Origin of the sequence: Nocardioides segetis, from assembly GCF_051390595.1 — a bacterium.
GTDB lineage: Bacteria > Actinomycetota > Actinomycetes > Propionibacteriales > Nocardioidaceae > Nocardioides.
Map to the genome: position 1 here is coordinate 1 of NZ_JBNINR010000019.1, position 56,181 is coordinate 56,181.

The following is a 56,181-nucleotide window of genomic DNA, read 5'->3' on the forward strand; positions in this document are numbered from 1 at the left end:
GGTGGCCGCGTCTTCGTCCGACGTACACGCCGGTGACGATCTCGGCGACCGCGCTACACCACTATCGGGGACTCAACCACTTCGCGCGCTCAGATAGTCGACCGAGCTTGTAGATCTTGACCGTGACAGCGAGTTGTCACGATTCCCTGCATCTCGACAGCTGGTGTCGAGATGCAGCGAAGATTGCCGACCGCCCTGCGAGGAACCTTGACGATTTCGTTGTGGAGGCTTCGGTCGGTCAAACAAGCCCGGTTGGCCGATCGTTCGAGCTCGGCGGCGCACGTCAGTCGAGAGGCGTGCTCGCGAGCTTGACGAGGTCGGCGTAGCGGAAGATCTGGCCGCCAGCGCCCCAGGTGCCGTCTGTCTGCTCGTGGATGAGGACCCAGACGCGTAGAGCGTGGTCGGCAGTGAGTCCGGCGGCGGCAAGGACCTGGGCGGTGACGTCAGACACCAGTCCCGCCTTGCGTTTGTCGTCCAGGGCGCCGGCGGGGACGGTGACGTCGACCCGGAACCGCGGGTCGGCATCGGTTGCGGTGACCTGGGCGCCGGCGGGCAGCTGGTGCAGGTAGGACCAGGCGAGGGAGCGGAAGAACTCGGTGTCGGGGGCACCTTCCCACTTGAGCAGTGTGGCGGCCAGGTCGGCCTGGATGGTCGCCGCCCCGTCGGCGGTGAGCGCGCCTTCGGGCGCGGTGAGTTGGATCTGTGGCATGTCGGTCTCCGGTTCTCGTGGGGGTAGATGTCGTGGGGTCAGGCGAGGTCGAGCGGTGGGCGGTGGAGGACGAGCTTGGTGGTTCTGGCGAGGTAGGCGTCGGGCGCGTCGTCCCAGTCGGCGAGGGTGGTGGTGACCTTCTCGGCGGCGAAGCCGGTGCGGGCGACGAAGTCGAGGACGTCGGGCAGCACGGGGCGCACATGCGAGACGCCGACGTGCAGGGTGGCGCTGGTGGCGTACATGTCCATCACCGGGAGGGCGGTGTTGGTGCCCAAGTAGTAGCCGGTTCCGGTGCACACGCCGCCGGGGGCCAGCGCTCGGAGTGCCGCGCGGAGCCCGGGTCCCTTGGACGAGGCCTCGACGACGATGTCGTAGCGGCCGGCTCGGTCCTTGAGCCAGGCACCGCGTCGTGGCTTGTCCAGCTGCTCGGCGGTGGCGCCGAGGGACTCGGCGATCTCGAGTCGTACGTCGCGGTCGTCGACGTAGTCGACCTGTGCTGCGCCGTGGGCGACCGCGAGTCCGGCGGCGTACAGGCCGATGCTCTGCCCACCCCCACCGATGACCAGCACCCGTGCGTCGGGACGGGAGGCGAGGTGCGGCACGACCGAACGCCACGCGTCGGAGAGGTTGTCACTGGCGGCGGCCACCCGCAGCGGGTCCAGTCCGGCGGGCAACGGCACGAGCATGTGGTCGGCGTGCGGGATCCGCAGAACGTCGGCGACCATGCCGCCCCATGGTCCTGAGGCGGGGCCGAAGCCGAAGGCTGCGAGGGTCTGGCCGGGTGAGGTGGTCACGGTTGTCGTGCACTTGGCGGTCAGTCCGCGGCGGCACGCGTTGCATTGGCCGCAGGAGACGGCCCACGGCACGGCGACGATGTCGCCCACGGTGAGTTGGGCGACCTCCGGGCCGACGGCGGCAACCTGCCCGATGGCCTCGTGACCGATCCCGAACGGACCTTGGAACGGCACGTCGCCGACGATGGAGGCGACGACCGGGTCGATCAGGCCGAGCCGGAGTCCCGCCTGCATCGGCCGGGACACTGCGCGGTGCAACGGCAGGGTGTCTCCGTCGCAGCGGCTGGCTATGAATGGTCGCACCAGGGCGTCGGTCGGCGTGATCAGCTCCGGGTCGGGGCGGTCGCTCCACCTCAATGCTCCGGGTCCGACGTAGGTCAGCTCGCGCACTGTGTCCTCCTCAGCAGGTACTTCCCCATCCGATATGCTATGTCGCAGAACATAGTAAAGGGAAGGGGTACTGCCGTGGGAGCTCGCACGGACACCCGTCAGCGAATGATCACCAGCGCTGCGCTGCTGCTGCGCGAGCGGGGCGTGGCGGGTACGACGGTCGCGGGCGTGCTGGAACACAGCGGCAGTCCGCGGGGGTCGGTCGGCTTCCACTTCCCCGGCGGGCGCAGTGAGCTGCTGAGGGACGCCTTGGGTTGGGTTGCCGCACTGGTCGGCGACCAACTCCGCGCCGGCGTCGAGGCAGGCGCTGAGCCGCTGGAGCTGTTCGGGGGCATCTGCGAGCACTACCGCCGCCAGCTCGAGACCACCGACTACGCAGCGGGCTGCCCGGTGTGGGCTGTTGCCCAGGAGTCCTACGCCGATCCCGACCTGGGCCCGGTCGTGGCCGAGGTGGTCGACGACTGGGTCCAGCAGCTTGCCCGCGCTCTCGTCGCGGTCGGCCATGACGAGGACCGTGCGCGGGACGTGGCCATGCTGTGCGTCGCGAGCCTCGAGGGCGCGATCACGATGTGCCGCCTGACGCGGTCGACGCGACCCATCGACCTCACGCTCGACGCGATGGCCCCCCACCTCTCGACGGCGACCGCCTGAAACAGGCCGGGGTCCAGCGCGCTGGACCCCGGGTGGTTCCTAGTCGCTGATGACGGCGTCGCGGTGGATCCAGGCGGGGGTGTGGGCGGCCTGGTGGAGGAAGTGGGCGACGTCCTCGCGGGCGATGGTGGGAGCCCCGTTCATCTCGAGTCGGTCGTCGACGCGGTAGGTGCCCCTGGCGGGCCGGTTGGTGAGGGTGGTGGGGTAGACGATGGTCCAGTCCAGGGAACTGGCGCGGATCGTCATCTCGGACTTCTTCTTGTCGGCGTAGATGTTGCGGAGGAACGAGCTGTACATCGCCTTCTGTGCCGGGCTGGCCGAGCGGTAGGTGTCGGCGACCCCGAACGAGGAGAGCCAGACCAAGCGTCGGACGCCGGCCTGGTCGGCGGCCGTGACAGTGGCCCCCGCGGCCGTGCTGAAGAGGCCGTCGGCGCGGACTGACTTTCCGCGCCCGAGAGCCGAGATGACGGCGTCCTGGCCGGCCATCGCCGCGGCGACGTCGGCAGCAGAAGTGGCATCGCCCGTCAGGACGGTGACGCGGTCGGCCAGGTCGGCCAGCGCCTCAGGGCGCCTGGCGAGAACGGTGACGGCGTCACCGGCGGTGAGGGCGTGGTCGATCACGTGGCGTCCGGTGGGCCCGGTGGCGCCCAGGATGAGCAGCTTCATGCGAGGTCCTCAAAGGGGGAGGCGAGCGAGAGTGCCAGCAAACACGAAACGGACATGTGTCCGCTTCGAGGAAGCGTACCGGACACGTGTCCGTTTACCAACGTCTCGGGGACCTGCCAAGGACCGGGATTCTCAGGGGCGCTGATCGGTATCAGGCCGGAGGCCGGCGACTACGAGGTCCATCAGCTTCTCGGCCCGTGCTTCGCGGGCCGTGGGGTCGGGCTCGCCGGCCAGTTGCCAGATGCCGGCGATGGCAAGGAGGAAGTCGTCGCGGGTGATGTCGGGCCGGATGGCGCCCGCGTCCCGGTTGGCGTCGAGCAGGGTGGTGATGGTGTCGGCGACGAGGGCGTAGCCGGGTTGCACGGGGGCATCGGTGGCGTTGATGGTGGTGTTCATGGCGCGGCCGAGGTCGGACTTGGTGGTGGCGAACCGGGCAAGCTGGCTCAGCCACTCCCGCAGGGCTTTCGCGGGCGGATGCCGGTCGAGCAGGTCCGTGGCGGCGGTGACGAGTCGTTCGACCTCGTGGTGGTAGACCGCCCAGAGGAGGGCATCGCGATCGGGGAAATTGCGGTAGAAGGTGCCCTGGCCGACGCCGGCTCGTTTGGCGATCGCGTTCAGCGCGACCTGAGGATCACGGGCGAGCTCCGCGGCCGCGACCTCGAGGACCCGCTCTCGGTTGCGCTGAGCGTCTGCTCGCCGGGGCCCAGCGGAGGGGGCCGGCTCGGTCGACATCTGCTGTGTTCTCCCTCGATCGGGCCAAGTGGACGTGTGTCCGGTTTGGCAATGCTATGTGGGCCCGCCTGTCGGGTCAGGCCTACAGGGCGCGCGGCGGGTATCGGTGTGGGCGTCGCTGTGGGCGTCGTGCTGAGTGAGGGGGAGAAGGCGTGCGAAGGTGAGGACCGCGGCGACCGTGACGATGACGTGCATCACCATGAGCGCGACCACCGCTCCCCAGGAGACACCGGTTCGGTCGGAGAGTCCGAGGAGCACGTCGGGGATCCAGCTGAGGATCAGGACGGTCGGCACCAGCCACCGCAAGGTCGCCGTCGGGCGGCGGGTACGCCGGATCAACAACCAGCCGACCAGGCCGGCAACGACACCAACGACGGTGAACGCGCTGTAGGAGCCGACGGTCAGGGGCTGGAAGTCTTCCGACGCGCCCGCAGCGAGCGCCGTTTGGGCCACGACGGTGTTGCCAAGCACAGAGGCGACGACCGCGACCACCGCCGCTACCACCACAGTGACCACCGTGGCGGGGACTGTGCGGCGCGCCCTGGCCTGGCTGGCGGGTTCGGCGGTTGTTCGGTCGGTGGGTTCGCGACTGTCGTTCACGGGCTCGCTCTCCTTCCGTTGGCTCTCTGCGGCGGCGGTTCAGGATGCCTGGACCGAGGTGAGCAGCATCTGCTTGCCGTAGGTGTCGGGATTCTCGAGCATGTCGAGGATGGCGGCGGCGACGTCGGCGCGCATGGTGCGTGGCGAGCCGGGCATCTTGGTTCCGGACGCTGCGTCGACGATGGTCGGGTTGGGGGTGCGTGCGCCGTTGAACAGTGGCCCCGGGTGGACGGTGGTCCAGTCGAGCCCGCTGTCGGTCAGCAGCGATTCGCCGGCGTCGTGGTCGACGAAGTTGCCCTTGAGAAAGGTGCTGGCACCGAAGCGGTAGGGGTAGCGGGTGTTGGCGATGGTGGCTCCTACGCCGAGTGCGGAGAGCACCACGATGCGCTTCACGCCGGCGTTGCGCGCTGCCTGGATGACGGCGGGGATGGCGAAGGCGAGCAGCGGCTTGTTGCGGTCACGGACCTTGGGGCCGAGCGTGACCACGACGGCGTCACAGCCCTCCAGGGCAGTGATGAGGCTGTCGACGTCGTCAAGTTGGCCCGAGACCACGCTCACGCCAGGGGCGCGGGTGACGGCGTCGGGTCGGCGCGCGTAGGCGACGACGCTGTGGCCGGCGGCCAGGGCCTGGTTCAGGACTTCGCTGCCGGTCTTGCCGGTGGCTCCGAGGAGGGCGATGCGCATGCTGAGGTTTCCTTTCCGGATCGTGTCTTGATGGCTCAGAGGGCTGCGGCCGCCGCTGCGGACGGGTCGGCCGGTTCGGCCGTCTCGGGGCGTCCGCCCCAGTGCCGAGGCAGGGCCATGGCGGGGATGAGGATCGCAGCGGTGAGCCCGAACGCGACCCAGAAGGCGAACCCGAAGGAGTCGGCGAGCAGGGGCCCGATGACGGCCATGGCGTCGGCGGGGATGGAGCTGAGCTGGTCCGCACCGCCGGCTCCGCTGCCCTGGATGCCTTGGTCGCTCATCAGGCCGGTCAGGTGGCTGGTGAGGGCGGTGACCAGGAGCGCGCCGCCGAGGGAGCCGCCGATCTGTTGGATGGCCGAGATCGTCGGCGCGGCTCGGGAGACCTTGTCCTTGGGCAGCTTGGCGTAGGCCGAGGAGATCGTCGGCATCATCACCGCGCCCAGGCCCATGCCGCGCACGAACAGGGCGATGCTCAGCCAGACATACGAGGTGTCGTCGGTGATCTGGGTGAACGGGTAGGTCCCGACCAGAGCGATGAGGACGCCGACGGGAACGACGTACCCCGCGCCGATGCGGTCGGTGAGCCGGCCGCCGATGATCATCGCGACGATCGCACCGAGGCCCTGGGGAGCGAGGAGGAGGCCGGCGTTGAGGGCTCCTTCCCCGCGGACGGTCTGGTAGTACAACGGCAGCAGGAGCATGCCGCCGAACAGGCCGACGGCGACGAGGAACACCGCAACCGAGCCGCTGGAGAAGAGGCGGTTGGCGAAGAGGCGGACGTCGATGATCGACGCGGTGCCGCGGGTCAGGCTGTGTCCGGCGTAGAGGACGAGGCCGACACCACCGCCGATGAGCCACCCGTAGACGTCCGGGTCGCCGAAGCCGCCGTGGGAGCTGGCCTGAGAGAGCCCGTAGAGGAGGGCGGCGAAGCTGCCCGAGAGCAGCGCCAGGCCGCGGAGGTCGAGTCGTCCGGCGTCGGTCAGCCCGTCGGCGGCGGGGAGCTTCCAGACCGCAAGTGCGATGGCGAGCGCGCCGACGGGGAGGTTGACGATGAAGATCCAGTGCCAGCTGGTGTACTCGACGAGGAAGCCGCCGAGCATGGGTCCGAAGACGGGGCCGAGGAGCATGGGGACGCCGAGGATCGCCATGGCGCGGCCCATCCGGTGGGGGCCGGCGGCGCGGACGATCATCGCCTGCCCGGCAGGGAGCAGCATGCCGCCGCCGAGGCCCTGGAGGATGCGGAACCCGACGAGGCTCTCGATGTTCCAGGCGGTGGCGCACAGTGCGGAGCCGAGGACGAACAGGGTCAGGGCGGTGATCCAGGTGGGTTTGGTGCCGAATCTGTCCATGGCCCAGCCGGTGATGGGGATGACCATCGCGACAGCGAGCATGTAGCCGGTGACGACCCATTGAGTGGTGGACAGGGTGGCGTCGAGCTCGGTGCTGAGGGAGTCGAGGGCGACGTTCACGATCGTGGTGTCGAGGACGACCATGATCATGCCGGCCACGATCACCAGACCGGTGACGATGACGCTGCGGTCGAGCTTGTCGGACTGGCCAGCGCTGGCAGACGCAGCGGACTCGGTGGATGGGGCTGCTGGTTCAGGGGTGGTGCTCATGGGTGGCTCCTGCTGGTGCGAGCGATGGGTGCCGAGGATCGAGAAAGGGCAGTGGCGGTCAGGTGGTGAGGCGGCGCTACGAGGGGGTGAGGGCGGGGAGGCCGACCATGGCGGCGCTCTGGGTCCAGAGGTCGTCTCGGAGCTGGTCGTCGAGGGCGAGCTCACCGGGTTTTGGGTAGGTGACCTCGCCCTTGAGGACCGAGACGTAGACGTGGCCCTCGGGCGGTGTGAGTGCGCCGGTGGTGAGTTGGGCGAGGACCTCGCCAGCCCGTTCGGGGGTGCCCATGTTGTACTCGGGCTTGAACCGGCCCACGATCTTGAAGATCGGGAACACCACGGCCCGCATGATCCGCTCCTGGGTGGGGCTGGACTCGCCGCCGAGGTTGGTGCCGCCGGTGAAGCCGGGGTTGAACGCGTAGACCTCGATGTCGCGCTCACGGACTCTGGGCTGCTCGGCCAGCGAACGTGCGGTGAGCAGGTTGCACAGCTTGGAAGCGGTGTAGGCCCGCATCCCGAAGCCGGGCTTCGCGGGGTGGGCCAGGTCCTGGATGTCGATGCTCTTCGGGGCGAGGAATGTCACCTTGCGGTCGTGGGTGTCGCTCGTGGTCAGGATGACCCGCGCATCGTCAGCCAGGTAGGGCGCGAGCAGGCGGGCGAGGAGGTAGTGGGCCAGATGATTGACCGCGAAGCAGGTCTCGTATCCGTCGGCGGTGGTGGTGTCGGTGCGTTCGACCTGCATCCCGGCGTTGAGGACGAGGGTGTCGATCGGCGTGCCGTCGAGCCGTGCGATGACGGCGGCAGCGAACTTTCGGACCGCGTCAAGGGAGGTGAGGTCCAGGGCGAGGGTTTCGACGCCTGCTGGCACGGTGCGGCCGGTGCCGCGGGCACCGACGATCACCGTCGTGGTCGGTTCGGCCGCGATGTGCTCGAGTGCGCGGGCGCCGATGCCGGACGTGGCGCCGGTCATCACCACGACGCGGGTGCCGGCGGGGATCGGGGGCTGTTGGATGGTCATCGGGTTTCCTTGGGGTTGAGTAGCTCTAGGCAGTCGCGGAGCGGAGCGGGGTGGTGGCGCCGTTCTGGTGTCGGCGTCCGCGGCGGGTCAGGCCGCGGGGCTTGTAGATGTTGAGGACGAGCGGGATGGCAACGAGCAGCAGCCCGGCGATCGTGTTCGGCAGGTCGGCTCGTTCGGTGGCGGGATCGGTCGCGAGGTTGGTGGCCGGGTCGGCTGCTGCGGCGGCGAGGTCGGCGACCTCGGTGGACATGTGCACGAACAGCAGCGCGACGGCCAGGGTGGTGAGCCAAAGACTGGTCGCGACCCAGCGGTGGCGCAGTAGACCCCAGCGGGTCACCAGGCCCATCACGATCCCGGTGATGAGGCTGGTGACCGCCATCGGTGCGATGACGTACTGCAGGACCGGCTCGAGGAGCTGGTAGGCGCCGCGGGCCTGGGCTGCGTCGTTACTGGTCAGCGCCACGACGTTGATTGCGAGGTAGGTCAGGATCGCGCCGACCCAGCCCACCGATGCGGTCACGTGGACAGTGAGCAGCAGCTTGCGCAGCCCAGGCCCGGCGGTCATGACGGTCGACCCGCAGTCACGGCGTCCTCGTCGTCCACCGCACCGGTGGAGCTGCCGGTGGAGGTGCCGGTGTAGTGGTCGGCCAGGTGGGGTCGGTCGAGGCTCTCACCCTCGACGTCGATGTTGGGCAGGAGCCGGTCCAGCCACGTCGGCAGCCACCAGGCCTTGTCGCCCATCAGGTACATCAGTGCCGGGATGAGGCACATCCGGATCACGAAGGCGTCGAGGAACACCGCGACGGCGAGCGCGAAGCCCATGGACTGCAGGATCGGCTCGGGCATGAACATGAATCCGCCGAAGACCGAGATCATGATCAGCGCGGCCGCGGTGACGACGCGGGCGCTGTTGCGGAACCCGTCGACCACGGCCTCGCGGGCCGAGGCGCCGTGGACGTAGGCCTCCCGGATGCGCGTGACGAGGAAGACCTGGTAGTCCATCGCGAGGCCGAAGACCAGCCCGATCAGGAAGATCGGGATGAAGCTGATGATGGGTTGGCCGTCGAAGAGCCCGAAGGTGCCTTCCTGGAACACCGCGACGGTCGCGCCGAGGGTGGCCATGACCGAGAGCAGGAAGCCGAGCGTGGCGGTCAGCGGGACCAGGATGGAGCGGAAGACCAGCATCAGGATCAGGAACGCCAGCCCGATGACCACCCCGAGGTAGAGCGGCAGCGCGTCGGCAAGTCGCTGGGACACGTCGGTCTGGATGGCGGTCAGGCCGGTGATGCCGATGGTGGCGCCGGTGGCTTCCTCGATCTCGTCGGTGGTGTTGCGCAGGTCGTCGAGGAGGTCCTCGGTGGCGGTGTCGTCGGGCCCGTGGGTGGGGGTGATGAGCATGAGGGCGCCGGTGCCGTCCTCGTTCATTCCGCCGAGCTGGGCGTTGGTGACGCCGTCGTGGCCGTTCGCCCAGGCCACGATCTGCTGGTAGGCCGCGGGGCGCTGGTCGGCGGGGATGTCGCGGCCGTCGATGACGGTCAGCATGGGCGCGAGACGGCCTTCGCCGAAGGCGTCGTTGACCAGGTCGGCGGCCTTGCGCTGGGTGGTGTCGGTCGGTGCGGTGGAGTCCGAGGGGAAGGCCAGGTGCATGTTCGAGGCGGGGATGGCCAGCGCGCCGAGGGCGACCACGACGACGGCGGCGAAGGCCCAGGGGGCGCGGCCGACTAGGCGGGCCCAGCGGACGCCGTTGTTGAGGACCTTGCCCGACTCGTCACGCTGGGGGGTGTAGCGGCGGAACCGGCCGGCGAAGGCCTTGGACTTCAAGATCCCCAGCACGGCGGGCACTAGGGTCAGTGCGACCAGGACAGCGATGATGACGGTCGCGGCGGCGCCCCAGCCCATCGCTGCCAGGAACGGGATGCCGGTCAGGGACAGCGCGGCGAGCGCGATGACGACGGTCAGGCCGGCGAATACCACCGCGGAGCCGGCGGTGCCCACGGCGATGCCGACCGCGTGCTCGCGGTCCTCGGTGTGATCCAGTTCGGTGCGGTAGCGGGCCAGGATGAACAAGGCGTAGTCGATCCCGACCCCGAGGCCGATCATGGTGGCCAGCAGCGGGGTGCTGGAGTCGAGCTCGACGAACGCGGTCATCGCGGTGATGCCGGTGACCCCCAGCCCCACCCCGAGGCCCGCGGTCAGGACCGGCAGGCCGGCGGCGACCAGGGAGCCGAAGGTGAACGCGAGGACGATCAGGGCGATGCCGACGCCCGCCAGCTCGGCGACCGGCAGACCTTCGTCCCCGCCGGGGCCGGCCTCCATGCCGGAGCCGGTGACCTCGACCTGGAGACCGTCGCCGCGGGCCTCGTCGATGGCGTCGAGGACCGCTTCCCGGGTCTCGGGCTCGACGTCGGTGACGGTCTTGACGTCGAAGGCGAAGTCGATCGTGCCGACCCGCCCGTCCGCGGACAGCGGCGCGACGGCGGCCACGTTCTTCTCAGCGGCAGCGCGGGCAGCATCCACGTCCCCGCCGGACTGCTCGGCCTGCTCCACCGCCATGCCGACGATCTGCTCCTCCATCGAGGCTGCTTCCTCGACCGGTCCGACCGGACCGTCCCGGGGCATCTGCGGGACCGTCTTGAGGTCCTCCAGCAGCGTCGCGACCCGTCCGGCGTACGGCTCGTCGGCCAGCTTCTCGCCCTCGGGGGCGGCGACCACGATCGACACCGAGGCCTCGTCGATCGCGCTGCCCGAGCCGGGGAACAGCTCCTGCTGCAGGTCGGTCGCCTTCTCCGAGGGGATCCCCGGGATGGAGAACTGGTCGGTCATCGGCTGCGACATCGTCGCCGCCACAGCACCGACACCGGCCAGGGCCAGCAGCCAGGCCACCAGCACCAGTGGCCATCGTCGGTAGGCGGTCTTGCCGAGTCGGTAGAGCAGGGAAGCCATCAGGAGTCTCCAGGTGTCAGGGGATCGAAGGTCAGGTCAAGGACGAGATCGGGGCAGCAGCGGGCGGTTCAGTCGAAGAGGCCGGCGATGCCGTCGAAGGCCCTCAGGTAGTAGTCGGCGAGGGTGGTCGTCGGGTCAGCGACGAACGCCGCGAGGGCCACGTCGAAGAGCGAGAGGGTCACGGTGGCGACCGCCTGTGCGCGGAACTCGTCGAAGGACTCGCCCTCGCGCTCCAAGATCGCCTCGGCGAAGAAGGCCGCGAGGGTGGCGAACTTGTCATGCAGTGTGTTGTTCAGGCGGGAGTCGGAGGCGATCAGCCGCCGTACTCGCTCGGCCTCGGCCGGGTCGAGGCCCTTGCGGTCGAGCACTGCCGCGACGGTGGCCTTGAGGTCGTCAGCAAGACGCCCGGTCGGGCCCCCTGCCTTGAACTCGACGAGGTTGGCCGGGTCGGGTCCGGGCGGTGACCCGAGAACAGCATCGTGCTTGCCAGAGACGTAGTTGAACAACGTGCGCCGCGACACTCCAGCGCGCTCGGCGAGGTCGTCCATGGTGAAGCCGTCCAGGCCCCGCTCCTCGGCCAGGTCCTGGGCGCAGCGCGTGATTCGTTGCGCGGTCATGCGGCGGTTCAGCGACGTTGCACTCTCTGGCATAAGTGCAAGTGTTGCACGAATCAGAAAAAGTGCAAACCCCGCTCGATGACGACGACGCAAGGGTCGCTGCAGTTCAGACACCGCCCGCGTGCAGATGCAGGCCGCACGCCGGTCGTCGAGGAGGCGTCGCCCTTGTAGCGGCCAATCTCTACCGGGCCAGTAGATCTTGACCGTGACAGCCAGTTGTCAAGATTCGCTGCATCTCGACAGCTGGACCCGCTCAGTGCGCCATGTCGACGAACCGGCTGTAGTGACCCTGGAAGGCGACGACGATGTCGCGGGTCGCGCCGTTACGGTGCTTGGCGACGATCAGGTCGGCCTCGCCGGGGCGGGTCGACTCCTTCTCGTAGACGTCGTCACGGTGGAGCAGGATCACCATGTCGGCGTCCTGCTCGATCGAGTTGTGCAGGGCGATGCCCTCGGCGACGAAGTTGTGGACGCCGAGCACGGTGGCGTCGTAGACGGGCTGCTCACCGATCGCTTCGATGGACTTGATGCTGTCCCAGTAGACGTCGTTGGTGGCGAGCACCTCGAGGTCAGCGTGGTCGAGGACGGCGGCCACCTTGCCGAGGCGCTGGCGGCTCGGGGCGTGCTTCCACATCGTGGATCCGCAGAACTGCGTGCCCATGGCGGCGGCGAACGCGCGGTGGGTCATGCCCTGATCGCTGAGGATCGACCGGACGTCGTCCCAGACCTCGACAGGCACCGTGTCGGCGTTCGTGTTGGGGGCGACGTCGCGGATCAGCTCGCCGATCCGTGTCGCGGTCTCGCCGCGGGCGCCGTGCACGCCGATCTCGTCGACGAACCGCAGTTGGTTCTCGACGCCGTAGATGTGCAGTTGGTAGCCGTCGCGGTAGCCGTTCTTACGCACGGTCTTGACGCGGGTGAAGATGTTGTGGCGGCCGAGCAACCGGGCCAGATCGTCGACCAGGCGCCGGCTCGTCGACGCGTAGTAGATCCGCCCGAGAGCACGCCTCTCATCCCAGTGGACGCACCCGTCGGTGGCCCAGATGTGACGCAGGAACAGCCCGACCTGCTCCTTGGGGAGCGCGAAGACCCAGTCGGGGACGAACTTCTCGTGGCTGCGCAATCCGAACAGACCGTCGACGTCGAGCCACTCCGCGATGGGGTTGCGACGACCACGCCCGAGTCGGAAGGGGGCAGGCAGACGCAGGGTGGTCACCCGCGCCGCGGCGTACTCGTCACGGATCGCCGTGATGCCGAAGCGACGTGCGGCGGCGTCGGCGACGATGGCGAGATTGGCCTCGTCCTGACTCGCGTACCTGATCGGCTGGCGCCTGACGAACGAGCCGTCACCCAGCAGGTGCGCGAGCAGGACAATCTCGTCGTCGTCTCGCGGCACGATCTCCAGTGGCGGCGGGACGTGCCGGATGGCACCGACCCGGCTGCCGACCTCGAGCTCGGCCAGCGGCATCCAGCCGTCGTACGTCAGGAAGGGGTGGTTGCCTGTGGCCTTCACCCGCCGGCCGGACGCGAGAGTCACCTCGAACACCGGCTTCGTCCCGCTCGGGAACGCGTGGGTGAGGGTGCGGGGCACCAGCTTGAGGCGGTCGTCGAGCGCCCAGACGGGAATGTCGCGGACGCCACCCTCCATCAGCTCGCCGAGCGTGATCTCGGCGTTGGTGTCGGCGCGCAGCAGGCGGGTGTCGGCCGTCAGGCAGCCCGACTCGCGAAGGTCCGACATCGCCGGACGCTTGTCGGCGCGCTGCTCGGGACCACGGTTGAGCTGCGAGAGGGCGATGATCGGGATCTCGAGCTCCTTGGCGAGCAGCTTCATCTGCCGGGAGAACTCGGAGACCTCGAGCTGGCGGGACTCGACCTTCTTGCCGGACGACATCAGCTGGAGGTAGTCGATGACCATCAGCTTGAGGTCGTGCTTCTGCTTGAGCCGGCGCGCCTTGGCGCGGATCTCGGTCATCGTCATGTTGGGCGAGTCGTCGACGAACATCGGCGCGGCCGAGACCTTCGCGACGTGGCGGGCCAGGCGGTCCCACTCCTCGGTGCCCATCTTGCCGTTGCGGATGTGGTTGAGCGGGATCCGGGCCTCGGCGGAGAGCAGGCGCATCACGATCTCGGCGCGCGTCATCTCCAGGCTGAAGAAGGCGCTGGTCAGGTTGTGCCCGACAGACGCGGCGCGGCAGAAGTCGAGAGCCAGCGTCGATTTGCCCATGGCGGGGCGCGCCGCGACGACGATCATCTGGCCGGAGTGCAGGCCGTTGGTGAGCTCATCGAGGTCGGCGAACCCGGTGGGGACGCCGTAGATGCCGGCCTCACGGTTCTCGATCGCCTCGATCTCGTCGAGGACGCCGTCCATGATGTCGCTGAGCGGGGCGTAGTCCTCGGACTTGTTGCGGTCGGTGACCTTGTAGATCTCGGACTGGGCCTCGTTGACGATGCCCTCGACCTCGCCCTCGCCGGCGTAGCTGATCTGGACGATCTTGGTGCCGGCGTTGACCAGGCGACGCAGGATCGCCTTCTCGTAGACGATCTCGGCGTAGAAGCCGGCGTTGGCGGCGATCGGGACGTTGGCCGCGAGGGTGTGGAGGTACGGCGCGCCGCCGATCTTCTGCAGCTGCCCGCGCCGCTGCAGCTCGCCGGCGACGGTCACCATGTCGGCGGGCTCGCCGCGGCTGTAGAGGTCGAGGATCGCCTCGTGGATCTCCTCGTGGGCGGGCCGGTAGTAGTCGGCCCCGCGGAGCACCTCGACCACGTCGGCGATGGCGTCCTTGGAGATCATCATCGCGCCGAGCACGGACTGCTCGGCGGCCATGTCCTGCGGCGGGGTGCGGCCGCCGCTGGGCGCCTCGCCGGGCGCGTACGGCGCCGGGCCGTCGCCCCAGCCGTCGGAGGGCTCGGCGGTCCAGGCGGGCGGGTCGTCCGTGAGGCTCACGGTCCTCCCACCTCCTGATCTCGTCCGTCCACGTCGGTCCCGTCCGTGCCGGCCGGGCCCGGTCTCGATTGTCCGGTCCGGCCCTCGGGGCGGCCCACCCGGGGTCGTGCGGTGACCAGCGTCGCGACCGGGTCCGACACAATGCCCGAGCGGGCCCGCACGGCCCGACCGCGCAGGCCACCGATGCGGCAACCTACGGGCCGGACAGGCGCGCCGAAAGGGCCTTATCCACAAGGGTTGGGGATAACTGGGGACAGGGCGTGGACGACACGCGGAGATGGTGTGCACGGGGTGGGGAGGAACCTGTGGAGGCGAAGGGGTCAGTGAGACCGAAAGCGGGGCTGACCTGCGCAAACGGCGATCCACGCCTGTGGATGGCAAAAATCCGCGATGTGATCCCGTTCACCTTCCGGCCATCGGCCGGTCGGATGGCGTCTGCTGCGGCAGCCGCCCCCGTACCACACGGAGCACCCTCATTTCCACAGGGGCACCCGACTTATCCACCGGTGGCGGAGAGCCCGTGGTGAGCTCCCCGCGGGCCCTCGACCGCGAGATCGCCCGCCTCGCGTTCCCGGCCTTCCTGGCGCTGGTCGCCGAGCCCCTCTTCCTGCTCGGCGACGCCGTCGTCGTCGGGCACCTCGGCACCCCGGAGCTGGCCGGCCTCGGCATCGCGGGCACGGTCGTGACCACGGTCGTCGGCCTGTGCATCTTCCTGGCCTACGGCACCACGGCGAGCGTCGCCCGCCAGATCGGCGCGGGCCACCGCGACGCCGCCCTCGCCCAGGGGCTCGACGGGCTGTGGCTCGCGGTCCTCATCGGCCTGCCCGCGACCGTGGTCACCGCGCTGGCCGCCGACCCGCTCGTCGCCGTGTTCGGGGCCTCCCCCGACGTGGTCGAGCCCGCCACGACGTACCTCCGCGTCGCCGCCCTCGGCCTCGTCCCCCTCCTGCTCATCCTCGCCGGCACCGGCGTGCTGCGCGGCCTGCAGGACACCCGCACCCCGCTCGTCGTCGCCGTGGCGGGCAATGTCGCCAACCTCGTCCTCAATGTCATCCTCGTGTACGGCGCCGGGCCGGTGCCGGGGCTCGGGATCGCCGGGTCCGCGCTCGGCTCGGTGCTCGCGCAGACCGCGATGGCGGTCGCCCTGGTCGTCACCGTCGTGCGGGCGGCGCGCCGCGAGGGCGCGACCCTGCGACCGCACCTGCCCGGGGTGCGGGCGGCGGCCCGGGCCGGCGTGCCCCTCCTGGTGCGGACCCTGACCCTGCGGGCCTCCCTCCTCGTGACGACGTACGCCGTCGTGCTGGCCGCGTCCGCCGACCCCGGCCTCGACAGCACCGCGGTCCCGGTCGCCACCCATCAGCTGGCGATGACCCTGTGGGGGTTCCTCGCCTTCGTGCTGGACGCGATCGCGATCGCCGCGCAGGCGATCACCGGCCGCTACCTGGGCGCCGGCGACGTGGCCGGCGCCCGGGAGGTGACCAGGCGCATGGTGGGCTGGGGCGTGGTCAGCGGCATCGCGACCGGTGTGCTGCTCGCGGCGGCGAGTCCGTGGCTCGGCACGCTGTTCACCCCCGACGAGGGCGTCCGGGACGCCCTCGTCCCGGTCCTGCTGGTCGCCGCCCTGGCCCAGCCGATCGCCGGCGTCGTGTTCGTGCTCGACGGCGTCCTCATCGGTGCCGGCGACGGCCGCTACCTGGCCTGGGCGGGCGTGATCGTGCTGGCGGGCTACGCTCCGGTCGTGCTGCTGACGAGTGAGCTGGGCGCCGGACTGCCCTGGCTGTGGGTCGTCTTCTCCACGGTGTTCATGGGCGGCCGGCTGGTCACCCTGCTGCGCCGTGCGCGGGGGGACGCCTGGCTGGTGGCCGGCGGGTGAAGCCGCTCCAGGCGGTCGGGCTGGGCCTGGTCCTGCTCGCGCTCGGGCCCGCCGATGCGGAGCCCGGCACCTTCGACCCGCTGCCCGACCCCTTCGGCTGGCTGCTCATCCTGATCGGCCTGCACGGGCTGAACGCCGTGCTCGACCCGCGGCGTCTGCCCACCCTCCGGTTCCTCGGCGGGCTCGCGCTGGTCATCTCGGTCGCGCTGGTCGTGCCGGCGGTGGCCCGCTGGGTCGACACCGAGCCGGCGCTGGGCTGGGCGGCCGACGTCCCCCGATTCGGCTTCTTCGCGCTGCTGTGCCACCAGCTCAGCCAGGCGGCGCTGCGGGCGCGCAGCACCGGCGCCGCGAGCGTGTTCGGCATGGCCGCGCTGACCCTGCTGTTCGTGCTGGCCGCGCCGCCCCTGGCCTTCGGCGCGGAATGGACCGGCGTCGGCCCGGCGGGCGAGGTGGCCGCGCAGGCCGTCCAGCTCGCCCTCGTGGTCCTCTGCTTCGTGGTCGCCGGCCGCGCCTGGGCCGGCGCGCCGCCCGCGCCGGACCCGGCCGGCTCCGCGAGCGACGCGTCGTCCTAGCCTGTCCGACCGCTGCTGTCGGTGCTGCTGTCGGTGATCCGGGACCGGTCCCACGCCTTCATCACGATCAGGGTCTTCGTCGCGGCGACGATCCCGGTCCGCCGGATCGCGTTGACCACCTGCTGGAGATGGTCGACGTTGCGCACCCGGAACCGGACCATGCCGTCCGGGTCGCCCGCGATCGTGTAGTACTCCTGGACCTCGGGCACCTGGCGCGCGATCTCGTCGAACTCCTGCGTGTCCGTGCCGCTCGTCAGCGTCACCTCGGTGAAGGCGTCCAGGTCGCCGGCCTCGCCGTAGTCGACGACCGTGACGTAGCCCAGGATCACGCCGGAGGCCTCCAGCCGCTCGATCCGGCGCGCGACCGGTGCCGCCGAGAGACCCACCCGGCGCGCGATCTCGCTGACCGGGAGCCGGGCGTTGTGCCGGAGCAGGTCCAGGATCTGCCGGTCGATCTCGTCCATCGTCGATCCTCTCGCTGCGATACGAACATGCGCCTGACGCATGTTCGAAGGGTGTCAGCCCGCTCCAATATCGCGATGTCCAGCGAGACGAGCAAGTCCCACGCGTGATGATTGCGACCGCTTCCGCGGTGCGACCAGGCTGTCGGCGCCGGACGAACCAAGGAGGCACCGTGACCGACGAGCACGCCACCGACCAGCCGTGGTCGGCCCTCAGCAGCAGCGGCGTCCTGCGCGCCAGCGAGCGGGTACCCGGCGGCACGGACGCCCTGGACCTGCGCGCCGCCTACCGCGACATGGTGCTGGCCCGCCGCATCGACACCGAGGCGATCGCGCTGCAGCGCCAGGGCGAGCTCGGCCTCTGGCCGTCGATGCGCGGCCAGGAGGGCGCCCAGGTCGGTGCCGGCTCCGCCCTGCGCCCCCGCGACGTCGTCTTCCCGACCTACCGCGAGCACGCCGTGGCCTGGTGCTTCGGCGTCGACCCGGTCCAGCTGCTCGGCCTGTTCCGCGGTACGACGATGGGCGGCTGGGACCCGCGCGAGCGCAACTTCAACCTGTACACGCTGGTCATCGGCGCCCAGACCCTGCACGCCGTCGGGTACGCGATGGGGATCGTCCGCGACGGCGACGTCGCCACCGGCGACCCGGAGCGCGACCGCGCCGTCCTGGTCTTCCTCGGCGACGGCGCCCTCAGCGAGGGCGAGACCAACGAGGCCTTCGTCTGGGCCGCGGCCCAGAACCTGCCCGTGGTGTTCTTCTGCCAGAACAACCAGTGGGCGATCTCCGCGCCGTTCTCCGTCCAGAGCCGCGTGCCGGCCGCCGAGCGGGCCCGCGGCTTCGGGTTCCCCGGCGTGCGGGTCGACGGCAACGACGTCGTCGCCTGCCACGCCGCCACCCACGAGGCGCTCGCCCAGGCCCGCGCCGGCAACGGCCCCACCCTGATCGAGGCGGTCACCTACCGCAGCAACCCGCACACGACCTCGGACGACGACCTGCGCTACCGCAGCGCCGCGGAGAACGACGCCTGGGCCGCGCGCGACCCCCTCGAGCGACTCCGCCTCCTGCTCACCGCCCCCGGCGCGGCGTACCCGATGGACGAGGCCTTCCTCGCCGACCTCGCCGCCGAGGAGGAGCGGCTCGCCGAGCGGCTGCGGACCGGCTGCCGGGCGCTGCCGGTGCCCGCGCCGGGCGACCCCTTCCGGCACACGCTGAGCACCCTGCCCCCCGACCTCGCCCGGCAGCGGGACGAGCACCTGGCCTTCCTGGCCGCCGAGGAGGTGTCCGCATGAGCACCGCGATGGCGCACGCGCTCAACGCCGGCCTGCGCGACGCGATGGAGGCCGACGAGAAGGTGCTGCTGATCGGCGAGGACATCGGCGCCCTCGGCGGCGTCTTCCGGATCACCGACGGCCTGCTCAAGGACTTCGGCGAGGACCGGGTCGTCACCTCGCCCCTCGGCGAGGCCGGCATCGTCGGCAGCGCGATCGGCCTGGCGATGGCGGGCTACCGCCCGGTGTGCGAGATCCAGTTCGACGGCTTCGTCTTCCCGGCCATGAACCAGATCGTCACCCAGCTGGCCAAGTACCGGCACCGCTCCGAGGGACGGATCTCGCTGCCGGTCGTCATCCGGATCCCCGTCGGCGGCGGCATCGGCGCCATCGAGCACCACAGCGAGTCGCCCGAGGCGTACTTCGCCCACACCCCGGGCCTGCGGGTGCTGTGCCCGTCGACCTCCCAGGACGCCTACGACCTGCTCGGGCAGGCCATCCGCTCCGACGACCCGGTGGTCTTCCTGGAGCCGAAGCGCTCCTACTGGTCCAAGACCGACCTCGACCGGTCGGCGCCCGCCGTCGACATGGAGCGAGCCCGGGTCGTGCGTCCCGGCGCCGACCTCACCCTCGTGACCTACGGCGCCCTGGTGCCGATCGCGCTGCGGGCCGCCACGACACTGGCCGGCGAGGACCGCGACGTCGAGGTCATCGACCTGCGCTCGCTCTCGCCCCTCGACGACGCCACCGTCGTGGAGTCGGTACGCCGGACCGGCCGGCTGGTCATCGCCCACGAGGCCTCCCAGAGCGGCGGCATCGGCGGCGAGCTCGCCACCCGGGTGCAGGCCCAGGCCTTCTACGAGCTCGAGGCGCCGATCCTGCGGGTCACCGGCTACGACACGCCCTACCCGGCGAGCCGGCTCGAGGAGGACTGGCTGCCCAACCTCGACCGCATCCTCGACGCCTGCGACCGCAGCTTCACGTACTGACCGGCTGACCGGCACCCCGCCGGCCGTCCTCCCCAGGAGCCCCCGTGACCACCACCTCCACCGCCGCCGACCTGCGAACCTTCCTGCTGCCCGATGTCGGCGAGGGTCTGACCGAGGCCGACATCGTCGCCTGGCACGTGACGGTCGGCGACACCGTCACCGTCAACCAGGTCATCGTCGACATCGAGACCGCCAAGTCGGTCGTCGAGCTCCCGTCGCCGTACGCCGGGGAGGTGGTCGAGCTGATGGCGGCCGTCGGGGAGACGGTGCCGGTGGGCGCACCCATCATCGCGATCCGCGCCGAGGGCGCGGCGCCGGCGGCCGAGCCCACCCCCGTCGTCGATCCGCCCGCGGAGGAGGAGCCGCGCCTCCTCGTGGGCTACGGCGCCCGGGAGCCGGGGACCAGCCGACGCCGCCGCGGCACGCCCGCGCCAGCGACCGCCACGGCACCGACCGCCCCCGCCGCGCCCAGGCCCGCCGCCGGCGTACCCGCGCGGGAGCGGCCCCGCGCGAAGCCACCGGTCCGCAAGCTCGCGAAGGTCCTCGACGTCGACCTCGCCACCGTCGTGCCGACCGGCCCGGACGGCACCATCGTCCGGGCGGACGTCATGGCCGCCGCGCAGCAGCCCGGTGCCCACCTGGTCGGTGCCCACCTGGTCGGCGCCCACCCGGTCGGGGCGAACGCGGGCAGCGACGCCGGGACCACCGGCGAGACCCGCATCCCCATCAAGGGCGTGCGCAAGCACACCGCCGCCGCGATGGTCGCCTCCGCGTTCACCGCGCCCCACGTCACCGAGTTCGTCACCGTCGACGTGACCAGGACCCTCGAGCTGCGCGACAGCGTCCAGCGCCGCCGCGAGTTCCGCGACGTGAAGCTGACCCCGCTCGCCTTCGTGGCGCGCGCCTACCTGCGGGCCCTGCGCGCGGTGCCGATGGCCACCGCCCGCTGGGACGAGCAGGCGCAGGAGATCGTCGTCCCCGACGGCGTCAACCTCGGCATCGCCGCCGCCACCCCGCGGGGCCTGATGGTGCCGAACATCCGCGACGCCCACCGGCTCGGCCTGCTCGACCTGGCCGCGTCGATCAACGACCTCGCCGCCACCGCGCGGGCAGGCAAGACCCCGCCGGAGGCGATGACCGGGGGCCACACCACGATCACGAACGTCGGGGTCTTCGGCGTCGACACCGGCACCCCCATCCTCAACCCGGGCGAGACCACCATCCTGGCCGTCGGCGCGATCCGCCGGCAGCCCTGGGTGGTCGATGACGGCGCCGGGGAGCGGATCGAGCCCCGCTCGATCCTGCAGCTCGCGCTGTCCTTCGACCACCGGGTCCTCGACGGCGCGGAGGGCTCCCAGGTGCTCGCCGACACGGCCGCCCTCCTGGCCGAGCCCGGACTGGCGGTGCTGTGATGACGGCCCGGACCTTCGACGTCGTCGTCATCGGCGCCGGCCCCGGCGGCTACGTCGCCGCGATCCGCGCCGCCCAGCTGGGCCGCAGCGTCGCGGTGGTCGAGGAGCGGTACTGGGGCGGGGTGTGCCTCAACGTCGGCTGCATCCCCTCCAAGGCCCTGCTGCGCAACGCCGAGCTGGCCCACACCTTCCGCCACCACGCCGCGGCCTTCGGCATCGGCGGCGAGGCCACCTTCGACTACGACGTGGCCCATCGCCGCAGCCGCGACGTCGCCGAGGGGCGCGCCAAGGGCGTCCACTTCCTGATGCGCAAGAACGGCATCACCGAGATCGACGGTCGCGCGGTGTTCACCGGCCCGCACGAGCTCGAGGTCACCACCGCCGAGGGCACGGTGCCGATCACCTTCGGCCACGCCGTCATCGCGACAGGAGCGCGGGCCGCCGTACCTCCGGGCATCGAGCTGTCGGCGAATGTCGTCACCTACGAGCACCTGCTCCTCGAGCCCAGGCTGCCCCGCACCATCGCCGTCGTCGGCGCGGGTGCGATCGGCATGGAGCTCGGCTACGTCCTCGCGGGCTACGGCGTCGACGTCACCATCGTCGAGTACGCCGACCGGCCGCTGCCGGCCGAGGACGCCGATGTCTCGAAGGAGATGCTGCGGGCCTATCGCAAGCTCGGGGTGGAGATCCTCACCTCCACCCGCGTGGCCGCGGCGACCGACCACGGGGACGCGGTCACCGTGGCCCTGGAGAACGCGGGGGGTCGCACCGAGCGCACCGTCGATCTCGTCCTCGTCGCCACCGGCTTCCGCCCGAACAGCTCCGACCTCGGCCTCGCCGACGCCGGCGTGGACGTCGACGACCGCGGCGCCATCACCATCGACGACCGGATGCGGACCAGTCAGTCCCACATCCACGCCATCGGGGACGTGACGATGCGTCTGCAGCTGGCCCACGTCGCCGAGGCCATGGGCGTCGTCGCGGCCGAGACCATCGCCGGCGCCGTGACGATGGAGCTCGGCGACTATCGGATGATGCCCCGGGCCGTCTTCTGCCAGCCGCAGGTGGCCAGCTTCGGCCTCACCGAGGAGCAGGCGCGCGCCGAGCACGGCGAGGTGAAGGTCGCGAAGTTCCCGTTCTCCGCCAACGGCAAGGCCCACGGCCTCGGTGACCCGACCGGCTTCGTCAAGCTCATCGCCGACGCGGACGGCCTGCTGCTCGGCGGCCACCTGGTCGGCCCGGACGCGTCCGAGCTGCTGCCCGAGCTCACCCTGGCGCAGCGGTGGGACCTGGGCTCCTTCGAGCTGGCCCGCAACGTCCACGTCCACCCCACGCTCGGCGAGGCCCTGCAGGAGGCGTTTCACGGCCTCGAAGGCCACATGATCAACCTGTGAGCGGGGTCCTCGGGGAGCCGCACGCGCGCGTCGTACCGAACGAGCGGGTCGTGGATCGGGTGGATCCACGACCTGTTCGTCCGGTACGACGGGGAGAGCTCAGCCCTTGACCGCGACGAGGATCTTCTCGGCGAGCCCGACGGACTGGTTGAGCGGGTCGCCCTCGTACTGCACGCCGTCCTCGTAGTCGAGGTCGATCTGCAGCAGCACCGCGTCGGTGCAGGCCCGCAGCTCGCCCTCGAACTCCGGCGGGTTGCTCACCTTCCACCAGCCGCCGGTCGCGCCGGCGATGTCGGCGGCCGGCTCGACGATGCCGTCGTCGTCGGCCGGCTGCGGGCACCCGAAGGCGCCCTGGGTGAAGTCCTCGGGACCGGTCAGCTTCACGGTGACCTCGGCCAGGCCGGCCGACTCGAACGAGCAGTCGTCGCTCGTCCAGGCCAGACCGTTCTCGCTGGAGTCGTCACCGCCGACCTCGGGCGCCCCGAAGGGCATGCCGTACGCCTCGGCGAGGTCGTCGGCGCTCACCACGTCGCACGCGGCGGGCAGGGTCGAGGCGGGGGGAGCCGGCGCCGTCGGCGGCGAGCTCGGCGGGGCCTCGGTGGGCGAGGTCTCCTCGGTCGGGCTCGACGCGGCGGTGGGGGCGTCGTCCGCGTCCGGGTCGTCGTCGCCGCAGGCCGCCAGGACCGGGGTCAGCAGCAGGAGGGCAGCAGGCCAGAGCCGTCGTACACGCATCGGGGAAGCTCCTGGGTAGGGGAAGGAGGAGTCGGTCCAAAAGTAGCGGCGTGGCCGGCCCCGAAGGGACCGGCCACGCCGTGGTGCGTCGATCGGGTCAGGCCGGGATGACGTTGAGCGCCACCGCGGCGGACACGTCGTCGTGGAGCTTGACCGACACCGCGTGGTTGCCCAGCGACTTGATCGGGTTGCCGAGGACGATGGTCCGCTTGTCGATCGCCTCGCCGGCGGCGTCGCCGAGCGCGGCGGCGATGTCGGCGGGGGTGACCGCACCGAACAGGCGGCCGCCCTGGCCGGCCTTGACCTTGACGTCGACCGGCGAGCCCTCGAGCTTGGCCTTCAGCTCGGCGGCGTGGGCCTCGTCGCGCACGGCGCGGGCCGTGCGGGCCTTCTTGATCGAGTCGGCCTGCGCCTGGGCGCCCCGGGTCCACCGGATCGCGAAGCCGCGGGGGATGAGGTAGTTGCGGCCGTAGCCGTCCTTGACCTCCACCACGTCGCCAGCAGCGCCGAGGTTCTCGACCTCCTGGGTCAGGATGATCTTCATGAGTTCAGCTCTCCTTCTCTGACGCTGATCAGCGGCCGCTGGAGGTGTAGGGCAGCAGCGCGACCTCGCGGGCGTTCTTCACCGCGATCGCGACGTCCCGCTGGTGCTGGACGCAGTTGCCGGTCACCCGACGGGCGCGGATCTTGCCGCGGTCGGAGATGAACTTCTTCAGAAGGCCGGTGTCCTTGTAGTCGACACCGGTGGCCTTCTCCTTGCAGAACTGGCAAACCTTCTTCTTCGGCTTGCGGACGACTGCCTTCGCCATTGTGGTGCTCCTCCTCAGAGCCCGGCCGCGTCAGTCAACGACGGCCGGAATGGTTGGGTTGTGATGCTTGATCAGAACGGGGGCTCGTCGCTCGACGAGACGCCCGGCGCGGCCCACGGGTCGTTGGCCGGGGCGCCGCCCCCGTAGTTGGAACCGCCACCCTGCTGCTGGCCGCCACCGGCCGGGGCACCCCACGGGTCCTGACCCGCGGGACGTCCACCGCCCTGGTTGCCGCCACCCTGGTTGCCGCCCTGGCCGCCGTAGCCGCCGCCACCGCCGGAGCGGCTGGCGCGGGTGACCTTGGCGGTCGCCCACGTCAGCGACGGGCCGATCTCGTCGACCTGCAGCTCGTTGACGGTGCGTCGGTTGCCCTCGCGGTCGTCGTACGAGCGCGACACGAGCCGGCCCTGGACGACGACGCGCATGCCCTTCTGGAGGGACTCGGCGACGTTCTCGGCCACCTGGCGCCAGACCGAGCAGCGCAGGAACAGGGTCTCCCCGTCCTTCCACTCGTTGGTCTGGCGGTCGAAGGACCGCGGCGTGGACGCCACCGTGAAGTTGGCGACGGCCGCACCCGACGGGGTGAAGCGCAGCTCCGGGTCGTCGGTGAGGTTGCCGATGACGGTGATGACGGTGTCGCCAGCCATGGTGGTCTCCTGTGAGGTGGGTTCGAGTGGCCCGCCCGGGTCAGTCCCGGGCAACGGCCCCCATCGTGTCCCGTGGTGCCGACAAAGAACAGTCGCGTTCCACAGGAAGGGGGCCGGGCTGCCTCAGACGGTGGGTCGCAGGACCTTGGTCCGCAGGACGGACTCGTTGAGGGTCAGCTGACGGTCGAGCTCGTCGACGGTCGCCGGAGCGGCGGTCAGCTTGATGATCGCGTAGATGCCCTCGGCGTTCTTCTTGATCTCGTACGCCAGGCGACGCTTGCCCCACACGTCGACGTTGTCGACCGTGCCGCCGTCGTTGCGGACGACGTTCAGGTACTTGTCGAGCGACGGCTGGACCGTCCGCTCGTCGAGGCTCGGGTCGAGGATGACCACGACTTCGTAGTTGCGCAAAGCGGTCTCCACCTCCTCTGGACTCAGGCGGCCGCGGACTTTCCGCGGCAGGAGGGCCTTGCTTGCCCGCTGGTTCGGCCCAGCGGACGGTACGGCGCCTGTGGCACCGGACAGGAGAGGCTAACAGCGCGCGGGCGACCCCGCCGAATCGCGAGCCGCCCGGCGCAGCCACACGAGGGGAACGACGGCCAGACGCCCCAACGCGGTGGAGCCGCCGAGGATGAGCGCCCCCACGAAGAGCTCGTCGGGCGGACCGGTCCTCGAGTCGCCGACGGACGGATCGGCTCCGAACAGAATCCCCGGCACGACCAGGGAGAGCCAGCCGACGACACCCGCGCACAGCACGTGGACCCACTGGGACCGGATCTCTCGGCACGCGAAGTGGACGAGCGGGACGCCGATGCAGGCGAACGGGATCGAGAAGATCCCCACCGCATAGAGCGTCACGATCGTTTCGGACCAGCCGGGCCCCTCGGCCCTGGGCATGTGTAGCCAGGGCAGCAGGCCGAGCGTGAACGCCAGCACGCTCACGAGCCAGGCGACCAGGTATCCACCGACGCCGGGCGTGGTGACCATGGCTCCTCCTTGGTTTTGAGCGTTCGCTCAAAACATGGCACGGATTGAGCGAACGCTCAAGACCCGGCAGGATCCTGCCGTGACCACGACCCGCGCGAGACTGCTGGACGCCACCCTGCGCGTGGTCGCCGACCAGGGGATCGCGAAGGCCTCGGCGCGCTCGATCGCCACGGAGGCGGAGGTCAACCAGGCGCTGGTCTTCTACCACTTCGGCTCGGTCGACGAGCTGCTCGCGGCGGCCTGCCTGCACGGCGCCGAGCAGCGGGTGGCCGCCCACCGGACCGCCCTGGAGGGCGTGCGCGACATCCCCGGCCTGGTGGCGGTGGCCCATGCGGTCCACGCGACCGAGCGCGCGGAGGGCACCGTCGCGCTGCTGGGCCAGCTGCTCGCCGGCGCGTCGTCCCACCCCGCCCTCGCGGACGCCACCCGGCAGGGCCTCGACCTGTGGATCGTCGAGGTCGAGCGCGTGCTGCGACGCCTGATCGCGCCGACGGTGCTGGCCGATCTCGTCGACGTCCCCGGTCTGGCGCGGGCGATCGGCAGCGGGTTCGTCGGCCTCGAGCTCTACGAGGGCGTCGACGGGGAGGGGGCGGCCGCGGCGTTCGGGGCGCTGGAGCAGCTCGCGGCCGTGCTCGCGGCCGCCGAGGACCTCGGTCCGCTGGAGCGGACCGCGGTCCGGCGCCGAGTGCGCCGGGCCGCTGCTCGCTAGGCGAAGGCGAACTCGCCCTGCGCGACCCGTCGCCGAGGACCGGGTCCTAGCCGAAGATCACCGGGTTGCGGATCGACGCGTCGTCGATGGCGAGCACCGCGATCGCGCCGGCCAGGCCGTCGGGGACGTCGAGGGACACGGCCGCGCACACGTCGTCGGAGCCGAGGTCCCACGCGCCGTCGAGCGAGCCGAGCAGCTCCCCGTCGGGGTTGTAGAGCTCGATCGTGAACGGCGTGCCGTCGGGCAGGCCGCTGACGGCGAAGTGCGCGTACAGCGTGGTCGGCAGGACCACGCCGGTGAGCACCTGCGGGTCGTCCAGGGTGCTGGTCGTGGAGCAGTCGCTGTTGCCGTCGGCGCTCCAGCCGGCGGGGGAGGCGGTGGCCTGCCCCATCGGGTCGGCCGGCGGCTCCGGGACGTCGTCGAGGTAGGGCGACACGTAGTCGGGGTCGCCGCCGTCCTTGGCGATCTCGACGATGGCGTCGCTCAGGTTGACCGGGCGGATCCGGGCCGAGCCGCCGGTGAACGCGCCGCCCTCGCCGCTGTCGCCGATGGTCGCCTCGGTGACGACGGCGCTGTTGACGCCCACGAGCTCGCCGTCGTCGTTGATGGACGCGCCGCCGGAGTTGCCCGACCCGATCCGGATGTCGCTGTCGATCCAGGCGCGGTTGCCGGGGACGGCGGTCTCGGTGAGGAAGGTCGACACGACACCGCGCGTGACCGTGAGCGCCCGGTCGAGGCCGTCGTTGGACGCGACGTGGGCGACGGCCGGGAAGCCGAGCGCGGTCAGCTCGTCGCCGGTGCGCAGGTCGTCGCTGTCGCCGAGCGGGACGGGTGGGGGCAGGTCGAGGTCCTTCTGGTCGATCTCGTTGCCCTCGGCGTCGGCGGTGATCCGGAGCACCGCGAGGTCCAGGACGCCGTCGGCGACGATCGCCTCCGCGGTGTACGACGGCGCGGCCGGCTTGTCGTCCTCCGCGGACGTGAGCGCGACCAGCAGGCCCGCCGGGTCGTCGCTCGGCGGGAGCTGGCCGGGGGCGCTGGGCTTGCCGACGTGGGCGTTGGTGAGGATCAGGCCGTCCTCGCTGATGATCGTGCCGGAGCCGGTGTAGAGCGGCTCCCCGCTGTCGTCGACCGCGATGATCAGCACGCTCGCGAGCTTGGCCCGGTCGAGCTCCTGGGTGCTCAGGCCGGCGGTCTCCCCGGAGCCGCCGCCCCCGGAGTCGTCGCCGCCGAGCACGACGGCGGCGGTGATCCCACCGCCCACGAGGACCAGGGCGGCGACGATGCCGCCGACGAGCGCGGCGGTGCGCCGGCGCTTCTTCTTGGCGATCGACCTCTGCGCCGCGCCGGCGGCCACGATCGGGACCACCTCGACCTCGGCGCCCGCGGTGGGGTGGCCGAGCATGAGGGTGGTCGGGTCCTCGAGCCGGCGCTGGGTGATCCGGTCCTCTTCGAGGAAGGTGCCGGCACTCGACCGGTCGACGTACCACCAGCCGTCGGGGCGGCCCTCGACCACGCCGTGCAGCCGGGAGACGGACGGGTCGTCGACGACGACCTCGTTGCCGGGGTCCCGGCCGATCCGGACCACGACGCCGGGCGGGAAGCGGCGCGACGCGCCACCGGCCCGGACGAGCAGCCCGGGCCCGTTGCCGAAGCCGGGCCCGCCCCCCGGGCCCGGGCCGACGGGACCGACGGCGCCGGGCAGCATCGTCTGCTCGAGCGCGGCGGGCGGCATGACCGGCGCGGGCGGCACCGGACGGGGCGCGGCGGCCGGCGTCAGCGTGAGCTCCTCGCCGTTCACGCCGCCGCACCGGACCACGGTCGGGCCGTTGAGCCGGACCTCCGTCACCCGGGTGCCGTTGAGGAAGGTGCCGCCGCTGGAGCCGACGTCGACGAGTACCCAGCCGGTGCCGTCCGAGCGGAGCTCGGCGTGCCGCCGGGAGGCCGAGGGCGCGGTCAGGAGGATGTCCGAGCCGGCGTCGCGCCCGATGGTGACGACGCGGGGCTCCTCGAACGACCAGGTGCGGCCGGCCGCGGCGACGTGGAGAGTGCTCACGCGAGGAAGGTAATGCCCCGGGCCTCCGATCCACGAGTGTCCCCGCCGGTCGATACGGTGGCGACCATGAGCGAGCTGCGCATCGGAGCCCACGTCGACCAGACCGACCCGATCGCCGAGGCGGCCGCCCGCAACGCCCCGCTGGTGCAGTTCTTCCTCGGCAACCCGCAGTCCTACAAGGGCCCGGTCCTGGCGTACGACGGCGGCCCGGCCGCCCTCCGCGCCGCCGCCGAGGCGGCCGGCGTCGATCTCTACGTGCACGCGCCGTACCTCATCAACGTCGCCACGACCAACAACCGCCAGCGGATCCCCAGCCGCAAGCTGCTGCAGCAGCACATGGACGCCGCCGCCGAGCTCGGCGCGAAGGGGTTGATCGTGCACGGCGGCCACGTGACCGACGACGACGACCCCGCGAAGGGCTTCGACAACTGGCGCAAGGCGATCGAGGCGACCGACCTCAAGATCCCGCTCCTCATCGAGAACACCGCGGGCGGCACCAACGCGATGACCCGCTACCTCGACCGGATCAAGGGCACCTGGGACGCCATCGCGTCGGCCGAGGGCGCCGACATGGTCGGCTTCTGCCTCGACACCTGCCACGCCCACGCCGGCGGCAACGCCCTGGAGACGATCGTCGACGACATCCGCGCGATCACCGGCCGGATCGACCTGGTCCACGCCAACGACAGCCGCGACGCCTTCGACTCCGGCGCCGACCGGCACGCCAACTTCGGAGCGGGCCAGATCGACCCCGACCTGCTCGCGCAGGTGGTCCGCGACGCCGGCGCGCCCGTGGTGTGCGAGACCCCCGGCGGTGCCGACGAGCACGCCGCCGACTTCGCCTGGCTGCGCGAGCGGGTCTGATCAGTCCTCGTCGAGCCAGCCCAGGTTCCGGGCGACCCGTTCGAGGACCTCGAGCGTCCGGTCCAGCTCGGCCTCGTCGATGTCGGCGCTCGCCCGGTCCACCACCGCCCGCACCGGTCCCGCCTGGAGCTCCTCGACGCGGCGCTCGCCCTCGGCGGTGAGCCGGTAGTCGTGGGCGACGGACTCGGTGAGCCCTGCGCGCTCGAGCTCGGCCAGCACGTCGGCGGCGGAGCGGCCCGAGCCGCCGTACGGCGCCAGCAGCTCCTCGACCTCCTCGGCCCGGATCGCGCCGTGCTCGAGCCGGCACAGCACCGTCCACCCGCGGCGGTCGACGCCGGCCGCCTCGACCGCGTCGAGCACCTGGTGGTCGATCAGCCGGTCGATGGTCCTCATCCAGTAGGGCAGCGGGCGTGGCGAGGTCATGTCGCCGCGGTACCCGGCTCACCGGGACTCACCCCCGACAGCGCGCCCGATAGCCTCGTGTCCATGCCCAGCGTGCGCCCGATCACCCCGACCGAGCACCGCGACCACCTCGCCTCGCTGCCCTCCGCGAGCTTCCTGCAGACCCCCGGCTGGGCACAGGTGAAGAGCGAGTGGCGCAGCGAGTCGCTCGGCTGGTTCGACGACGCGGGCGTCCAGGTGGGCGTCGCGCTGGTGCTCTACCGCAAGCTGCCGAAGCTCAACCGCTTCCTCGCCTACCTGCCCGAGGGCCCGGTCATCGACTGGGACGGCGACGACCTCGGCTCCTGGCTGTCTCCGATGGTGGCCCACCTCCGCAAGCAGGGGGCCTTCGCGGTCCGGATCGGTCCCCCCGTGATCACCCGCCGGTGGACGACGGCCCAGGTCAAGGAGGGGATCGCCGACCCCGGCGTCCGCCTGCTCGGGCAGATCCCTCCCGCCGAGCGCACGCCCGGCGGCGCCCGCGTCGTGGCCCAGCTGCACGAGCTCGGGTGGCGCCACCAGGGGGTCGAGGGCGGCTTCGCGGCCGGGCAGCCGCAGTTCGTCTTCCAGATCCCGCTGCGGGTCCCGACGGGCTCGGCCACCGGCGAACGGCGCCAGCGCACCGAGGACGAGGTCCTCAAGGGGATGAACCAGCTGTGGCGCCGCAACATCAAGAAGGCCGCCAAGGAGGGCGTCGAGGTCGTCCGGGGCGGCCGCGAGGACCTGAGGGCCTTCCACGAGCTCTACGTCCACACCGCCGAGCGCGACCACTTCACCCCCCGCCCGCTGCGCTACTTCGAGACGATGTACGACGCCCTGTGCGGCGACGACCCGGAGCGGCTCACGCTCTGGCTGGCCCGGCACCAGGGCGACCTGGTCGCCTCGACCATCGCGGTCCGGGTCGGCGAGCACGCCTGGTACTCCTACGGCGCCTCGTCCACCGAGAAGCGCGAGGTCCGCGGCTCGAACGCGATCCAGTGGGCGATGATCCGCGACGCGATCGCGGCCGGCGCGGCGGTCTACGACCTGCGCGGCATCACCGAGACGCTCGACGCCGACGACCCGCACGTCGGGCTGATCCAGTTCAAGGTCGGCACCGGCGGCGAGGCGGTCGAGTACGCCGGCGAGTGGGACCTCCCGCTCAACCGGGCGTTGTACCAGGCGTTCCAGCTCTACCTGCAGCGGAGGGGGTGACCGGGTGAGCCTCACTCTCACCGTCGACGGTCCGCGCTGGCGGGCCCACCTCGAGGCGGTCGCCGACGCGCACCCCGGACTGGTGCCGGTGGCGAAGGGCAACGGCTACGGGTTCACCCTCGGCCGGCTGGCCCGCAAGGCGCAGTGGCTGGCCGAGCGGGGGCACGACGTGCGCACCCTCGCGGTCGGCACCTACGACGAGCTGCCGGAGGTCGTGCAGCGCTGGCACGGCGACCTGCTCGTCCTCACCCCGTGGCGCCCCTGGGTCGCGCTGCCCGAGCCCGCCGTCGCGAAGCGGCTGGTGCACACGGTCAGCCGGCTGGCCGATCTGCGCGAGCTGCTGCACCGGGACCCGGCCGCCCGGGTCGTCCTCGAACGGATGACGTCGATGCGCCGTCACGGGATGGCCGCGCGCGAGCTGTGGGAGGCGGGCGACCTGCTGCGCAAGCACCCCGGGGCCCGGGTCGAGGGTCTCGCGCTCCACCTGCCGCTCGGGCAGGGTGCCCACCTCGGCGAGGTGACCCGGCTGGTCAACGACTTCGTCGGGGCGGAGATCCCGAGCCGGGGCACGCCGGAGGTCTGGGTCAGCCATCTGACCGACGCCGAGCTGACCACGCTGCGCACCCGGTACGGCGACTTCGCGGTCCGTCCGCGCATCGGCACCGGCCTGTGGCTGGGCGACCGCGGCGCGCTGCGCGTGACGGCGACGGTCCTCGACGTGCACCCCGTCGAGCGCGGCGACGCCTTCGGCTACCGCGGCCGCACGGCACCCAAGGCGGGCCATGTCGTCGTCGTGAGCGGCGGCACGGCCCACGGCATCGGCCTGGAGGCGCCCACCGGCGAGCAGTCGATCCGGGCCCGCGCGGCGACGCTCGCGCGGGGCGGCATGGACGCGGTCGGCTTCGTGCGCTCGCCGTACTCCATCGACGCGAAGCTCCGGCTCTTCGCCGAGCCCCCGCACATGCAGGCCTCGATGCTGTTCCTGCCGCACGGCGCGCGGGTGCCCGAGGTCGGCGAGGACGTCGACGTCCGGGTCCGCTACACCGCCACCTCGTTCGACCGGATCGTCGTCGCCGACTGAGAACGGCCGCGCCGTCCGCCCGGCTCGATCCGCTCGATCGCGACGGGGTCGTGCGCGGGACGGTAGAGGTCGCGCACGATGACCGCGGCCAGGTAGAGCTCGCCGAGCATCCGCACCGCGATGCCGAGCCAGTAGAACCCGGCGTCGCCGCCGCCGGCGGGGGCCAGGTAGCCGCCGAGGTACCACCAGACGGTGCAGAAGTAGAACACCTCCGTGGCCTGCCACACGATCTGGTCGCGCCACCGCGGCCGCGCCAGCACCGCGAGCGGGAGCAGCCACAGGACGTACTGCGGGGAGTACACCTTGTTGACCAGCAGGAAGCCGACCACGATCAGGTAGCCGAGCTGGGCCAGGCGGGGGACGGACCTGTGGGAACCACCCCGCCCCGCCGTCATCCCGATCACGAACACGAGCACGCACCAGGCGCCGAAGAGGATCCAGGACCACACGTTGATGGTGTGCGCGGAGAAGCCGATGTCGCCGGCCTGGTCGATCAGCATCCACACCGAGCCGAGGTCCGCGGCCCGGTCGGAGTTGAACGACCAGAAGACCTTCCACTGCTCCGGACCGCTGAGGTACGCCGGCGCGTTGGCCGCCGCCCAGGCCGCCGCCGCCCACACCGCCGCGATCACGAACCGCCCCGCCTGGCGCCGGCGCAGGCAGATCACCAGCAGGCCGCCGAGCAGGAACAGGGGATAGAGCTTGGCCGCGGTGCCCAGGCCGACGAGGACGCCGGTCAGCACCGGCCGGTCCCGCGACCATGCCCACAGGGCTCCCGCCACGAGGGCGACGGCGAGCAGGTCCCAGTTGATGAGGCCGGTGAGCAGCAGAGTGGGCGACAGCGCGAACGCCGCCGCGTCCCAGGGCCGGGTGCGATGCACCCCGGCGAGCAGCCAGGTGGCCAGCAGCGCGAGCCCGCCGAAGCCGACGGCGTTGACCAGCAGGAAGATCGTCTGCTCGTCGTCGACCTCCTCGTCGCCGTACAGCAGGTCGACGGGCGTGCGGGAGCGCTGCTCGACGTCCGGGGAGCCGTTGAGCAGCTGGGTGACCCAGGCGGTGCCCCACGCCCAGTAGGCGATGCCGACGGGGTACTCCATCACGTCGTAGCGGGCCCGCACCTGCTCGTCGTCGGAGTAGGGCCACGCCCGCTCCACCAGCCCCCGCGGCACGTAGAGCGGCCGCAGGTCGGTGTAGCACATGTGGGAGTAGACCCAGTTCTGGTCGCGTCCCTGGGCCAGCGAGCAGGGGGCCTTCTGGACCAGCCCCGCCGCGAACACCAGCGCGGTCAGCAGGAGCAGGACCCGGGTGGGCGTCCACCACCGGTGCGGCCGCGCCCGCTCGCCCATGGGCCCGCCGACGACCTCGCTCAGCGCGGTGACCACGGCGTCGTCGCGGGTCGGGTGGACGTGGCCCATCAGTGCGTCACCACCCGATCACGCCCGACCACGCCCGCGTCACCACGCGAGTCGCCGACGATCGCCGTCCGGTCACCGGGTCAGCGGGCGCGCGGCCGACCGCCGCCCTGCCCGGGCTGCGGCGTCGGACCACCGGTCGGGGGCGTCCCCGTCGGCGGCGTCGTCGCGGGCGGCGTCGTCGGCGGGGGCGGCGGGGGCGCCTCGGTCGTCGGCGGCGCGGGAGGAGGCACCTGCTCCGTCGGGAGCTTCTGCTTCTTCTCCTTCTTCGGCTTCTGCGGCTGCTTCGGCTTCGGGGGCGGCGGGGGCGGCAGCTTGTCGTGCCCGTCGGACGGCGCCTCGCCCTCGACCCAGGCGGCCGACGGCAGCTCCTCGATGTCCTCGCCCTCGAGCGCGCGGGTCATCACGGCGGTCCAGGTGTCGGCCGGATAGGCGCCGCCGAAGTACGACGGCAGCCAGTCCTTGAGCTGCTCGTTGCCCTTGCCCCGCACGTACATCACCGCCGTCGACAGCTGGGGCGTGTAGCCCACGAACCAGGCCGAGGACACCTCGCCGAGGCCGTTGGTGGCCGTGCCCGTCTTGCCGGCGGCCGGACGGCGCAGCCCCAGCGCCGACGTACCGGAGCCGGAGCGGACGACCTGCTGGAGCGCGTAGCCCACGTCGTCGGCCACGCCCTCGCGGATCGCCTCGTGCGTCGTGACCTTGTGGTTGTAGCGCACGACGCCGTCGCGGTCGACGACCTTCTCGATGATGTAGGCGTCCGCGGCGACACCGCGGTTGGCGATGGTCGCGTAGCCGTTGGCCATGTTGATCGGGCTCACGGTCTGCGAGCCCAGCGAGACGCCGGTGTTGGCCTGCAGGCCGGGGCTCGAGGTCGGGATGCCGTAGGGCTTCGGCGCCGGCTTCTCCGGCGGGATGCCCATCGCCTGGGCGGTCTCGATGATCTGCGTCGGCCCGTCGGGCATGCCGAGGGTCAGATCGATGTAGGCGGTGTTGATGGAGTCCTCGGTGGCCCGGATCAGGTCCACCCGGCCGTAGCTCTGGTCGCCCTGGTTCTCGATCGGGCGGCCGCCGCCCGGCAGCTCGTACGGCGAGTTGCCGTCGAAGGTGTCCTTCAGCTCGAACCCGGACTCGATGCCCGCGGCGAGCGCGAAGGGCTTGAACGTCGAGCCGGCCTGACCACCCGCGACCGCCCAGTTGATCTGCGACTGCAGGTAGTCCTGGCCGCCGTAGAAGCCGCGCACCGCGCCGGTGCCGGGCTCGACGGAGGCGACCGCCACGTGGAGGTCCTTGGGGCTGAAGCCCTCCGGGCGCTGCTCGGCGACGCCCTGGGCCGCCGCGGCCATCGCCTTCTTGGTGAAGGTCGTCGTGACCTGGAGACCCCCGCCGTCGATCTCCTGCTCGGAGAAGCCCATCCGGAGCAGCTCCTTGCGGACCATGGTCAGGGCGTGACCCCGCTGGCCGCCGTACTGCGCGCTCTGCTTGATCTCGGGGAACTTCGGCAGCGCCGCGCGCGCCTGCGACACCTCGCCCGCCGGCGCCACCCCCGTCTCCTCCATCGAGTCGAGGACGTACTGGTAGCGACCGAGCAGCGCGGCCTGCGCGGCCTCGCCGTTGTCGGGATCGAGGCGGTTGGGGTTGTTGAGGATCGCGACCAAGGCGGCGGACTGCTTGAGGTTGAGGTCCGCGGCGTCCTTGGCGAAGTAGGCCTTCGACGCGGCCTGGATGCCGTACGCGCCGCGGCCGAAGTAGATCGTGTTGAGGTAGCCCTCGAGGACATCCTGCTTGCTCAGCTGGTTGCGCACCTTGAGCGAGAGGATCGCCTCCTTGATCTTCCGCTTCCAGGTGCGCTCCTGGGTGAGGTAGAGGATCTTGACGTACTGCTGGGTGATCGTCGACGCGCCGCGCGTGGTGTTGCCCTGGGCGTTGCTGAACGCCGCGCTCAGGATGCCCTTGGGGTCGATGCCGTTATCGGTCCAGAAGGTCCGGTTCTCGGCGGCGACGACGCCGTCCTTGACGTACTCCGGCATCTCGTCGAAGTCGATCGAGTCACGGCGCTGGACGGCGAACTGCCCGAGCTGGCCCTTGCCGTCGGAGTAGTAGACCTGCGTGGTCTCGGTGAGGAACTCGGCGTTCGGGTCGGGGATGTCGATCGAGCGGTAGGCCACGAAGAAGCCCGCGGCACCGAGCAGGGCCATCACCACGCAGGCGACCAGACCCCAGATCGTGAACCTCTTCAGCCGCTGCTTCCAGGTCCGCGGCGTACGGTCCTTCGGGCGCGACTTCGAGCGGCCCTTCGACCCCGCGGAGCTCGCTGCGGACTTCCGTTTTCCCTGAACCACGCAGGACAGGGTACGGCGCCCTGGTCAGCCGACCCGATTTTCCGAGATGACTCGAGGAGTTTCACCGGCCGGCCGGTGAAACTCACGCTGGGACGAGGAAGCTTCCTCGTCCCAGCGTGAGTTTCGTCGTCCAGGCATCCCGTTCGACACTCCTGATCCATCGGAAGTTCACGTCCCGCGGATATATCGCTACGATAGGTCGCATGGCACGGCGCGGGGACACCATCGAGCTCGCAGTCCTCGGACTGCTGCACGAGGGACCCATGCACGGCTACGAGCTGCGCAAGCGGCTCAACCTGATGCTGGGCTGGGGCCGCCTGCTGTCGTACGGCTCGCTCTATCCCGCGCTGAAGAAGATGCTCCGTGGCAACCTCATCGAGGAAACCGTGCCCTCGGGTCCCCAGACCCGGCGGCAGCGGATCGTCTACCAGGTGACCGACCTGGGCACCCAGGAGTTCTCGCGCCTGATGTCGGAGGTGGGTCCTGCCGCGTGGGAGGACGACAACTTCGACATCCGGTTCCGGTTCTTCTCCTCCACCGACATGGAGATCCGCCTGCGCGTCCTCGAAGGACGCCGCTCGCGACTCCAGGAGCGGCTCGACCGCGTCCAGCGCGAGCTGGCGATGACGCAAGCCGAGGCCGACCGGTACGCCGCCGAGCTGCAGCGTCACGGGGTGGAGTCGGTCGAGCGTGAGGTCCGTTGGCTCTCGGAGCTCATCAACGCCGAGCGCAACGTCCACCAGGCAACACCCGGACCTGAGACGCCGGCGACACCGTCGACGCCGTCCTGACCGGCACCGCAGCACCGAACAGGTCAGCCACCTGATCATTCACGAGATGTCATGAGTAGCAAGGAAGGAAACCCCATGGGTTCGGTTCGAGTAGCGATCGCCGGCGTGGGCAACTGCGCCACGTCCCTCATCCAGGGCGTGCAGTACTACCGGGGCGCCGATGCCGCGAGCACCGTCCCGGGGCTCATGCACGTGCAGTTCGGCGACTACCACGTGGGCGACGTCGAGTTCGTCGCCGCGTTCGACGTCGACGACAAGAAGGTCGGCAAGGACCTGTCCGAGGCGATCAACGCCTCGGAGAACAACACCATCAAGATCACCGACGTCCCGACCCTCGGGGTCGAGGTCCAGCGCGGCCCGACGCTCGACGGTCTCGGCAAGTACTACCGCGCCACGATCCACGAGTCGGCGGCGGAGCCGGTCGACGTCGTCCAGGCGCTCAAGGACGCCGAGGTCGACGTGCTCGTCTCCTACCTCCCGGTGGGCTCGGAGGAGGCCGACAAGTTCTACGCCCAGTGCGCGATCGACGCCGGCGTGGCCTTCGTCAACGCCCTGCCCGTCTTCATCGCCTCCGACCCGGTCTGGGCCAAGAAGTTCGAGGACGCCGGCGTCCCGATCGTCGGCGACGACATCAAGTCGCAGGTCGGCGCCACCATCACCCACCGGGTGATGGCGAAGCTGTTCGAGGACCGCGGCGTGACGCTGGACCGCACCTACCAGCTCAACGTCGGCGGCAACATGGACTTCAAGAACATGCTCGAGCGCGAGCGGCTGGAGTCCAAGAAGGTCTCCAAGACCCAGGCCGTCACCTCCAACCTCAACGGCCCGCTGGCCGGCAAGGTCGAGGACAAGAACGTGCACATCGGCCCGTCCGACTACGTCGCGTGGCTCGACGACCGCAAGTGGGCCTACGTCCGCCTCGAGGGTCGCGCGTTCGGCGACGTCCCGCTCAACCTGGAGTACAAGCTCGAGGTCTGGGACTCCCCGAACTCCGCCGGCATCATCATCGACGCCGTCCGCGCGGCCAAGATCGCCAAGGACCGCGGCGTCGGCGGCCCGATCATCCCCGCCTCGGCGTACCTCATGAAGAGCCCGCCGGTGCAGATCGAGGACACCGAGGGCCGCGCGCAGCTCGAGGCCTTCATCAAGGGCGTCTGACCAGCTCGCACGAGACCCCGCACCCGCCCGGGTGCGGGGTCTCGTCGCGTCCGGGGGCGCCGGGGGCTCAGCCGGCCAGCGAGTCCTGGGCGAGCGGGCCGAGCACGTCGAACTCGTAGTCCTCGGCGCGCGCGATGTGCACCTGCTGGTACGACGACCCGGCGCCGAGCCGCACGGTGCCCCGCGGTCCGTCGTAGGTGACCCCCTGCTCCTCGATCGCGGCCAGCATCCGGGCGGGGTCGGCACTGCCGACCGCGCTGGCCGCCGCGGCGAGCGCGAGGATGCCCTCGTAGCAGGACTCGGCGGCGTTGTTGAGCGCCGGGGCGTCCGGCCCGAACCGGTCGGCGTAGGAGCCGGTGAAGTCGATCGCCGACGAGGTGACCAGGCTGTTGAAGTAGGCCGCGGCGACGTACAGGTCGCGGGTGGCGCCGGCACCGGAGGCGAGGAGCATGTTCTCCTCCATCAGCGGGCTGAACCGGACCAGCCGGTCCTGCAGCCCGCCGGCCGCGAACTGCCGGTTGAAGAGCACCGCGTCGCGACCCACCAGCAGCATGATCACGCCCTGCGCACTGCTGGCGCGCACGTCGTGCACGACGCCGCGGAAGTCGCGGCACCCGTAGCGGACGAACTGCTCGTGGACGACGTCGAGGCCGGTGGCGCGGGCGTAGGCGCGGATCGCGCGGACGGTGCGGCGCGGCCAGACGTAGTCGGCGCCGACGATCGACCAACGCCGGATGCCGAGGTGCTCACGCAGCCAGCGCAGCCCGGGCGCGACCTGGAGCGAGGGCGTCTCGCCGGGGCAGAGCACGGCCTCGCGGCCGGCGCCCTCGTGCAGGGAGGTGTAGACGTAGGGCACGCCGAGCCCGGCCAGCACCGGCGCCATGTGCTGGCGCACCGAGGAGATGTGCCAGCCGACGACCGCGTGGATCCGCCCTGCCGCGACCGCCGCGGCGGTGCTGTCACAGAACTGCTCGAGCGGCGCACCGGCGTCGAGCACCTCGACGTCGACCGGCCGCCCGAGGATGCCGGCGCCCTGGTTGAGCTGCGCGACGGCCAGCTCGGCGACCTTCTCGCACGACGGGCCGAAGATGCCGCCGGGCCCCTGCAGCGGGATCGCCAGCCCGACGCGGAACGTGTCCACCTCGCCCCCTCTTCCGGCCAGCCCGCACCAATATCACCGAATGGAATATTCTGGGAGTATGGATCGTCACACCGGACGGGTCAAGGGACGCAGGAGGCGCCGATGACGACCGGGCACGGGGAACTGGCCGCACTGCTCATCGGACGCGCGTCGCGACTGGAGCGCGCGATCGGCGCCGCGCTCGCCGCGACCCCCCTCAAGACCCCGCACTGGCTGGTGCTCACCGCGCTCGAGGCACTGCCCGACGGCCGCACGATGACGGACCTCGCGCAGGCGGTGAGCCTGCCGGCACCCACGCTGACCCGCAGTGTCGACCGGCTCGTCGACCACGCCCTCGTGCACCGCGGCCTCGACGGCCTGGACCGGCGCCGGGTGCTGGTGCGGCTCACCGACCGCGGCCGGGCGACGTACGACGACCTGCGGGGTCCGGTGCAGGACGCGATCGCCGCCGAGCTGACCGAGCTCGCCGACTGGGAGCGCGAGGCGCTGCGCGGCCTGTTGACCCGAACCTCTTGATTTAATTCCAAATGGAAGTAACGTGCTCCGCGTCACACCCGACGAACGGAGGCACGAGCCCATGTCCGACAGCACCGACTTCACCCGGTCCGGCGTATCCCGGTTCCCCGACCGCGACCTCGGCGTCCAGCGGTTCCGCTGCGAGGTCGGCGTCCCGCTGGCCGAGCAGAAGCACCTCGGCCACAACCGCTGGCACCCCGACATCCCGCCCCTCATCGAGGTCGGCCTCGGCGACGAGCTGATCCTGGAGAGCGGCGGCTACGACGACTACCAGCTCAGGGACGTCGACGACGACCAGGACATCCACACCTTCGACCTGACCCGCACCCACCCGCTGACCGGGCCGGTCAAGGTCGACGGCGTCAAGGCCGGCGACCTGCTGGTCGTCGACATCCTCGACGTCCAGCCGCTCTCGGGCATCGGCTACTCCAACATCCTGCCCGGCATGGGCGGCCCGCTGGCCTCCTCCTTCCCCGACGGTTACAAGACCGTCTGGGACCTGCACGGGCTGTTCGCGACCAGCCGGCAGATCCCCGGCGTCGAGATCCCGGCGATCAGCCACCCCGGCATCATCGGGGTCGCGCCGTCGCACGAGCTGCTGCGCACCTGGAACGAGCGCGAGGACCCGTTCATCGCCGAGGGCCTCGCCGCGCCCCGGGCCGACGCCCGCGACACCGCGGTGCTCCGCGACCTCGAGGGCGACGACTGGGCCCGGGTCGCCGAGACCGCCGCGCGCACCATCCCGCCGCGCGAGAACGGCGGCAACATGGACATCAAGAACCTCTCGCGCGGCTCGCGGGTCTACTTCCCGGTCTTCGTGGACGGCGCGCTCTTCTCCAGCGGCGACTTCCACTTCGCCGAGGGCGACGGCGAGATCACCTGGAACGCCATCGAGATGGACGGCGTCGGCTGGTACCGCTTCAACGTGATCAAGGACGGCATGGCCCGCTACGGCGTCCGGACGCCGATGTTCCGCCCCTCGCCGGTCGACCCGCAGTTCGGCACCCGCTACCTGTCCTTCACCGGACTGTCCGCGGGCGGCACGGAGCAGCGCTATCTCGACACCACCATGGCGGTCACCCAGGTCGTGGAGCAGGCGATCGAGTACCTCGGGAAGTTCGGCTACACCCCCGAGCAGGCGTACACGATCATCTCGGTCGCCCCCTGCGAGATGCACGTGGGCGGCGTCGTCGACATCCCCAACGCCGCGGTCGTGCTGAAGATCCCGCTCGACATCTTCGACCAGGACATCCTGCCGCAGCCGAAGTGACCCACCCCGTCGCCGCCCGTCCGCCCCGGGCGGGCGGCGACGCTCGACGAAAGGTGAGAAGTCCATGAGCCACATCGGGCTCTTCTACGTCGGCGCGGTGCTCATCGTGAACGGCGTCATGCTGCTGGGCTGGCTCACCCCCCGCGCGGCCGCCCCGCTCAACCTCTTCGTCGGCGCGATGCAGGTGATCACGCCGACGTACCTCGTGATGACCTCGGGCGGCGACCCGCAGGCGGTCCTCGGCGCCTCCGCGCTCTACCTGTTCGGTTTCACCTACCTGTGGGTCGGCATCAACGCGCTGGGCGACCTCCCCGGACACGGACTCGGCTGGTTCTCCCTCTTCGTGGCGGTCTTCGCGGCCGGCCACGGGATCGACAGCCTGCGTGCCGACGCGCCCGTGTTCGGCGTGATCTGGCTGTCCTGGGCGGTGCTGTGGACGCTGTTCTTCCTGCTGCTCGGGCTCGACCGGGCCGCGCTGGCCCCGATCACGGGCGCACTCGCGGCCGTCGAGGGCGTGCTCACCGCCGCGCTGCCGGCGTGGCTGCTGCTCCACGACGGCTTCGAGGAGTCGTGGCCGGTCGCGCTCGGTGGCCTGGTCGTGGGCGCCGTGCTGGTGGTCGTCGTCCGGCGGTGGTCGGCCACGCTGCAGGCACGCATGGCCCCGACCCCGGCCTGAGCGACCGGCCGGGGTCGGACCGGTGCCGGACGGGCGGTCAGCAGGCGGGCGGGGGCTGGAGCTGCATCCGGGTCCACACCGGGCGGTGGTCGGACACCGCGGAGAACAGCACCTCCGCCTGGAGCGGGGTGAACCAGCCGTCGTGGAGGATGAAGTCGATCCGGCTGCCGGGGCGGTCGGCGGGCACCGTGGCGCCCCTGCCCTTCCCGACCGCCCAGGCGTCGCCGAGTCCGAAGCGGCGCAGGATCGCGATCGCACGGGCGTCGGGACCGGTGTTGAGGTCGCCGCCGAACACCTTGGGCAGCGGGTCGGTCGCCATCAGCCCGGTCACGGTGCGGGCCGCCACGGTCCGGGCGCGGCGGGAGCGATGGTCGAAGTGCGTGGCGTACACGCTGACGGGGACGCCGCCGACGTCGACCCGGGCGTGCAGGACGCCGCGCAACTCGCGCCCGCCCGCCATCGGCAGGTGGGTGTTGCCCGAGGACAGGATCGGGAACCGGCTGAGGATCGCGTTGCCCCGCGGCCCCGCGCCCGTGTTGCGCGAGTTGGCGCCGTAGGCGTGGTGGAGGCCGGTCTTGGCGCCGAGGACGGCGGCCTGGTCGACGTTCCCGCTCACCGGCCGTCCCTTGTCGACCTCCTGGAGCAGCACGATGTCGGGCTCCCAGGTCCTGATCTCCTCGGCGATCCGGTCGAGCCCGGGGCGGCCGTCGTGTCCGGTGCCGAAGTGGATGTTGAACGTCAGCACGGTCAGCTGGACCGGCGCCGGCGTCGGACAGGTCGGCGGGGCCGTCGGCGCGGTCGGGGTCGGGGTGGGCGGGGGAGGCTCGGTCCGGGTCGGCGTCGCGCCGGAAGACGGCGGCGGTGGGACCGAGGTCGGCTCGCCCGGGCCGCCCGCGGGCGGCCCGCCGGGGTCCTGGAGCAGCAGGACCAGCCCCACCGCAACGAGGACGACCACTGCCACCGCGACGGTCGCGAGCCTCGTCGCGCGGCTGCCCTCGGTCACGGGCCTATTGAACCGGGCGCCCGTCCGGCCTCAGGCGCCGGGCCGCTCGCCGGCCGCTCGCCGGGCCAAGTCCCAGACGGACCGCTCAGGCCTCGGCCTCGGCCTTGATCCGCTCCAAGGTCTGCCGGATGCCGCGGCGCAGCTCCTCGGTGAACGGCTTCTGGCCGCCGAGGACCAGCTTGGTCAGCACCATCGAGATCGCGGAGACGCCGTCGGGGGTCTCGCGCCGCTCGGTCAGCCGGGTGCCGCCGTCGGCGGTGGGCTCGAGCCGGAAGGACCAGACGGTCCGGTTCTCGCGGATCCGGAAGGCGAAGTCGCCGGGAGTGGAGCCGGTCGGCGGCTGGAACCGGACCACCTTGCCCCCGGTCGGCCAGCGCTTGATGCCCTGCTTGTTGAGGTTGCTGAAGGTCGCGCCCTGCGTGACCACCCCGCCCTTGACGGTCGACTTCACGACCTGCGGGCTCCACTTGGCCATGGCCGGGATGTCGGTCACCAGGCTCCACACCTTCTCGGTGGGCGCGGCGATCTCGATGGAGTCCTCGAGCAGCTTCTCGTAGGTGTCGCTCATGACGGTGCCTTCCGTGGACAGCAGGGTGGTCCCGGCAAACTACCCGCAGGTAGCGTACCGCCGGTACGTGACCCCGATCACAGTCGCCATGCGCGCTCCCGCCGCGCGCGCCGGAGGACCGGACGCCAGGTCCGATTGCCGCCAGCCACGGGGCGTGGACCGCGCCAGGCTGGTCGCATGACCGCGACGAACCGGACCACCCGGGCGAACCAGGACCACCACACCGACCCGAGCCACGAGACGAACGAGACCAACGGGACGAGCCCCACCGACGCCACGGGGGCCGACGGGCGCGTCGCCCTCGTCACCGGCGGCAACCGCGGCCTCGGGCTCGCGACCGCCCGGCGCCTGGGCCAGGAGGGCGTGACGGTCGTGATCGGCGCCCGGGATGGCGACCGGGCCCGCGCCGCCGTTGCGGGCCTGCGCGCGGACGGCGTGTGGGCCAGCGCCGTGCCGCTGGACGTCGACGACGAGGCGAGCACCCGCGCCGCGGCGGAGCGGATCCGCCGCGAGCACGGCCGGCTGGACATCCTGGTCAACAACGCCGGGATCCTGCCGGAGGCGACGGCGACCCAGGCCGTCGGCCCGCTCGACCCCGACCTCTTCTGGCGCACCTTCCGCACCAACGTGCTCGGCGCCGTCGGCGTGACCGCGGCCGTGCTCCCGCTGCTCCTGGCGTCCGAGCGGGGCCGGGTCGTGAACGTCTCGAGCCGGATGGGCTCGTTGGCCGACCAGCTCGACCCCGCGTCGCCGTACCACGCACTCGTGGTGCCGGCCTACCAGTCCTCGAAGGCGGCGCTCAACGGGCTGACGATCGCCCTCGCGAAGCGGCTCGCGGACACCCGGGTCAAGGTCAACTCGGTGTGCCCGGGCTGGGTGCAGACCGACCTCGGGGGAGCGGAGAACCGGGCGGCCGCGCCGACGCCGGCCGAGGAGGCGGCCGACGTCGTCGTCCGGGCCGCCCTCCTCGACGACTCCGGTCCGTCCGGCCGCTTCTTCGACGCCGAGGGGCCGGTGCCCTGGTAGGTGCGCTCAGTCGCGCGCGGCCCACCACTCCCGCAGAGCGGCGGTCGCGTCCTCCTCGGCCATCGGGCCGTGGTCGAGGCGCAGCTCCAGCAGGAACTTGTAGGCCTCCCCGACCTCACGGCCCGGGCCGATGTCGAGGATCGTCATGATCTGGTTGCCGTCGAGGTCGGGGCGGATCGCCGCCAGCTCCTCCTCGGCGGAGAGCCGGTCGATCCGGGCCTCGAGGTCGTCATAGGTACGCCGCAGCCGGTCGGCCTTCTTCTTGTTGCGTGTCGTGCAGTCGGCGCGGGTGAGCACATGCAGCCGCTCGAGCTGGGCCCCGGCGTCGCGGACGTAGCGCCGCACCGCGGAGTCGGTCCACTCACCCGAGCCGTAGCCGTGGAAGCGCAGGTGCAGCTCGACCAGGTCGCCGACGGCGTCGATCTGGTCGTTGCTGAACTTCAGCGCCTTCATCCGCTTGCGGGTGAGCTTGGCGCCGACCACGTCGTGGTGGTGGAAGGTGACCACGCCGTCGTCCTGGAAGCGGCGCGTCCTCGGCTTGCCGACGTCGTGCATGAGCGCGGCGAACCGGGAGACGAAGTCGGGCGCGGGGATCCCGGCCCGCTCGGCGAGGCGCGGCTCGAGGTCGATCGCCTGCTCCAGCACGGTCAGGGTGTGCTCGTAGACGTCCTTGTGCCGGTGGTGCTCGTCGCGCTCGAGCTTGAGTGCCGGCAGCTCGGGGAGCACCCGGTCGGCGAGCCCGGTCTCGACGAGCAGCTCGAGGCCGCGTCGCGGGTACGGCGCGCACACCAGCTTCACCAGCTCGTCGCGCACCCGCTCGGCGGAGATGATCGTGATCCGGTCGGCCATGTCGCTCATCGCCCGGGCCACGGCCGGGTCGACCGCGAAGCCGAGCTGCGCGGCGAACCGGGCCGCGCGCATCATCCGCAGCGGGTCGTCGGAGAACGACTGCTCGGGCGTCCCCGGGGTGCGGAGCACCCGGTGCGCGAGGTCCATCACGCCGCCGTACGGGTCCTCGAGCTCGCGGCTCGGCAGCCGCACCGCCATCGCGTTGACGGTGAAGTCCCGCCGGCCCAGGTCACCGGCCAGCGTGTCGCCGTACTGCACCTCGGGCTTGCGGGAGTCGGGATCGTAGGACTCCGAGCGGTAGGTCGTCACCTCGACCACCCAGTCGTCCTTGCGGCAGCCGATGGTGCCGAAGTCGCGGCCCATGTCCCACCACGCGTCACCCCATGCCTTGAGGATCCGGTCGGTCTGCTCCGGGCGCGCGGAGGTGGTGAAGTCGAGGTCGTTGGACCGCCGGCCCAGCATCGCGTCGCGCACCGGCCCGCCGACCAGGGCCAGCTCGTGGCCGGCGTCGGCGAAGCGGGCACCGAGGTCGTCGATGACCGGCGCGATCCGCGCGAGCTCGGCGGCGACCGCGGCCTGGACGTCGACCAGCCTCAGGGGGGCCGGCGCGGCGGTCGGGTCGGGCGTCTCGGTCACGGGCGGAGAGTCTAGGCCGAGGCGTCCACGGCCCCCCACTACCCTCGATGCGTGGTCCGCCGTCCCTCCCGCCTGCGCGCGGGCTTGGCGACCGCTCTCCTCCTCGGCCTCACCGCCCTGGCGCCCGCCGCCCTCGCGCCGGCCGGCGCGGCGCAGGCCGCCCCGGCGACGGCACCGGCGACGGCACCGGCGGCAGCACCGAAGAACGCGGAGTACGACCCGCCGCTCGAGGTCACCATCGACGAGCTGACGCCGGGCGTGCTGCCCCGCACCGGCCCGCTGGTGATCCGCGGCCGGATCACCAACGTCGACCTCGAGACCTGGCAGCGGATCAACATCTACCCGATGTTCGGCGCGGGCGACGACTGCATCGGCTGCCCGCCGGCGATCACGACCGAGGACGAGCTCACCGCGGCCGTGGCGACGGACCCCGAGGCACAGGTCGGCGTCCGCAAGACCAACGAGGAGGCGGTGCGCGCCCAGGTCGCGACCCTCGGGCCGGGCGAGTCGGAGGCGTACTCCATCCGCATCCCGCAGCGCGTGCTCCGGCAGGTGTTCGCGAACCCCACCACTGGCGTCTACTGGTTCGGCGTGCACGCCCTGGGGGAGAGCCGTGACGGCCGTGACGAGGTGGCCGACGGACGCGCCCGGACCTTCCTCCCGTACGTCGCGCCGACCGACTCGGCCCGGGTCGACACGGCGGTCGTCGTGCCCCTCCGCGGCCGGGTGGCCCACTCCGCCGACGGCGAGCTGGGGCGCACCGACTGGTGGGAGGAGGCGCTCTCGCCGCAGGGCGTGCTCGGCGGCCCGCTGGCGTTCGGCGCGGCCAGCACCACGACGCCGGTGACCTGGCTGCTCGACCCGGCCGTCGCCGACGCGGTCGGCCAGCTCGCGGCCGGCAACCCGACCCGGACGATCACCGCGGTGACGCCGGAGGAGGACTCGGAGGAGAGCGAGGACCCCTCGCCGAGCGGGTCCGCGGGCGACGACGCCGACGACGGCGACGCCGGCGAGGGCACCGACGAGGCGGCCGAGCTCGAGGCCGCGACGCTCGACCCCGACGACCCGCTCGTCCGCGCCGCCCAGACCTGGCTCCAGCGCGCCGGGACCGTGCTGCCCGACGACACCGTGGCCGCCCTGCCGTACGGCGACCCGGACCTCTCGGCGGGAGCGCGGTCCCTGCCCAGCCTCTACGCGACCGCCCGCAAGCACGCGTCGCCGACCCTGGCCGCCTGGGGCATCGAGACGACCCCGGTGGTCGCGTCCCGCAACGGCTACCTCGACGCCGCCGCGATCGCGGACGTCGACGACGGGGCGACGCTGCTGCTCGGCGAGCAGATGTTCTCGGCCGAGGCGTTCCCGCAGGGTGCTCCGGTCGGCGGGCTGGTCGAGGACCGGCCGGTCGTGGCCACCAGCACCGCCACCGCGCGCGGCGGCCCGGGGCCCGACCCGGCGCTGGCTCCGGTCGCGCTGCGCCAGCGGCTGCTCAGCGAGGCGGTCATCCGGATCCTGCGCTCCGGCGGCGAGCGGCCCGACCCGCTCGTCGTCGTCCTGCCGTCGAGCATCGACGCCGCCGGCGCCAGCGAGTTCTGGGCCGGCCTGGAGGACGGGCCGGTCACCCTCGTCGACCTGCCGACGCTCACCCGGACCAACGACCTCGCGGTCGACGCCGACGCCGCCGACGAGCGCCAGGTCGATCCCGACGACCTCACCTATCCGCAGGGCCAGGTGGCCGCGCAGCTCGACGCCGGCGTGTTCAACGAGGCCGGCAGCCTGATCCGCGCGGGCCGGTCGCTGCAGAGCATCCTCGGCGAGGGCTACACGATCGGCGACACCCTGGTCGGCGAGGCGCTCGCCGGGACGTCGTACGCCATGCGCGACGACGCGGACGCCGGGCCCCGACTGGGCCGCTCCCGCGCCTGGGTGGAGGACGAGCTCGGCCAGGTGGACCTCGACGCGCCCCAGGGCGTCACCCTGTCCAGCAGCTCCGGCAGCTTCAACGTGGCGGTCAGCAACACCCTCGACCACGCCGTGACCGTCCGCATCGAGGTCGCGGCCGACTCCGGCGCGACCATCGCGGTCGCCAACCCGATCGTGCTCGCCGCCAACAGCCGCTCGTCGGTCCCGGTCAGCGCCGACATGCACGGCACCGGCGTCCACAACGTGCGGCTGCGACTCACCGACGCCGACGGCACACCCCTCGGCGCCGAGGACGAGCTGCCGATCCGCTCCGGACAGGTCGGCGTCGTGATCTGGGCGATCATCGGCACCGGCGCGGGGATCCTGTTCGTCGCCATCGGCATCCGCCTGGTCCGACGGTTCCGCGCCGCGCGCGGCGAGGCCGCCTCGTGAGCGACGGCGACACCACCGGCGACACGAACGGCGACACGGGCGGCGGGGCCGCCGGGGAGCAGCGCCGGATCCTCGCCAACACCGCCGTGATGGCGGCCGGCACCATCGTGTCCCGGTTCAGCGGCTTCATCCGCTCGACGCTGCTCGCGGCCGCGCTCGGCGTCTCGCTGCACGCCGACATCTTCACCGTGGCCAACACGGTGCCCAACATGCTCTACATCCTGCTCGCGGGGGGCGTGTTCAACGCGGTCCTCGTGCCGCAGATCGTGCGCGCGATGACGAACGACGCCGACGCCGGCGCCGCGTACGTCAACCGGGTGATCACCCTCGCCGCCTGCTTCCTCGGGCTGGTGACGGTGCTGCTGGTCGTGGCCGCGCCGCTCGTCATGCAGGTCCTGGTGCCGAGCTACGACGCCCCGCACCTGGTCGAGCAACGCCAGTCCGCCATCGACTTCGCGCGGTTCTGCCTGCCCCAGGTCTTCTTCTACGGGATGTTCGTGCTGTTCGGCCAGGTGCTCAACGCCCGCGGCCGGTTCGGCCCGATGATGTGGGCGCCGATCGCCAACAACCTGATCTCGATCGCCGTCCTGGTGACCTATCTCGTCGCGTTCGGCCCGGCCAGCCCCGCGGAGCAGCTGGCGGCGTTCTCGCCCGGCCAGGAGCGGCTGCTCGGCATCGGCTCGACCGTCGGGATCGCGGTCCAGATGCTCGTGCTGGTGCCCTACCTGCGCAGCTGCGGAGTGCGGATCCGGCCGCGGTTCGACTGGCGGGGCGTCGGCCTCGGCCACACCCTCAGGCTCGGCGTGTGGACCGTGCTGTTCGTGGTGGTCAACCAGATCGCGTACGTCGTGGTGGTGCGCCTCGCCTCCGGCGGCACCGCCGCGGCCGAGGACGGCACCGGCATCACGATCTACTCCAACGTGATGCTGGTGGTGATGGTGCCGCACTCCATCATCACCGTCTCCCTGGCCACCGCGATCCTGCCGCGCCTGTCCGCGGCGGCCGCCGCGGCCGACCTCGGCCGACTGGCCACCACGCTCGGCAGCACCCTGCGCACGGCCCTCGTCGTCGTCGTACCGTTCTCCGCCCTGCTGCCCTCGATCGCGCTGCCCCTGGCCCAGGTCGTGTGGGGCCACGGCGCGACCGCCCCGCACGTCTACCGCTTCGAGTCGTCGATGGTCCTCTTCGGCTTCGCGGTCGTCGCCTTCACCGTGCACTACCTGGTGCTGCGCGGCTTCTACGCCCTCGAGCTCAACCGGCTGGTCTTCTACGTCCAGTGCGTGATCGCGGCCACCAACATCGCGCTCGCGGTCCTCTTCGTCTCCCGGGTCGACCCGTGGGACACCTCGCCGATGTTGGTGCTGGCCTACGGCGGCGCGTACACGGTCGGCGCGACCCTCTCGTCGGTCGTGCTCGTCCGGCTGCTCCGCCGGGGCGGCGCGCCGGGCGGCGCCGTACGCCGCTGGCGCGGGTTCGTGCTGCGCCTGCTGGGGGCCAGCGTGGTGGTGTTCGTGGTCGGCCGCTTCCTCGACATCGTGGTCACCGACACCGTGGTCGAGCTCGTCGGACCGTTCCCCCACTGGACCCTGGCGGCGGTCGAGGTGGCGATCGTCACCGCCGGCGCGGGGGCGGCGCTGCTCGGCGTCGCGGGACCACTGCGGCTGGCCGAGGTGACCTCCGTCGCCGACACCGTCGCCGGGCGCCTGCGGCGGCGCTGAGCCGGTCTAAGGTGACCGGAGGGACACCGAGGGACACGAGGGACACGAGGGCGAGCAGGGGGACGAGGTGGCGACGTCGACGCGGTCGGGCGATGTCCTCGCCGGCCGGTACCGGCTGATCGACCTGCTGAGCGAGAGCGGCGGCGGGCGGTTCTGGCGCGCCCACGACGGGATCCTCGAGCGCTTCGTCGCGCTGCACGTCATCTCCCAGGACGACGCCCGCGCCCACGCGCTGGTCGAGGCGGCGCGGACCTCCGCGCAGGTGCTCGACCCGCGGATCCTGCGGGTCCTCGACGCCGAGGAGGAGGACGGCCGCTGCTTCGTCGTCAACGAGTGGGGCACCGGCATCTCCCTCGACATCCTGGTCACCCACGACGGACCCCTCGCCCCGCGCAACGCGGCCTGGCTGGTGGCCGACGTCGCCGACGCCCTGGCCCGGGCCCACGCCGCCGGCGTGACCCACGGACGGCTCAACCCGGAGAACGTCCTCATCGACCGGTTCGGCGCGGTGCGGATCATCGGGATGTGCGTCGACGCCGCGCTGCACGGTCTCTCGCCCGGTGACGTCCAGGGCGACCTCGAGGACCTCGGCGGCCTGCTGCACTGCGCGCTCACGGCGACCTGGCCCGGACCGTCCGGGTCGATCGTGCCGGCGGCGCCCCGGGAGGCCGACACCACGCTCAGCCCGCGGCAGGTCGTCGCGGGCGTCCCGCAGCCGCTCGACGCGCTGTGGCGCGAGCTCGACCAGCACGCGGGCGCCCCGGCCCCCTCGCGCCGCCGCCGGCGCGGCAGCGACCATCCCGACGTGTCCTCGGCCGCCGCGATCGCGGCGGAGCTGGTCGCGTTCGTGGGCGATCCCGCCGGGATGCCCGAGCAGCTGGCCCGGGCGGTGCCCCCGATCAACGAGCTGCGGCCGGTCTGGCTGCCCGCCCTCGCCGACCCGCTGCCGCACGACGCCTCGCGCGACGACATCCCCGTCGTGCCGCCCGCGGCCGCCGCGTCCGCCCCGGAGCCCGAAGCCGCCCGGCCCGAACAACCCGACCGGCCCGGACAGCCAGGACAGACCGAACAGCCGGAGGAGACGGACGGGCCCGAGGACCCGCCGATCCCGCTGGCGACCGAGCTGCCCACCGAGGCCGGGATGCCGGTCTTCGGCGAGGAGGACGTCACCTGGCTGCGCACCCGCAGCACGCCGCCGCCGCCCCCGCCGCCGTTCGAGGACCTCCCGGAGCGTCCGCTCTTCGCTCCCGACCCGCCCGGCGGCGTACGACGCCCTCGACTGCCACCGGTCCCGTCGGGGGAGGCGCCCGGCGCGCCGCCGGCCGCGGGCTTCTGGCCGTGGGACACCGGCACCGGCCCGGACGACGGGGACTCCACCGACAACCTCGACAAGGTCCCGGGACGGAGCTGGCTGCGGCTGGCCATGGCGGTCGGTCTGGCGGTGCTGCTGCTGGTGGCGATCGCGGTCGCCTTCAACCTGGGCCGCGGCCGCACCGCGCTGGGCGGCGACCCGGAGGAGACGCCGAGCGTCACCGCGCCCAGCACGGGGCGGGCGGCGGTGCTCGGCGACATCACGCTCGACGACCTCGATCCCCTCGGCGACGGCGAGGAGGACCCGGGCTCGCTCGGCAACCTGACCGACGGCGACGTGGGGACCACCTGGAGCACGCAGACGTACTACGACAACCAGCTGGGACCGCCGCCGGGCCTGAAGACGGGCGTCGGCCTGGTGATCGACCTGGGGACGGTCCGCGCGGTCGAGAGCGTCGCGGTGCGGATGGTCGACGAGGGCGAGATGGAGCCCAACCAGGTCTCGCTGCACGCGGTGCCCGGCACGGCCGCTCCCACCCAGGCGCCGACCGGGCCGCCGGTCGCCACCGGGACCGGCGGTGGCGTCCTCACCCTCGCGGGAGCGGAGCCGGTGCGATCTCGCTACCTTGTCCTGTGGTGGACGGCCCTGCCCGAGGTCGACGGCGACTTCCGGGCCGAGGTGTCCGAGGTGGTGGTCCGTGGTGAGTGACGTGCGCGAGCCGGTCGCGCCAGGCGGCGCGCCGAGCGACCGCGAGTTGCTCGCCGCGCACGTCGACGGCGACCCCGAGGCGTTCGGGGTGCTCGTGACCCGGCACCGCGACCGGCTGTGGGCGGTCGCCCTGCGCACCTGCGGGAACCCCGAGACCGCCGCCGACGGCCTGCAGGACGGCCTGGTCGCCGCCTTCCGCCGCGCGGGGTCCTTCCGTGGCGACGCCGCGGTGACCACCTGGCTGCACCGGGTCGTCGTCAACGCCTGCCTGGACCGCCTGCGCAAGGAGGCGGTCCGCCGCGCCGAGCCGCTGCCCGACGACCTCGACGACCTCGAGGCCGGGCATCGCCGGGTCCGCCAGACCGCCGGCGACGCGGTCGACCCGGCCGAGCACAGCCTCGTCGTCGAGCGCCGGGAGCGGGTCCTCGCCGCGCTGGCGAGCCTGCCGGAGGAGCAGCGGGCGGCACTCGTGCTCGTCGACATGGAGGGCTTCGCCGTCGCCGAGGTCGCGCGGATCCTCGACTGCGCGGAGGGCACGGTCAAGAGCCGCTGCTCGCGCGGGCGCGCCCGGCTCGCGGTCCTCCTCGCCGACGTCCTCGACGACGACCCGGCTGGCGACGACCCGGAGCCGGTCGGCCACGCCCGCGAGCTCGGGAACCCGTCCGGCACGCCGGACGTCGGATCGATGACGCCGCGCGGTCCGCCCGCCGGCACCGCCGTCGACTGATCACCGCGCCTCACCCCGCTCACCCCGCCCCGCCCGTCCCACCGGGCCCGCGTGCCAGGAACTCCCACATGAACGACCCCACCGAGCCGTCCGCCGTGCCCACGCCCTCCCCCGCTGCGGAGGAGGCCGTCCGCCGGGCCCTCGCGGACGCCGGGGGACCGGTGCCCATGCCCGACGACGTCGCCGAGCGCATCGACGGCGTGATCGCCGGCCTCGCCGCCGAGCGCGTCGCGGCGTCCCTGCCCCCGGGCGGCGTGCACCGCAGCGATCCCGAGGCGCCCGCGGTCGTCGTCCCCCTCGACCCGGCGGCGCTGCGGCGCCGGCGCCGGGTCCGGCTGCTCTTCGGCGCGGCGGCCGCGGCCGCCGTGGTGGCGGTCGGCGTGAGCGTGGTGTCCGACAGCGGCGCGGGCGACGACCTGACCACCGCGCACCAGCTCGCCCAGGACGACTCGGCACGGGAGAGCGCCGTGGCCGGCACGCACGACGAGGATGCCGGCGGGGTCGCCCAGGACGCGCCCGAAGCGGCGGAGTCGCCGAGTGCGGTCTCCTCGGGCGGGGCCGACCAGGGGTACGTCGCGCCGCAGCGGGTCCCCACCGAGGAGCCGGTCCGCGAGGTCCGCGCCGACCGGCTGCGTGAGGACCTGGTGGCGCTGCAGCACGTGACCCTCCCGCACCCGACCACCGCCGACTACGACGGCGCCACGCTGAGCGCGCCGACCGACTTCATCTGTGAGCCGGCGTCCTTCGGCCGCGGGTACCTCGTCGGCGTCCTCTACGACGGCAGGCCCGCCGTGGTGGCCTTCCGCCGGCCGGTCGGGTCGACCCAGGAGGCCGAGGTCCTCGCCTGCGGGACCGGCGACGTCATCCACTCCACGACCCTCACCGCCACCGGGTGAGAGCGCCCGCGGGCCGCGCCGGCGCGGTCCGCGATCGGACGCGATGATCGAGCAGCGCCGCGACCGAGGGACGAGGTAGCGCCGCTGCTGATCGGGCCCCGTGGTGGACCGGCACCCCTGCCGCGGAATCTATCGGCCTACGATCACGTTGTCCTAGTGTCCGCCGGTCGTCGGCGCCGCATCCGTCCCAACCACGATCCACCGGGGAGTTCCATGTCCGAGTCCGCCACGTCCGAGCTCCGCCCCGACCTCCGCGAGGTCATCGTGATCGGCTCGGGGCCCTCGGGCTACACCGCCGCGATCTACGCCGCGCGCGCGCAGTTGAACCCGCTGGTCTTCGAGGGCTCGGTCACCGCGGGCGGCGCGCTGATGAACACCACCGAGGTCGAGAACTTCCCCGGCTTCCGCAACGGCATCCAGGGTCCGGAGCTGATGGACGAGATGCGGGCCCAGGCCGAGCGGTTCGGTGCCGAGCTGATCGCCGACGACGTGGTCGAGGTCGACCTGACCGGCGACGTCAAGATCGTCAAGACCGCCACCGACACCTACACCGCGCGTGCCGTGATCCTGTCCACCGGCTCGGGCTACCGCAAGCTCGGTCTCCCCGACGAGGACCGGCTCTCCGGTCGCGGCGTGTCCTACTGCGCGACCTGCGACGGGTTCTTCTTCCGCGAGCAGCACATCGCGGTCGTCGGCGGCGGCGACTCGGCGGTCGAGGAGGCCACCTTCCTCACCCGGTTCGGCTCGAAGGTCTCGCTCATCGTGCGCCGCGACGAGCTGCGCGCCTCGAAGATCATGCAGGAGCGGGCGTTCGCCGACCCGAAGCTGGAGATCGTGTGGAACTCCGTGGTCGAGTCGATCAACGGTGCCGACTCGCTGGAGTCGCTGACGCTGCGCGACACCGTGACCGGCGAGACCAGGGAGCTCGGCGCGACCGGCCTGTTCATCGCGATCGGCCACGACCCGCGCTCGGAGCTCCTCGTCGGTCAGGTCGACCTCGACGACAACGGCTACGTGCTGGTCCGTCCCGGCTCGACGGCGACCAACATCCCGGGCGTCTTCGCCGCGGGCGACCTCGTCGACCACACCTACCGCCAGGCGATCACGGCGGCCGGCACCGGCTGCTCGGCCGCCCTCGACGCCGAGCGCTACCTCGCCGAGCTCGACCACGCCGCCGCAGCCGCCGGGAATGTCCCGGCCGGCGCGTAGGTTCAACTCCACAGACGTTTCGTTCAACCAACCGAAGGGGTGGCCGCCGTGGCCGACAACATCTCCGCCGTGACCGACGCCGAGTTCGAGGCGCAGGTCCTCAAGTCCGACAAGCCGGTCCTCGTGGACTTCTGGGCCGAGTGGTGCGGGCCGTGCCGCCAGGTCGCCCCGATCCTCGACGAGCTCGCCGGCGCGCACGGCGACAAGATCACGTTCCTCAAGATGAACGTCGACGAGAACCCGGTCACCCCGGCGTCGTACCGCGTCACCGGCATCCCGACCATCAACGTCTACCAGGGCGGCGAGGTCGTGAAGACCATCGTCGGCGCCCGGCCCAAGGCCGCGATCCTCAACGAGCTCGCCGACTTCATCTGAGCGCCCGGCCGCCCCGGCGGCCCCTCTCACCCGCGAGAGCCCCCGGCCCCGGCCGGGGGCTCTCGTCATTCCCGCCCCGGCCGGGCCCCGCAGGAGCCAGCGGCGCGGGTCAGGCACCCGGTCGGTCGACCTCCCGCGGCACCGGCGTCGGCACGTGCTGCGGGCGGCGCACCGCCCCGACGATCCGCTCCCAGGCCGCCTCCATCTCGCTGCGCCAGGTCACCAGGGCGCGCATCTCCATCCGCATGCGCGGTGTCCGCGGGTGTGCGCGCTGGGTCTTGAAGCCGGTCCGCGCGAGGAAGTCCGCGGGCACCACGCACGTCGGGACGCGACCCGGGCCGGTCCGGCGGGTGCGATCGGTGCGGGCGAACGCCTCGACCGCGCGGATCCCGTCGCGGCCCACCAGGTCCCGGGCCATGCCCTGCACCAGCAGCCGGCCGACCCCGCCGCCGGCGTACTCCGGGCGGACCCAGGCGGTCGTCAGCAGCACGGCGTCCGGCGACACCGGCGCGGTCGGGAACGCGGCCGCGCCCGGGACGTACGCCGGGGGCGCGTAGACGAGGTAGCCGACCGGCCGGCCGTCGACGAGGGCCACCCGGCCGCACGAGCCCCACTCGCGCAGCACCTCGGAGACCCACGCCTCCTTCTCCGCCGCCCGCGCCGCGGCGTCGAGACGCTCGCGGTGCACCGGCTCGCGTTCCCAGAACAGGCAGCTGCGACACGGCGCGTCCGCGTCCTGGAAGAGCGCGTCGAGCAGGTCGAGGGTGAGAGGGACCGTGGTCCGGGCCACGTCATCGATGGTACGCCGGCGAACGGGCCGAAATGAGGTGGCGCGGACCTGAGACAATGACGTCCGTGCGCAAGATCCGCCAGAGCCAGAAGCTCCGCAACGTCCGCTACGACGTCCGGGGTCCGATCCTCGTCGAGGCCCAGCGCCTGGAGGCCGAGGGTCACAAGATCCTCAAGCTCAACATCGGCAACCCGGCACCGTTCGGCTTCGAGGCACCCGAGGCGATCGTGGCGGACATGGTGCACAACCTGCCCGACGCGCAGGGCTACTCCGACTCCCGCGGCATCTACTCCGCGCGCACCGCCGTCGCGCAGTACTACCAGTCGCGCGGCCTGAAGGACACGGCCGTCGAGGACGTCTTCGTCGGCAACGGCGTCTCCGAGATGATCTCGATGGTCCTGCAGGCGTTCCTCGACGACGGCAACGAGATCCTCGTCCCGTCGCCGGACTACCCGCTGTGGACCGGCGCGGTCTCGCTGTCCGGCGGCACTCCCGTGCACTACCGGTGCGACGAGGAGAACGGCTGGATGCCGGACCTCGAGGACATCGAGTCGAAGATCACCGAGCACACCCACGGCCTGGTGATCATCAACCCCAACAACCCGACCGGTGCCGTCTACAGCAAGGAGATGGTCGGCAAGCTCGTCGACATCGCCCGGCGCCACGACCTCGTCGTCTTCGCCGACGAGATCTACGAGAAGATCCTCTTCGACGACGCGGTGCACCACCACGCCGCCGAGGCGGCCGGCAACGACGTCCTCTGCCTGACCTTCAGCGGCCTGTCGAAGGCCTACCGGGTCTGCGGCTACCGCGCCGGCTGGGTGATGATCTCGGGTCCCAAGGAGCTGGCCGAGGA

53 protein-coding genes (1 of these 53 only partly in view) are annotated in these 56,181 nt (G+C 72.0%); 25 read left to right on the forward strand and 28 right to left on the reverse strand.

Annotated features, from left to right (window positions below; genetic code table 11):
- Positions 1–283: 283 nt before the first annotated feature.
- Entirely contained in the window at positions 284–709 is a 426-nt protein-coding gene (locus tag ACPZVR_RS22530; RefSeq protein ID WP_436701930.1) for a tautomerase family protein, read from the reverse strand.
- A 38-nt stretch (positions 710–747) separates the two neighbouring features.
- Positions 748–1,893: a zinc-dependent alcohol dehydrogenase gene (locus tag ACPZVR_RS22535; protein ID WP_436701931.1), complete on the reverse strand. Its 1,146-nt coding sequence runs from the start codon at positions 1,891–1,893 to the stop codon at positions 748–750.
- Between the two features lie 105 nt (positions 1,894–1,998).
- Between ACPZVR_RS22535 and ACPZVR_RS22540 the strand changes: the two genes are divergently transcribed.
- Positions 1,999–2,544 carry a TetR/AcrR family transcriptional regulator gene (locus tag ACPZVR_RS22540; protein WP_436701932.1) on the forward strand — a complete coding sequence of 182 codons (546 nt, stop codon included), beginning with the start codon at positions 1,999–2,001 and terminating at the stop codon, positions 2,542–2,544.
- A gap of 39 nt (positions 2,545–2,583) precedes the next feature.
- Here the strand turns inward: ACPZVR_RS22540 and ACPZVR_RS22545 are convergent, their stop codons facing one another.
- The 10 genes from ACPZVR_RS22545 to ACPZVR_RS22590 all read right to left on the reverse strand — a co-directional run bounded on the left by ACPZVR_RS22545 (position 2,584) and on the right by ACPZVR_RS22590 (position 14,244).
- Positions 2,584–3,210 (reverse strand): NAD(P)-dependent oxidoreductase, encoded by a 627-nt coding sequence (locus ACPZVR_RS22545; RefSeq protein ID WP_436701933.1) that lies wholly within the window; start codon positions 3,208–3,210, stop codon positions 2,584–2,586.
- Positions 3,211–3,342: 132 nt separating this feature from the next.
- Positions 3,343–3,942 carry a TetR/AcrR family transcriptional regulator gene (locus ACPZVR_RS22550; protein WP_436701934.1) on the reverse strand — a complete coding sequence of 200 codons (600 nt, stop codon included), beginning with the start codon at positions 3,940–3,942 and terminating at the stop codon, positions 3,343–3,345.
- Between the two features lie 54 nt (positions 3,943–3,996).
- Complete coding sequence (locus ACPZVR_RS22555; RefSeq protein ID WP_436701935.1) at positions 3,997–4,542, reverse strand: DUF6069 family protein; 546 nt, start codon at positions 4,540–4,542, stop codon at positions 3,997–3,999.
- 39 nt (positions 4,543–4,581) lie between these two features.
- Positions 4,582–5,226, reverse strand: coding sequence for an NAD(P)-dependent oxidoreductase (locus ACPZVR_RS22560; protein WP_436701936.1), 645 nt, complete (start codon positions 5,224–5,226; stop codon positions 4,582–4,584).
- Between the two features lie 35 nt (positions 5,227–5,261).
- Entirely contained in the window at positions 5,262–6,845 is a 1,584-nt protein-coding gene (locus ACPZVR_RS22565; RefSeq protein WP_436701937.1) for a DHA2 family efflux MFS transporter permease subunit, read from the reverse strand.
- A gap of 76 nt (positions 6,846–6,921) precedes the next feature.
- Positions 6,922–7,860, reverse strand: coding sequence for an SDR family NAD(P)-dependent oxidoreductase (locus ACPZVR_RS22570; protein WP_436701938.1), 939 nt, complete (start codon positions 7,858–7,860; stop codon positions 6,922–6,924).
- A 25-nt stretch (positions 7,861–7,885) separates the two neighbouring features.
- On the reverse strand, positions 7,886–8,425 hold the full coding sequence (locus tag ACPZVR_RS22575) for a DUF2269 family protein (RefSeq protein WP_436701939.1): 540 nt from the start codon (positions 8,423–8,425) through the stop codon (positions 7,886–7,888).
- Positions 8,422–10,803 carry an MMPL family transporter gene (locus tag ACPZVR_RS22580; RefSeq protein ID WP_436701940.1) on the reverse strand — a complete coding sequence of 794 codons (2,382 nt, stop codon included), beginning with the start codon at positions 10,801–10,803 and terminating at the stop codon, positions 8,422–8,424. Before ACPZVR_RS22580 ends, ACPZVR_RS22575 begins: the two co-directional genes overlap by 4 nt.
- A gap of 68 nt (positions 10,804–10,871) precedes the next feature.
- On the reverse strand, positions 10,872–11,420 hold the full coding sequence (locus ACPZVR_RS22585) for a TetR/AcrR family transcriptional regulator (RefSeq protein WP_436701941.1): 549 nt from the start codon (positions 11,418–11,420) through the stop codon (positions 10,872–10,874).
- Positions 11,421–11,673: 253 nt separating this feature from the next.
- Positions 11,674–14,244 carry a replicative DNA helicase gene (locus ACPZVR_RS22590; RefSeq protein ID WP_436702008.1) on the reverse strand — a complete coding sequence of 857 codons (2,571 nt, stop codon included), beginning with the start codon at positions 14,242–14,244 and terminating at the stop codon, positions 11,674–11,676.
- A 643-nt stretch (positions 14,245–14,887) separates the two neighbouring features.
- Here ACPZVR_RS22590 and ACPZVR_RS22595 point away from each other — a divergent pair.
- Positions 14,888–16,237 (forward strand): MATE family efflux transporter, encoded by a 1,350-nt coding sequence (locus ACPZVR_RS22595; protein ID WP_436701942.1) that lies wholly within the window; start codon positions 14,888–14,890, stop codon positions 16,235–16,237.
- Complete coding sequence (locus ACPZVR_RS22600) at positions 16,234–16,809, forward strand: hypothetical protein (RefSeq protein ID WP_436701943.1); 576 nt, start codon at positions 16,234–16,236, stop codon at positions 16,807–16,809. The genes ACPZVR_RS22595 and ACPZVR_RS22600 overlap by 4 nt, the downstream gene beginning before the upstream one ends.
- On the opposite strand, the gene ACPZVR_RS22605 is transcribed toward ACPZVR_RS22600, so the two are convergent.
- Positions 16,806–17,273 carry an Lrp/AsnC family transcriptional regulator gene (locus ACPZVR_RS22605; protein ID WP_436701944.1) on the reverse strand — a complete coding sequence of 156 codons (468 nt, stop codon included), beginning with the start codon at positions 17,271–17,273 and terminating at the stop codon, positions 16,806–16,808. The genes ACPZVR_RS22600 and ACPZVR_RS22605 overlap by 4 nt on opposite strands.
- A gap of 170 nt (positions 17,274–17,443) precedes the next feature.
- Between ACPZVR_RS22605 and ACPZVR_RS22610 the strand changes: the two genes are divergently transcribed.
- From ACPZVR_RS22610 to lpdA, 4 genes are read left to right on the forward strand one after another with little or no spacing between them, the layout of a single operon-like run.
- Entirely contained in the window at positions 17,444–18,559 is a 1,116-nt protein-coding gene (locus ACPZVR_RS22610) for a thiamine pyrophosphate-dependent enzyme (RefSeq protein WP_436701945.1), read from the forward strand.
- Positions 18,556–19,527, forward strand: coding sequence for an alpha-ketoacid dehydrogenase subunit beta (locus ACPZVR_RS22615; RefSeq protein ID WP_436701946.1), 972 nt, complete (start codon positions 18,556–18,558; stop codon positions 19,525–19,527). The genes ACPZVR_RS22610 and ACPZVR_RS22615 overlap by 4 nt, the downstream gene beginning before the upstream one ends.
- Before the next feature lie 44 nt (positions 19,528–19,571).
- Positions 19,572–20,939 (forward strand): dihydrolipoamide acetyltransferase family protein, encoded by a 1,368-nt coding sequence (locus tag ACPZVR_RS22620; RefSeq protein WP_436701947.1) that lies wholly within the window; start codon positions 19,572–19,574, stop codon positions 20,937–20,939.
- Positions 20,939–22,333 carry a dihydrolipoyl dehydrogenase gene (gene lpdA / locus ACPZVR_RS22625; RefSeq protein WP_436701948.1) on the forward strand — a complete coding sequence of 465 codons (1,395 nt, stop codon included), beginning with the start codon at positions 20,939–20,941 and terminating at the stop codon, positions 22,331–22,333. The genes ACPZVR_RS22620 and lpdA overlap by 1 nt, the downstream gene beginning before the upstream one ends.
- Before the next feature lie 99 nt (positions 22,334–22,432).
- On the opposite strand, the gene ACPZVR_RS22630 is transcribed toward lpdA, so the two are convergent.
- The 6 genes from ACPZVR_RS22630 to ACPZVR_RS22655 all read right to left on the reverse strand — a co-directional run bounded on the left by ACPZVR_RS22630 (position 22,433) and on the right by ACPZVR_RS22655 (position 25,508).
- Positions 22,433–23,065: a hypothetical protein gene (locus ACPZVR_RS22630; protein ID WP_436701949.1), complete on the reverse strand. Its 633-nt coding sequence runs from the start codon at positions 23,063–23,065 to the stop codon at positions 22,433–22,435.
- Positions 23,066–23,162: 97 nt separating this feature from the next.
- Entirely contained in the window at positions 23,163–23,609 is a 447-nt protein-coding gene (gene rplI, locus ACPZVR_RS22635) for a 50S ribosomal protein L9 (RefSeq protein WP_282402018.1), read from the reverse strand.
- Between the two features lie 28 nt (positions 23,610–23,637).
- The gene (rpsR, locus tag ACPZVR_RS22640; RefSeq protein ID WP_136436555.1) at positions 23,638–23,874 is read right to left on the reverse strand and encodes a 30S ribosomal protein S18; all 237 of its coding nucleotides are present in this window, start codon (positions 23,872–23,874) and stop codon (positions 23,638–23,640) included.
- Between the two features lie 71 nt (positions 23,875–23,945).
- On the reverse strand, positions 23,946–24,521 hold the full coding sequence (locus ACPZVR_RS22645; protein WP_436701950.1) for a single-stranded DNA-binding protein: 576 nt from the start codon (positions 24,519–24,521) through the stop codon (positions 23,946–23,948).
- A gap of 123 nt (positions 24,522–24,644) precedes the next feature.
- A complete protein-coding gene (gene rpsF, locus ACPZVR_RS22650; RefSeq protein ID WP_056897082.1) occupies positions 24,645–24,932 on the reverse strand; it encodes a 30S ribosomal protein S6 in 288 nt (95 codons plus the stop codon).
- A 120-nt stretch (positions 24,933–25,052) separates the two neighbouring features.
- The gene (locus tag ACPZVR_RS22655) at positions 25,053–25,508 is read right to left on the reverse strand and encodes a hypothetical protein (RefSeq protein ID WP_436701951.1); all 456 of its coding nucleotides are present in this window, start codon (positions 25,506–25,508) and stop codon (positions 25,053–25,055) included.
- A 79-nt stretch (positions 25,509–25,587) separates the two neighbouring features.
- On the opposite strand from ACPZVR_RS22655, the gene ACPZVR_RS22660 reads away from it, so the two are divergent.
- Complete coding sequence (locus tag ACPZVR_RS22660; protein ID WP_436701952.1) at positions 25,588–26,217, forward strand: TetR/AcrR family transcriptional regulator; 630 nt, start codon at positions 25,588–25,590, stop codon at positions 26,215–26,217.
- A gap of 46 nt (positions 26,218–26,263) precedes the next feature.
- On the opposite strand, the gene ACPZVR_RS22665 is transcribed toward ACPZVR_RS22660, so the two are convergent.
- Positions 26,264–28,270 carry an FHA domain-containing protein gene (locus tag ACPZVR_RS22665; protein WP_436701953.1) on the reverse strand — a complete coding sequence of 669 codons (2,007 nt, stop codon included), beginning with the start codon at positions 28,268–28,270 and terminating at the stop codon, positions 26,264–26,266.
- A gap of 66 nt (positions 28,271–28,336) precedes the next feature.
- Between ACPZVR_RS22665 and ACPZVR_RS22670 the strand changes: the two genes are divergently transcribed.
- Complete coding sequence (locus ACPZVR_RS22670; protein WP_436701954.1) at positions 28,337–29,134, forward strand: deoxyribonuclease IV; 798 nt, start codon at positions 28,337–28,339, stop codon at positions 29,132–29,134.
- On the opposite strand, the gene ACPZVR_RS22675 is transcribed toward ACPZVR_RS22670, so the two are convergent.
- Entirely contained in the window at positions 29,135–29,557 is a 423-nt protein-coding gene (locus ACPZVR_RS22675) for a winged helix DNA-binding protein (RefSeq protein WP_436701955.1), read from the reverse strand. It lies immediately after the preceding gene.
- Positions 29,558–29,620: 63 nt separating this feature from the next.
- Between ACPZVR_RS22675 and ACPZVR_RS22680 the strand changes: the two genes are divergently transcribed.
- Complete coding sequence (locus tag ACPZVR_RS22680) at positions 29,621–30,769, forward strand: lipid II:glycine glycyltransferase FemX (protein WP_436701956.1); 1,149 nt, start codon at positions 29,621–29,623, stop codon at positions 30,767–30,769.
- Positions 30,770–30,773: 4 nt separating this feature from the next.
- Complete coding sequence (locus ACPZVR_RS22685) at positions 30,774–31,850, forward strand: alanine racemase (RefSeq protein WP_436701957.1); 1,077 nt, start codon at positions 30,774–30,776, stop codon at positions 31,848–31,850.
- Here the strand turns inward: ACPZVR_RS22685 and ACPZVR_RS22690 are convergent.
- Positions 31,808–33,265, reverse strand: a complete 1,458-nt coding sequence (locus ACPZVR_RS22690) for a glycosyltransferase family 87 protein (RefSeq protein ID WP_436701958.1) — start codon at positions 33,263–33,265, stop codon at positions 31,808–31,810. The two genes, ACPZVR_RS22685 and ACPZVR_RS22690, sit on opposite strands and share 43 nt — an antisense overlap.
- 80 nt (positions 33,266–33,345) lie before the next feature.
- Entirely contained in the window at positions 33,346–35,604 is a 2,259-nt protein-coding gene (locus tag ACPZVR_RS22695) for a transglycosylase domain-containing protein (RefSeq protein WP_436701959.1), read from the reverse strand.
- Between the two features lie 203 nt (positions 35,605–35,807).
- On the opposite strand from ACPZVR_RS22695, the gene ACPZVR_RS22700 reads away from it, so the two are divergent.
- A complete protein-coding gene (locus tag ACPZVR_RS22700; RefSeq protein ID WP_436701960.1) occupies positions 35,808–36,395 on the forward strand; it encodes a PadR family transcriptional regulator in 588 nt (195 codons plus the stop codon).
- Between the two features lie 75 nt (positions 36,396–36,470).
- Positions 36,471–37,553, forward strand: coding sequence for an inositol-3-phosphate synthase (locus ACPZVR_RS22705; protein ID WP_436701961.1), 1,083 nt, complete (start codon positions 36,471–36,473; stop codon positions 37,551–37,553).
- Positions 37,554–37,620: 67 nt separating this feature from the next.
- Here the strand turns inward: ACPZVR_RS22705 and ACPZVR_RS22710 are convergent, their stop codons facing one another.
- Positions 37,621–38,694, reverse strand: a complete 1,074-nt coding sequence (locus tag ACPZVR_RS22710) for a substrate-binding domain-containing protein (protein ID WP_436701962.1) — start codon at positions 38,692–38,694, stop codon at positions 37,621–37,623.
- 102 nt (positions 38,695–38,796) lie between these two features.
- Here ACPZVR_RS22710 and ACPZVR_RS22715 point away from each other — a divergent pair, with 102 nt between their 5' ends.
- From ACPZVR_RS22715 to ACPZVR_RS22725, 3 genes are all read left to right on the forward strand, one after another.
- Positions 38,797–39,210, forward strand: a complete 414-nt coding sequence (locus ACPZVR_RS22715) for a MarR family winged helix-turn-helix transcriptional regulator (protein ID WP_436701963.1) — start codon at positions 38,797–38,799, stop codon at positions 39,208–39,210.
- Positions 39,211–39,271: 61 nt separating this feature from the next.
- Complete coding sequence (locus tag ACPZVR_RS22720) at positions 39,272–40,480, forward strand: acetamidase/formamidase family protein (protein ID WP_436701964.1); 1,209 nt, start codon at positions 39,272–39,274, stop codon at positions 40,478–40,480.
- 64 nt (positions 40,481–40,544) lie between these two features.
- Complete coding sequence (locus ACPZVR_RS22725; protein ID WP_436701965.1) at positions 40,545–41,156, forward strand: AmiS/UreI family transporter; 612 nt, start codon at positions 40,545–40,547, stop codon at positions 41,154–41,156.
- Between the two features lie 37 nt (positions 41,157–41,193).
- Here the strand turns inward: ACPZVR_RS22725 and ACPZVR_RS22730 are convergent, their stop codons facing one another.
- Positions 41,194–42,159, reverse strand: coding sequence for an endonuclease/exonuclease/phosphatase family protein (locus ACPZVR_RS22730; protein ID WP_436701966.1), 966 nt, complete (start codon positions 42,157–42,159; stop codon positions 41,194–41,196).
- Positions 42,160–42,244: 85 nt separating this feature from the next.
- The gene (locus tag ACPZVR_RS22735) at positions 42,245–42,727 is read right to left on the reverse strand and encodes an SRPBCC family protein (RefSeq protein ID WP_436701967.1); all 483 of its coding nucleotides are present in this window, start codon (positions 42,725–42,727) and stop codon (positions 42,245–42,247) included.
- A 177-nt stretch (positions 42,728–42,904) separates the two neighbouring features.
- Here ACPZVR_RS22735 and ACPZVR_RS22740 point away from each other — a divergent pair, with 177 nt between their 5' ends.
- Entirely contained in the window at positions 42,905–43,753 is an 849-nt protein-coding gene (locus ACPZVR_RS22740; protein WP_436701968.1) for an SDR family NAD(P)-dependent oxidoreductase, read from the forward strand.
- A gap of 6 nt (positions 43,754–43,759) precedes the next feature.
- Here the strand turns inward: ACPZVR_RS22740 and ACPZVR_RS22745 are convergent, their stop codons facing one another.
- On the reverse strand, positions 43,760–45,199 hold the full coding sequence (locus ACPZVR_RS22745; protein WP_436702009.1) for a CCA tRNA nucleotidyltransferase: 1,440 nt from the start codon (positions 45,197–45,199) through the stop codon (positions 43,760–43,762).
- Positions 45,200–45,289: 90 nt separating this feature from the next.
- Here ACPZVR_RS22745 and ACPZVR_RS22750 point away from each other — a divergent pair, with 90 nt between their 5' ends.
- From ACPZVR_RS22750 to trxA, 7 genes are all read left to right on the forward strand, one after another.
- Complete coding sequence (locus ACPZVR_RS22750) at positions 45,290–47,590, forward strand: DUF6049 family protein (RefSeq protein WP_436701969.1); 2,301 nt, start codon at positions 45,290–45,292, stop codon at positions 47,588–47,590.
- Positions 47,587–49,308: a murein biosynthesis integral membrane protein MurJ gene (murJ, locus tag ACPZVR_RS22755; protein ID WP_436701970.1), complete on the forward strand. Its 1,722-nt coding sequence runs from the start codon at positions 47,587–47,589 to the stop codon at positions 49,306–49,308. The genes ACPZVR_RS22750 and murJ overlap by 4 nt, the downstream gene beginning before the upstream one ends.
- Positions 49,309–49,375: 67 nt before the next feature.
- Entirely contained in the window at positions 49,376–51,328 is a 1,953-nt protein-coding gene (locus ACPZVR_RS22760; protein WP_436701971.1) for a protein kinase family protein, read from the forward strand.
- On the forward strand, positions 51,318–52,055 hold the full coding sequence (gene sigM, locus ACPZVR_RS22765) for an RNA polymerase sigma factor SigM (RefSeq protein ID WP_436701972.1): 738 nt from the start codon (positions 51,318–51,320) through the stop codon (positions 52,053–52,055). The genes ACPZVR_RS22760 and sigM overlap by 11 nt, the downstream gene beginning before the upstream one ends.
- Before the next feature lie 68 nt (positions 52,056–52,123).
- Positions 52,124–52,951, forward strand: a complete 828-nt coding sequence (locus ACPZVR_RS22770) for a hypothetical protein (protein ID WP_436701973.1) — start codon at positions 52,124–52,126, stop codon at positions 52,949–52,951.
- 213 nt (positions 52,952–53,164) lie between these two features.
- A complete protein-coding gene (trxB, locus tag ACPZVR_RS22775; protein WP_436701974.1) occupies positions 53,165–54,160 on the forward strand; it encodes a thioredoxin-disulfide reductase in 996 nt (331 codons plus the stop codon).
- Positions 54,161–54,208: 48 nt separating this feature from the next.
- A complete protein-coding gene (trxA, locus tag ACPZVR_RS22780; protein WP_436701975.1) occupies positions 54,209–54,535 on the forward strand; it encodes a thioredoxin in 327 nt (108 codons plus the stop codon).
- Between the two features lie 109 nt (positions 54,536–54,644).
- Here trxA and ACPZVR_RS22785 read toward each other — a convergent pair whose 3' ends face one another.
- Positions 54,645–55,325, reverse strand: coding sequence for a GNAT family N-acetyltransferase (locus ACPZVR_RS22785; RefSeq protein WP_436701976.1), 681 nt, complete (start codon positions 55,323–55,325; stop codon positions 54,645–54,647).
- A gap of 65 nt (positions 55,326–55,390) precedes the next feature.
- Here ACPZVR_RS22785 and ACPZVR_RS22790 point away from each other — a divergent pair, with 65 nt between their 5' ends.
- Positions 55,391–56,181: the 5' portion of a pyridoxal phosphate-dependent aminotransferase gene (locus ACPZVR_RS22790; protein WP_436701977.1), read on the forward strand. Its footprint extends 424 nt past the window's final position; only the first 791 of its 1,215 coding nucleotides appear in the window; the start codon lies at positions 55,391–55,393; the stop codon falls past the right edge of the window.

What these genes read in the sequence shown, in the direction of transcription:
- ACPZVR_RS22530 (WP_436701930.1), bottom strand. Translation starts at nt 709, where the DNA reads ATGCCACAGATCCAACTCACCGCGCCCGAAGGCGCGCTCACCGCCGAC.
- ACPZVR_RS22540 (WP_436701932.1), top strand. Translation starts at nt 1,999, where the DNA reads ATGATCACCAGCGCTGCGCTGCTGCTGCGCGAGCGGGGCGTGGCGGGT.
- ACPZVR_RS22545 (WP_436701933.1), bottom strand. Translation starts at nt 3,210, where the DNA reads ATGAAGCTGCTCATCCTGGGCGCCACCGGGCCCACCGGACGCCACGTG.
- ACPZVR_RS22550 (WP_436701934.1), bottom strand. Translation starts at nt 3,942, where the DNA reads ATGTCGACCGAGCCGGCCCCCTCCGCTGGGCCCCGGCGAGCAGACGCT.
- ACPZVR_RS22560 (WP_436701936.1), bottom strand. Translation starts at nt 5,226, where the DNA reads ATGCGCATCGCCCTCCTCGGAGCCACCGGCAAGACCGGCAGCGAAGTC.
- ACPZVR_RS22565 (WP_436701937.1), bottom strand. Translation starts at nt 6,845, where the DNA reads ATGAGCACCACCCCTGAACCAGCAGCCCCATCCACCGAGTCCGCTGCG.
- ACPZVR_RS22570 (WP_436701938.1), bottom strand. Translation starts at nt 7,860, where the DNA reads ATGACCATCCAACAGCCCCCGATCCCCGCCGGCACCCGCGTCGTGGTG.
- ACPZVR_RS22575 (WP_436701939.1), bottom strand. Translation starts at nt 8,425, where the DNA reads ATGACCGCCGGGCCTGGGCTGCGCAAGCTGCTGCTCACTGTCCACGTG.
- ACPZVR_RS22580 (WP_436701940.1), bottom strand. Translation starts at nt 10,803, where the DNA reads ATGGCTTCCCTGCTCTACCGACTCGGCAAGACCGCCTACCGACGATGG.
- ACPZVR_RS22585 (WP_436701941.1), bottom strand. Translation starts at nt 11,420, where the DNA reads ATGACCGCGCAACGAATCACGCGCTGCGCCCAGGACCTGGCCGAGGAG.
- ACPZVR_RS22590 (WP_436702008.1), bottom strand. Translation starts at nt 14,244, where the DNA reads ATGGCCGCCGAGCAGTCCGTGCTCGGCGCGATGATGATCTCCAAGGAC.
- ACPZVR_RS22605 (WP_436701944.1), bottom strand. Translation starts at nt 17,273, where the DNA reads ATGGACGAGATCGACCGGCAGATCCTGGACCTGCTCCGGCACAACGCC.
- ACPZVR_RS22615 (WP_436701946.1), top strand. Translation starts at nt 18,556, where the DNA reads ATGAGCACCGCGATGGCGCACGCGCTCAACGCCGGCCTGCGCGACGCG.
- lpdA (WP_436701948.1), top strand. Translation starts at nt 20,939, where the DNA reads ATGACGGCCCGGACCTTCGACGTCGTCGTCATCGGCGCCGGCCCCGGC.
- ACPZVR_RS22630 (WP_436701949.1), bottom strand. Translation starts at nt 23,065, where the DNA reads ATGCGTGTACGACGGCTCTGGCCTGCTGCCCTCCTGCTGCTGACCCCG.
- rplI (WP_282402018.1), bottom strand. Translation starts at nt 23,609, where the DNA reads ATGAAGATCATCCTGACCCAGGAGGTCGAGAACCTCGGCGCTGCTGGC.
- rpsR (WP_136436555.1), bottom strand. Translation starts at nt 23,874, where the DNA reads ATGGCGAAGGCAGTCGTCCGCAAGCCGAAGAAGAAGGTTTGCCAGTTC.
- ACPZVR_RS22645 (WP_436701950.1), bottom strand. Translation starts at nt 24,521, where the DNA reads ATGGCTGGCGACACCGTCATCACCGTCATCGGCAACCTCACCGACGAC.
- ACPZVR_RS22655 (WP_436701951.1), bottom strand. Translation starts at nt 25,508, where the DNA reads ATGGTCACCACGCCCGGCGTCGGTGGATACCTGGTCGCCTGGCTCGTG.
- ACPZVR_RS22670 (WP_436701954.1), top strand. Translation starts at nt 28,337, where the DNA reads ATGAGCGAGCTGCGCATCGGAGCCCACGTCGACCAGACCGACCCGATC.
- ACPZVR_RS22675 (WP_436701955.1), bottom strand. Translation starts at nt 29,557, where the DNA reads ATGACCTCGCCACGCCCGCTGCCCTACTGGATGAGGACCATCGACCGG.
- ACPZVR_RS22680 (WP_436701956.1), top strand. Translation starts at nt 29,621, where the DNA reads ATGCCCAGCGTGCGCCCGATCACCCCGACCGAGCACCGCGACCACCTC.
- ACPZVR_RS22690 (WP_436701958.1), bottom strand. Translation starts at nt 33,265, where the DNA reads ATGGGCCACGTCCACCCGACCCGCGACGACGCCGTGGTCACCGCGCTG.
- ACPZVR_RS22700 (WP_436701960.1), top strand. Translation starts at nt 35,808, where the DNA reads ATGGCACGGCGCGGGGACACCATCGAGCTCGCAGTCCTCGGACTGCTG.
- ACPZVR_RS22705 (WP_436701961.1), top strand. Translation starts at nt 36,471, where the DNA reads ATGGGTTCGGTTCGAGTAGCGATCGCCGGCGTGGGCAACTGCGCCACG.
- ACPZVR_RS22715 (WP_436701963.1), top strand. Translation starts at nt 38,797, where the DNA reads ATGACGACCGGGCACGGGGAACTGGCCGCACTGCTCATCGGACGCGCG.
- ACPZVR_RS22720 (WP_436701964.1), top strand. Translation starts at nt 39,272, where the DNA reads ATGTCCGACAGCACCGACTTCACCCGGTCCGGCGTATCCCGGTTCCCC.
- ACPZVR_RS22725 (WP_436701965.1), top strand. Translation starts at nt 40,545, where the DNA reads ATGAGCCACATCGGGCTCTTCTACGTCGGCGCGGTGCTCATCGTGAAC.
- ACPZVR_RS22735 (WP_436701967.1), bottom strand. Translation starts at nt 42,727, where the DNA reads ATGAGCGACACCTACGAGAAGCTGCTCGAGGACTCCATCGAGATCGCC.
- ACPZVR_RS22740 (WP_436701968.1), top strand. Translation starts at nt 42,905, where the DNA reads ATGACCGCGACGAACCGGACCACCCGGGCGAACCAGGACCACCACACC.
- ACPZVR_RS22770 (WP_436701973.1), top strand. Translation starts at nt 52,124, where the DNA reads ATGAACGACCCCACCGAGCCGTCCGCCGTGCCCACGCCCTCCCCCGCT.
- trxB (WP_436701974.1), top strand. Translation starts at nt 53,165, where the DNA reads ATGTCCGAGTCCGCCACGTCCGAGCTCCGCCCCGACCTCCGCGAGGTC.